At 33.2% G+C, this 57,671-nt stretch carries 59 protein-coding genes (2 of these 59 cut by a window edge); 33 read left to right on the top strand and 26 right to left on the bottom strand.

What is annotated here, in order from left to right; genetic code table 11:
• The 5 genes from EOD40_RS14450 to tsaD form a co-directional block, all read right to left on the bottom strand.
• Positions 1–203: the 5' end (the start) of an AI-2E family transporter gene (locus EOD40_RS14450; protein ID WP_128196717.1), read on the bottom strand. The gene continues 889 nt to the left of window position 1, outside the view; only the first 203 of its 1,092 coding nucleotides appear in the window; it begins with the start codon at positions 201–203; its stop codon lies off the left edge, out of view.
• 32 nt (positions 204–235) lie between these two features.
• On the bottom strand, positions 236–739 hold the full coding sequence (locus EOD40_RS14445; protein WP_128196716.1) for a TrmH family RNA methyltransferase: 504 nt from the start codon (positions 737–739) through the stop codon (positions 236–238).
• Positions 740–744: 5 nt separating this feature from the next.
• On the bottom strand, positions 745–1,383 hold the full coding sequence (locus tag EOD40_RS14440; RefSeq protein ID WP_128196715.1) for a DUF4159 domain-containing protein: 639 nt from the start codon (positions 1,381–1,383) through the stop codon (positions 745–747).
• Between the two features lie 100 nt (positions 1,384–1,483).
• The gene (locus EOD40_RS14435) at positions 1,484–2,191 is read right to left on the bottom strand and encodes a 16S rRNA (uracil(1498)-N(3))-methyltransferase (protein ID WP_128196714.1); all 708 of its coding nucleotides are present in this window, start codon (positions 2,189–2,191) and stop codon (positions 1,484–1,486) included.
• Between the two features lie 3 nt (positions 2,192–2,194).
• Positions 2,195–3,217, bottom strand: a complete 1,023-nt coding sequence (gene tsaD, locus EOD40_RS14430) for a tRNA (adenosine(37)-N6)-threonylcarbamoyltransferase complex transferase subunit TsaD (protein ID WP_128196713.1) — start codon at positions 3,215–3,217, stop codon at positions 2,195–2,197.
• A 202-nt stretch (positions 3,218–3,419) separates the two neighbouring features.
• Here tsaD and EOD40_RS14425 point away from each other — a divergent pair, with 202 nt between their 5' ends.
• The 5 genes from EOD40_RS14425 to EOD40_RS14405 all read left to right on the top strand — a co-directional run bounded on the left by EOD40_RS14425 (position 3,420) and on the right by EOD40_RS14405 (position 11,571).
• Positions 3,420–7,856, top strand: a complete 4,437-nt coding sequence (locus EOD40_RS14425) for a translocation/assembly module TamB domain-containing protein (protein ID WP_128196712.1) — start codon at positions 3,420–3,422, stop codon at positions 7,854–7,856.
• A gap of 279 nt (positions 7,857–8,135) precedes the next feature.
• On the top strand, positions 8,136–9,122 hold the full coding sequence (gene pfkA / locus EOD40_RS14420) for a 6-phosphofructokinase (protein WP_128196711.1): 987 nt from the start codon (positions 8,136–8,138) through the stop codon (positions 9,120–9,122).
• A gap of 84 nt (positions 9,123–9,206) precedes the next feature.
• Positions 9,207–10,211: a type I glyceraldehyde-3-phosphate dehydrogenase gene (gap, locus tag EOD40_RS14415; protein ID WP_128196710.1), complete on the top strand. Its 1,005-nt coding sequence runs from the start codon at positions 9,207–9,209 to the stop codon at positions 10,209–10,211.
• Positions 10,212–10,339: 128 nt separating this feature from the next.
• Positions 10,340–11,191, top strand: coding sequence for an N-acetylglucosamine kinase (locus EOD40_RS14410; RefSeq protein WP_128196709.1), 852 nt, complete (start codon positions 10,340–10,342; stop codon positions 11,189–11,191).
• A gap of 5 nt (positions 11,192–11,196) precedes the next feature.
• Complete coding sequence (locus EOD40_RS14405; RefSeq protein WP_128196708.1) at positions 11,197–11,571, top strand: methylglyoxal synthase; 375 nt, start codon at positions 11,197–11,199, stop codon at positions 11,569–11,571.
• On the opposite strand, the gene EOD40_RS14400 is transcribed toward EOD40_RS14405, so the two are convergent.
• A complete protein-coding gene (locus tag EOD40_RS14400; protein ID WP_128196707.1) occupies positions 11,561–11,941 on the bottom strand; it encodes a RidA family protein in 381 nt (126 codons plus the stop codon). The genes EOD40_RS14405 and EOD40_RS14400 overlap by 11 nt on opposite strands.
• 51 nt (positions 11,942–11,992) lie before the next feature.
• Positions 11,993–14,740, bottom strand: a complete 2,748-nt coding sequence (locus tag EOD40_RS14395) for a putative LPS assembly protein LptD (RefSeq protein ID WP_128196706.1) — start codon at positions 14,738–14,740, stop codon at positions 11,993–11,995.
• 81 nt (positions 14,741–14,821) lie between these two features.
• Between EOD40_RS14395 and EOD40_RS14390 the strand changes: the two genes are divergently transcribed.
• From EOD40_RS14390 to EOD40_RS14345, 10 genes are all read left to right on the top strand, one after another.
• Positions 14,822–15,904 (top strand): N-acetylmuramoyl-L-alanine amidase, encoded by a 1,083-nt coding sequence (locus EOD40_RS14390; RefSeq protein ID WP_128196705.1) that lies wholly within the window; start codon positions 14,822–14,824, stop codon positions 15,902–15,904.
• 109 nt (positions 15,905–16,013) lie between these two features.
• A complete protein-coding gene (locus tag EOD40_RS14385; protein WP_128196763.1) occupies positions 16,014–17,099 on the top strand; it encodes an N-acetylmuramoyl-L-alanine amidase family protein in 1,086 nt (361 codons plus the stop codon).
• A 47-nt stretch (positions 17,100–17,146) separates the two neighbouring features.
• Entirely contained in the window at positions 17,147–18,109 is a 963-nt protein-coding gene (locus EOD40_RS14380) for an MlaD family protein (protein WP_128196704.1), read from the top strand.
• Between the two features lie 6 nt (positions 18,110–18,115).
• Positions 18,116–19,453, top strand: coding sequence for a (Fe-S)-binding protein (locus EOD40_RS14375; protein WP_128196703.1), 1,338 nt, complete (start codon positions 18,116–18,118; stop codon positions 19,451–19,453).
• Between the two features lie 79 nt (positions 19,454–19,532).
• The gene (locus EOD40_RS14370) at positions 19,533–20,324 is read left to right on the top strand and encodes a (Fe-S)-binding protein (protein WP_128196701.1); all 792 of its coding nucleotides are present in this window, start codon (positions 19,533–19,535) and stop codon (positions 20,322–20,324) included.
• Positions 20,325–20,351: 27 nt separating this feature from the next.
• Positions 20,352–21,125 carry a phosphatase PAP2 family protein gene (locus EOD40_RS14365; RefSeq protein WP_128196699.1) on the top strand — a complete coding sequence of 258 codons (774 nt, stop codon included), beginning with the start codon at positions 20,352–20,354 and terminating at the stop codon, positions 21,123–21,125.
• A 26-nt stretch (positions 21,126–21,151) separates the two neighbouring features.
• A complete protein-coding gene (locus EOD40_RS14360) occupies positions 21,152–21,634 on the top strand; it encodes an ABC transporter ATPase (RefSeq protein WP_128196697.1) in 483 nt (160 codons plus the stop codon).
• A gap of 17 nt (positions 21,635–21,651) precedes the next feature.
• On the top strand, positions 21,652–23,619 hold the full coding sequence (locus EOD40_RS14355; protein WP_128196695.1) for a serine hydrolase domain-containing protein: 1,968 nt from the start codon (positions 21,652–21,654) through the stop codon (positions 23,617–23,619).
• Between the two features lie 77 nt (positions 23,620–23,696).
• On the top strand, positions 23,697–24,866 hold the full coding sequence (bshA, locus tag EOD40_RS14350; protein ID WP_128196693.1) for an N-acetyl-alpha-D-glucosaminyl L-malate synthase BshA: 1,170 nt from the start codon (positions 23,697–23,699) through the stop codon (positions 24,864–24,866).
• A gap of 25 nt (positions 24,867–24,891) precedes the next feature.
• Entirely contained in the window at positions 24,892–25,320 is a 429-nt protein-coding gene (locus tag EOD40_RS14345; RefSeq protein ID WP_128196692.1) for a protease complex subunit PrcB family protein, read from the top strand.
• A 49-nt stretch (positions 25,321–25,369) separates the two neighbouring features.
• Here the strand turns inward: EOD40_RS14345 and EOD40_RS14340 are convergent, their stop codons facing one another.
• Positions 25,370–25,864 carry a porin family protein gene (locus tag EOD40_RS14340; RefSeq protein WP_128196690.1) on the bottom strand — a complete coding sequence of 165 codons (495 nt, stop codon included), beginning with the start codon at positions 25,862–25,864 and terminating at the stop codon, positions 25,370–25,372.
• Between the two features lie 117 nt (positions 25,865–25,981).
• A complete protein-coding gene (locus EOD40_RS14335; protein ID WP_128196688.1) occupies positions 25,982–26,806 on the bottom strand; it encodes a UDP-2,3-diacylglucosamine diphosphatase in 825 nt (274 codons plus the stop codon).
• A gap of 185 nt (positions 26,807–26,991) precedes the next feature.
• Between EOD40_RS14335 and aroC the strand changes: the two genes are divergently transcribed.
• Entirely contained in the window at positions 26,992–28,050 is a 1,059-nt protein-coding gene (aroC, locus tag EOD40_RS14330; RefSeq protein ID WP_128196686.1) for a chorismate synthase, read from the top strand.
• A gap of 134 nt (positions 28,051–28,184) precedes the next feature.
• Positions 28,185–29,447, top strand: a complete 1,263-nt coding sequence (locus tag EOD40_RS14325) for a dicarboxylate/amino acid:cation symporter (protein WP_128196684.1) — start codon at positions 28,185–28,187, stop codon at positions 29,445–29,447.
• A 31-nt stretch (positions 29,448–29,478) separates the two neighbouring features.
• Here EOD40_RS14325 and EOD40_RS14320 read toward each other — a convergent pair whose 3' ends face one another.
• The gene (locus EOD40_RS14320; protein WP_128196682.1) at positions 29,479–30,729 is read right to left on the bottom strand and encodes a DEAD/DEAH box helicase; all 1,251 of its coding nucleotides are present in this window, start codon (positions 30,727–30,729) and stop codon (positions 29,479–29,481) included.
• Between the two features lie 121 nt (positions 30,730–30,850).
• Positions 30,851–31,891, bottom strand: a complete 1,041-nt coding sequence (locus tag EOD40_RS14315) for a formimidoylglutamase (protein WP_128196680.1) — start codon at positions 31,889–31,891, stop codon at positions 30,851–30,853.
• Between the two features lie 109 nt (positions 31,892–32,000).
• Between EOD40_RS14315 and EOD40_RS14310 the strand changes: the two genes are divergently transcribed.
• The gene (locus EOD40_RS14310) at positions 32,001–32,876 is read left to right on the top strand and encodes a hypothetical protein (protein ID WP_128196678.1); all 876 of its coding nucleotides are present in this window, start codon (positions 32,001–32,003) and stop codon (positions 32,874–32,876) included.
• A gap of 82 nt (positions 32,877–32,958) precedes the next feature.
• Here EOD40_RS14310 and EOD40_RS14305 read toward each other — a convergent pair whose 3' ends face one another.
• From EOD40_RS14305 to EOD40_RS14290, 4 genes are all read right to left on the bottom strand, one after another.
• Positions 32,959–34,059 (bottom strand): PAS domain-containing sensor histidine kinase, encoded by a 1,101-nt coding sequence (locus tag EOD40_RS14305; RefSeq protein ID WP_128196676.1) that lies wholly within the window; start codon positions 34,057–34,059, stop codon positions 32,959–32,961.
• 195 nt (positions 34,060–34,254) lie between these two features.
• Positions 34,255–35,166, bottom strand: coding sequence for a hypothetical protein (locus EOD40_RS14300; protein ID WP_128196675.1), 912 nt, complete (start codon positions 35,164–35,166; stop codon positions 34,255–34,257).
• 24 nt (positions 35,167–35,190) lie between these two features.
• Positions 35,191–36,009, bottom strand: coding sequence for a 3-deoxy-8-phosphooctulonate synthase (gene kdsA / locus EOD40_RS14295; protein ID WP_128196673.1), 819 nt, complete (start codon positions 36,007–36,009; stop codon positions 35,191–35,193).
• A gap of 102 nt (positions 36,010–36,111) precedes the next feature.
• Entirely contained in the window at positions 36,112–36,582 is a 471-nt protein-coding gene (locus tag EOD40_RS14290; RefSeq protein ID WP_128196671.1) for a 2-dehydro-3-deoxyphosphooctonate aldolase, read from the bottom strand.
• A 239-nt stretch (positions 36,583–36,821) separates the two neighbouring features.
• On the opposite strand from EOD40_RS14290, the gene EOD40_RS14285 reads away from it, so the two are divergent.
• Positions 36,822–37,379 carry a YeeE/YedE family protein gene (locus EOD40_RS14285; protein WP_128196669.1) on the top strand — a complete coding sequence of 186 codons (558 nt, stop codon included), beginning with the start codon at positions 36,822–36,824 and terminating at the stop codon, positions 37,377–37,379.
• 114 nt (positions 37,380–37,493) lie between these two features.
• The gene (locus tag EOD40_RS14280; RefSeq protein WP_128196668.1) at positions 37,494–37,907 is read left to right on the top strand and encodes a DUF6691 family protein; all 414 of its coding nucleotides are present in this window, start codon (positions 37,494–37,496) and stop codon (positions 37,905–37,907) included.
• A 73-nt stretch (positions 37,908–37,980) separates the two neighbouring features.
• Here EOD40_RS14280 and EOD40_RS14275 read toward each other — a convergent pair whose 3' ends face one another.
• The 7 genes from EOD40_RS14275 to EOD40_RS14245 form a co-directional block, all read right to left on the bottom strand.
• Complete coding sequence (locus tag EOD40_RS14275; RefSeq protein ID WP_128196666.1) at positions 37,981–38,256, bottom strand: ATP-dependent Clp protease adaptor ClpS; 276 nt, start codon at positions 38,254–38,256, stop codon at positions 37,981–37,983.
• Positions 38,257–38,301: 45 nt separating this feature from the next.
• Positions 38,302–39,135 carry a 50S ribosomal protein L11 methyltransferase gene (gene prmA, locus EOD40_RS14270; protein ID WP_128196664.1) on the bottom strand — a complete coding sequence of 278 codons (834 nt, stop codon included), beginning with the start codon at positions 39,133–39,135 and terminating at the stop codon, positions 38,302–38,304.
• Between the two features lie 72 nt (positions 39,136–39,207).
• Positions 39,208–40,008 (bottom strand): hypothetical protein, encoded by an 801-nt coding sequence (locus EOD40_RS14265; RefSeq protein ID WP_128196662.1) that lies wholly within the window; start codon positions 40,006–40,008, stop codon positions 39,208–39,210.
• Between the two features lie 127 nt (positions 40,009–40,135).
• The gene (gene tpiA, locus EOD40_RS14260; protein WP_128196660.1) at positions 40,136–40,888 is read right to left on the bottom strand and encodes a triose-phosphate isomerase; all 753 of its coding nucleotides are present in this window, start codon (positions 40,886–40,888) and stop codon (positions 40,136–40,138) included.
• Between the two features lie 44 nt (positions 40,889–40,932).
• Positions 40,933–41,448, bottom strand: a complete 516-nt coding sequence (locus EOD40_RS14255; RefSeq protein WP_128196658.1) for a TlpA family protein disulfide reductase — start codon at positions 41,446–41,448, stop codon at positions 40,933–40,935.
• A gap of 262 nt (positions 41,449–41,710) precedes the next feature.
• Positions 41,711–42,811, bottom strand: coding sequence for a BT_3928 family protein (locus EOD40_RS14250; RefSeq protein ID WP_128196657.1), 1,101 nt, complete (start codon positions 42,809–42,811; stop codon positions 41,711–41,713).
• Between the two features lie 6 nt (positions 42,812–42,817).
• On the bottom strand, positions 42,818–43,366 hold the full coding sequence (locus EOD40_RS14245) for a DUF1599 domain-containing protein (protein WP_128196656.1): 549 nt from the start codon (positions 43,364–43,366) through the stop codon (positions 42,818–42,820).
• A gap of 74 nt (positions 43,367–43,440) precedes the next feature.
• Here EOD40_RS14245 and folP point away from each other — a divergent pair, with 74 nt between their 5' ends.
• Positions 43,441–44,265, top strand: coding sequence for a dihydropteroate synthase (gene folP, locus EOD40_RS14240; RefSeq protein ID WP_128196655.1), 825 nt, complete (start codon positions 43,441–43,443; stop codon positions 44,263–44,265).
• Between the two features lie 2 nt (positions 44,266–44,267).
• Entirely contained in the window at positions 44,268–44,903 is a 636-nt protein-coding gene (locus EOD40_RS14235) for a hypothetical protein (protein ID WP_128196654.1), read from the top strand.
• A gap of 113 nt (positions 44,904–45,016) precedes the next feature.
• Here EOD40_RS14235 and EOD40_RS14230 read toward each other — a convergent pair whose 3' ends face one another.
• The 3 genes from EOD40_RS14230 to EOD40_RS14220 all read right to left on the bottom strand — a co-directional run bounded on the left by EOD40_RS14230 (position 45,017) and on the right by EOD40_RS14220 (position 46,812).
• Positions 45,017–45,499 (bottom strand): CHRD domain-containing protein, encoded by a 483-nt coding sequence (locus tag EOD40_RS14230; protein ID WP_128196652.1) that lies wholly within the window; start codon positions 45,497–45,499, stop codon positions 45,017–45,019.
• A 243-nt stretch (positions 45,500–45,742) separates the two neighbouring features.
• The gene (rlmH, locus tag EOD40_RS14225) at positions 45,743–46,216 is read right to left on the bottom strand and encodes a 23S rRNA (pseudouridine(1915)-N(3))-methyltransferase RlmH (protein ID WP_128196650.1); all 474 of its coding nucleotides are present in this window, start codon (positions 46,214–46,216) and stop codon (positions 45,743–45,745) included.
• Positions 46,217–46,335: 119 nt separating this feature from the next.
• Positions 46,336–46,812, bottom strand: coding sequence for a cupin domain-containing protein (locus EOD40_RS14220; RefSeq protein ID WP_231129636.1), 477 nt, complete (start codon positions 46,810–46,812; stop codon positions 46,336–46,338).
• A 138-nt stretch (positions 46,813–46,950) separates the two neighbouring features.
• Here EOD40_RS14220 and nadC point away from each other — a divergent pair, with 138 nt between their 5' ends.
• The 4 genes from nadC to priA are packed head-to-tail and all read left to right on the top strand — an operon-like array spanning position 46,951 to position 51,737.
• Complete coding sequence (gene nadC, locus EOD40_RS14215; RefSeq protein ID WP_128196648.1) at positions 46,951–47,811, top strand: carboxylating nicotinate-nucleotide diphosphorylase; 861 nt, start codon at positions 46,951–46,953, stop codon at positions 47,809–47,811.
• Between the two features lie 28 nt (positions 47,812–47,839).
• Entirely contained in the window at positions 47,840–48,766 is a 927-nt protein-coding gene (locus EOD40_RS14210; RefSeq protein ID WP_128196646.1) for a YihY/virulence factor BrkB family protein, read from the top strand.
• A gap of 38 nt (positions 48,767–48,804) precedes the next feature.
• Entirely contained in the window at positions 48,805–49,233 is a 429-nt protein-coding gene (locus EOD40_RS14205; protein WP_128196644.1) for a DUF2147 domain-containing protein, read from the top strand.
• A gap of 50 nt (positions 49,234–49,283) precedes the next feature.
• Complete coding sequence (gene priA, locus EOD40_RS14200) at positions 49,284–51,737, top strand: replication restart helicase PriA (protein WP_128196642.1); 2,454 nt, start codon at positions 49,284–49,286, stop codon at positions 51,735–51,737.
• A 9-nt stretch (positions 51,738–51,746) separates the two neighbouring features.
• On the opposite strand, the gene EOD40_RS14195 is transcribed toward priA, so the two are convergent.
• Positions 51,747–52,442 carry a LytR/AlgR family response regulator transcription factor gene (locus EOD40_RS14195; RefSeq protein ID WP_128196640.1) on the bottom strand — a complete coding sequence of 232 codons (696 nt, stop codon included), beginning with the start codon at positions 52,440–52,442 and terminating at the stop codon, positions 51,747–51,749.
• 168 nt (positions 52,443–52,610) lie between these two features.
• Between EOD40_RS14195 and rpsF the strand changes: the two genes are divergently transcribed.
• From rpsF to dapA, 7 genes are all read left to right on the top strand, one after another.
• On the top strand, positions 52,611–52,952 hold the full coding sequence (gene rpsF, locus EOD40_RS14190; RefSeq protein ID WP_071185910.1) for a 30S ribosomal protein S6: 342 nt from the start codon (positions 52,611–52,613) through the stop codon (positions 52,950–52,952).
• Positions 52,953–52,957: 5 nt separating this feature from the next.
• Positions 52,958–53,254, top strand: a complete 297-nt coding sequence (rpsR, locus tag EOD40_RS14185) for a 30S ribosomal protein S18 (RefSeq protein WP_007138295.1) — start codon at positions 52,958–52,960, stop codon at positions 53,252–53,254.
• 66 nt (positions 53,255–53,320) lie between these two features.
• Complete coding sequence (gene rplI, locus EOD40_RS14180) at positions 53,321–53,764, top strand: 50S ribosomal protein L9 (protein WP_128196638.1); 444 nt, start codon at positions 53,321–53,323, stop codon at positions 53,762–53,764.
• Positions 53,765–53,996: 232 nt separating this feature from the next.
• Entirely contained in the window at positions 53,997–54,470 is a 474-nt protein-coding gene (locus EOD40_RS14175; RefSeq protein WP_128196636.1) for a DUF6495 family protein, read from the top strand.
• 155 nt (positions 54,471–54,625) lie between these two features.
• The gene (ligA, locus tag EOD40_RS14170; protein ID WP_128196759.1) at positions 54,626–56,626 is read left to right on the top strand and encodes an NAD-dependent DNA ligase LigA; all 2,001 of its coding nucleotides are present in this window, start codon (positions 54,626–54,628) and stop codon (positions 56,624–56,626) included.
• A 183-nt stretch (positions 56,627–56,809) separates the two neighbouring features.
• Entirely contained in the window at positions 56,810–57,301 is a 492-nt protein-coding gene (locus EOD40_RS14165; protein ID WP_231129635.1) for a DUF6913 domain-containing protein, read from the top strand.
• A 9-nt stretch (positions 57,302–57,310) separates the two neighbouring features.
• Positions 57,311–57,671 carry the beginning of a 4-hydroxy-tetrahydrodipicolinate synthase gene (gene dapA, locus EOD40_RS14160; RefSeq protein WP_128196632.1) on the top strand. 521 nt of this gene lie beyond the right edge of the window, so 361 of the gene's 882 nt are visible here — the first part of the coding sequence; its start codon is at positions 57,311–57,313; its stop codon lies off the right edge, out of view.

Genomic DNA, 57,671 nt, shown 5'->3' with positions numbered 1-57,671 from the left:
ATGCTGGCAAAGACATCGTTGAATTTTAGTCGCTTTTTAAAGAAATTCAGAATAGGTTTTCCTATCATGGTAAGAATTAGCGATATCACTAAATAAGTAAGTACAGTGCTGATTTGATAGAAAAAATACAAAACTAAACCGCTAACAATTACGGTTAATAAAGCGCGAAGGATTCCGTTAGATATCGTTTTTGATGTAATCATAACTGTGTTTTAGGATATAAAGATAAAAAAACTCAAATCATTTTCGAAGTAAATTCATAAAGCGCAATGCTTGCAGCCTGAACCACATTCATACTGCTGTTTTGACCAAACATATCGATATGTACAATTTGATTCGAAATTTTCAAAAGAGCTTCGTTTATGCCATTAATTTCGCTGCCAATTATAAGTGCTGTTTTTTTATTGGCAGGCAAAACTACTTCTTTTAATGATTTGCTGTTTGAAGCAATTTCTAACGAAATTATTTCATAATTATTCTCTTGTAAATAATTAATTAGAGCATCATTTTCTTCAATTACAGTGTAAGGAACGTGTAAATGGGTACTTCTTGACGTTTTATTTATTTTTCGAGGATTCAGTGGGATGTCTTTTCCGGCGAAAATAATTTTCTCAATTCCAAAAGCTTCTCCAATTCTGAAAAGCGAACCAATATTTTGTTGGAAACAAATATTATCACAAACCAGCGTAATAGGAAATTGAGTTTGTTTAAACTGATTTTCTTCGTGTTTTAGTTGCACCTGGATTAGTTGTTAAAGATATAGTTTATAATATTGGCACCCATTTTTAATGCTTTTTCACGTACTTCGGCAGGGTCGTTATGTACTTCGGGATCTTCCCAGCCATCGCCTAAATCACATTCATAAGTATATAGCAGCACTAATCTATTGTCTATGAAAATGCCAAAAGCCTGTGGACGTTTGCCATCGTGTTCGTGTATTTTTGGTAAACCATTGGCAAAAAGATAAGGCTTTTGAAAAATGGCGTGATTGGCAGGGATTTCAATTAATTCCTTAGCGGGGAATATTTTTTTAATTTCTTTTCGAATGTATTGGTCCATTCCATAATTGTCATCAATATGTAAAAAGCCACCACCGTTTAAATATTTTTGAAGATTAACCACATCCGATGCACTAAAAACTACATTCCCGTGTCCCGTCATGTGGGTAAAGGGATAGGAAAATAAATCAGGACTACCGGGTTCTACCGTGGCGGGTTTTGAATTGATAGTGGTGTTGATATGGCTGTTGCAAAAGCGAATTAAATTAGGCAGTGAAGTAGGATTGGCATACCAATCGCCACCACCGCTGTATTTTACCAAGGCAATTTCCTGGGAAAAAGAAGTGAAAGAAATTAATAGTAAAATAAGATGTATTCTTTTCATTTTTTTAGTCCTTAGTGGTTAGTCCTTAGTCCTTAGTTTTTTTAGTCCTTAGTAATTAAACTCATCCTAAACTAAGGACTAAGGACTCAAAAACTAAGGACTATCCTTCATTAAAAAACATCACGCTATGGCAGGCTACTACGGCTGCTGTTTCGGTTCTTAATCTGGTGTTGCCTAAAGAAACGGGAATATAATTGTTTTCTAATGCCAATGTGATTTCTTTAACGGAAAAATCGCCTTCGGGACCAATAAGCAAAGTAATATCTTCGTTAGTTTTCAAAACCGATTTCAATGTTTTTTTATCGGTTTCTTCGCAGTGGGCAATTAATAATGTGCCTTTGTTTTTTTGATTTACAAATTCTTTAAAACTAACTGCTTCGTTCAATTTTGGCAGATAGGCTTCATTACATTGTTTCAATGCAGACAGGATAATTTTGTCAAATCGTTCTTTGTTGATTACCTTTCTTTCGGAGCGATCACAAATGATGGGCGTGATTTCCTGGATACCAATTTCGGTAGCTTTTTCCAAAAACCATTCGTAGCGGTCGTTCATTTTTGTTGGTGCAACGGCCAAGTGCAAATGGAATTTAGGTGTTTCTTTTTTCTCTACAGCATTAATTTTTACCGTGCATTTGTTATCAGATGCTAAAGTGATTTCGCATTCGAATATATACCCCAAACCATTAGTTACAAATAAAATATCGCCGTCTTTTTTTCGCAAGACTTTGATAATGTGTTTGCTTTCTTCTTTGTCGAAAGAAAAGGATGCTGTTTGTTCGTCAATATTTGGATTGTAAAATAATTGCATAGTTTAGAATTGAATTCGCGCTTTAGAAACTACTGAAGCATTTTCGAAATTTTGGGATAAGAACTTTTGATAACCTACAATTCCTATCATGGCAGCATTATCGGTGGTGTATTCAAATTTAGGGACAAATGTTTTCCAACCGTATTTTTCTTCGGCTTTTTTCAGGGTATTTCTAATGCCGGAATTGGCCGAAACACCGCCACCAATGGCAATTTGTTTAATTCCAGTTTCCTGTACCGCTAATTTCAATTTATCCATTAATATCTGGATAATAGTATGTTGAATGGAAGCGCAAATATCGTTGAGGTTTTCATCGATAAAATTCGGATTCTTTTGTTTTTCTTTTTGAATGAAATATAAGATTGCCGTTTTTAAACCTGAAAAACTAAAATCCAGTCTGGGAACTTTTGGTTTGGTAAAAGGAAACGCTTTTGGATTTCCCAGTTGGGCATATTTATCTACTAAAGGACCACCAGGATAAGGAAGACCAAGGATTTTAGCGCTTTTGTCAAAAGCTTCTCCCACGGCATCATCAGTAGTTTCGCCAATTATTTGCATATCAAAAAAATTGTTGACTTTTACAATTTGGGTATGTCCTCCGCTAATGGTTAAGGCCAGGAAAGGAAATTCGGGTTTGTCGTAACCTTCTTCGTCAATAAAATGCGCTAAAATATGGGCGTGCATGTGGTTTACCGCAATAAGCGGAATTCCTAAAGCCAATGCTGTTGATTTTGCAAAAGAACTTCCCACAAGCAAAGACCCCATCAAACCGGGACCTTGGGTAAAGGCAATGGCTGATAATTGTTCTTTCTGGATATTGGCTTTTTTTAAGGCAGCATCAATTACAGGAACAATATTTTGCTGATGGGCACGCGAAGCTAATTCGGGAACAACTCCGCCATATTGTGTGTGAATTAATTGATTTGCCACAACATTTGAAAGTACTTTGTCGTTACATAAAACGGCTGCTGCGGTATCATCGCAGGAACTTTCAATAGCAAGAATAAAAACCTCGGGATTTAGCATAAAAAGGCACAAATTTTGAATTATCTTTAGAAACCGATTTTATTTTTTTTAATTTTACGGCGCAGCCAAAATTAAAGAATTTTTATTAAAGGTTTCGCTCTTTCCTTGGGCAAAATAATATTTCGTAATAAAACCATAGCATATCAAAAAAACGGTTAAAATAACTTCAGGTATAATTCTTGGCTTCATCATCCTTTTGTTGATGCTTGGTATTGCGTTATCATTGCCTGCAGTCCAAACTAAAGTGGGTAAGTATTTAATGAACCGTATCAATAATGATTTTGGAACCCATATCAATATTGATAAAGTTAAGGTGTCGGTTTTAGGTGGTGTTAAAATCCAGAATGTACTGATTTTAGATCATCGTAAGGATACTTTGATTTATTCGAAAATTTTGAACACCAATATTTTTGATCTCAATGGTTTTTTAAATCATGGCGATTTGTTGTTTAAAACCATTCGTTTGGATGGGGTTTTGTTTGATATGAAAACCTACAAAAACGAGAAGAAAACCAATATGGATGTTTTCATTGATGCTTTCGATTCAGGAAAACCGCATACTGGAAAACATTTTCTTCTAACTTCTACTAAGGCTTATATTAATCATGGACATTTTAGACTGACTGATTATAATAGAGCTAACCCTAAAGATGTTGATTTTAAAAATGTCAATATCGAATTGACCGATTTTAAACTTTATGGTCCCGATGTAAATACCAATATCAATAAATTGTCCTTTTTAGATCATAGAGGATTGTTTGTCGAGGATTTAAGTGCTATTTTTAGTTATACCAAGAAAAAAATAAAACTTGAAAATTTAGATTTAAAAACCCCTGAATCTAAAATTAAAGGAGAAGTTACACTTAATTATAAAATTAAGGATTTTGCCCGTTTTAATGATAAAGTAAAATGGGACGTAAAAATTCATTCGGCTGCAATTGCTACAAATGATATCCGACATTTTTATAATGAATTAGGGGTTAATCAGTTTTTTTATATCAACAGAGCTGATGTAAAAGGAACTTTAAACGATTTGTATGTACGTCGTTTGCGTTTAGTTGATTCCAAGAAATCAAGAATTGAAGGAGATATTCGTTTTAAAAATATTTTTGGAAAAGCGCACCAACGTTTTTATATGGATGGTAATTTTAGCAGAATCAATTCCAGTTACGACAATCTGGTAACCATACTCCCGAATGTTCTTGGGAAAAAATTACCTGTAGAATTAAAGACTTTGGGGGATTTTTGGATGGAAGGAAGCACGCAACTTACAGCTACTGCTATTGATGCTGCTTTGAATTTAAGGTCTGAAATAGGAAGAGTGCAGTCGGTTTTTTCAATGACTAATATTGATGTGATTGATAAGGCTGCTTATACCGGAAATGTAGTTTTAGAAGGTTTTAGTGCAGGAACTTTTTTAAATCGTGATGATTTAGGCAAAGTGACTATGGATATTAATGTTGACGGTAAAGGATTTACCCAGAAATATTTAAATACGCAATTGAACGGACTTATAAGTAAAATGGATTACAATAATTATACTTATAATAATATTGCCGTAAACGGTAATTTTAAATTGCCTTATTATAAAGGACGAATTTCGGTGGATGATCCTAATTTGAATATGGAATTTGATGGTTTAGTCGATTTAAGTACCAAAGAAAATAAATACGATTTCCATATTAATGTAGCTAATGCTAATTTGAATAAATTGAAATTAGTAAAAGACAGTGTTGCTAATTTTAAAGGTGATGTCTTGGTGCAGGTTACAGGAAACACCATTGAAAATTTACAGGGTAATGTATATATCAAGCAAACTTCTTATCAAAATGTAAAAGACACTTATACTTTTGATGATTTCAATATCAATTCCACTTTTGATGAAAATAGAATTCGTACGCTAACTATAAATTCTCCTGATATTATCGATGGAAAAGTAGTAGGGCGTTTTCAATTTAAAGAATTAGGAAAATTGACAAGAAATTCTTTGGGTAGTTTGTACACTAATTTTAAGCCAGAGAAAGTAAATAAAGGACAGTTTTTAAAGTTTAATTTCACGGTTTACAGCAAGATAGTTGAGATTTTATATCCCGAAATAGCCTTAGCGACTAATACGGTTTTGAAAGGAAATATCAAATCGGATAATCAGGAATTTAAGATGAATTTCAATTCGCCTAAAATTGTATATGCTAAAAATACCTTCGACAATATTAGGGTGTCTATCGATAATAAGAATCCATTATTTAATGCTTATGTTGAATTAGACAGTATCAAAACGCCTTATTACAAAATGCGTGATTTTAGTTTGATTAATATTACCACAAAAGATACATTACTGTTTCGTTCGGAATTTAAAGGGGGCGAAAAAGGAGAGGATTATTTCAATCTGAACTTGTATCATACTATTGATAAGGACAATAATAATGTGGTGGGTATAAGTAAATCGGAGATGAAGTTCAAAGAAAATTTATGGTATCTCAATCAAAAAGACAGTCCTGATAATAAAATAGTTTTTGATAAATCCTTTAAGAATTTCAATTTTGATAATATCGTATTGTCTCATGAAAACCAATCGGTGGCTCTGAATGGGACAATCAAGGATAATCTGAATAAGGATTTTGAGCTCAGTTTTAAAGATGTCGATTTGTATAAGATTACACCTTTAAGTAGTAAGTTTGTTTTTAACGGAAATGTAAATGGTGCGATCCATTTTAAACAAAACAATCAAGTCTATAAGCCTACTGCTTCGATAGTAGTTGACAAATTGAATATTAATAAAACCGATTTAGGAGTTTTAAGATTTAATATCGAAGGCGATCAAAATCTGGAAAAATTTACTATTGATTCGTATTTGCAAAATGACAATTTAGAATCTTTTAATGCTAATGGAAGTTTCGAAGTCGTTAATAAAAAGACGATGCTGGATTTAAAACTGAAATTGGATAGGTTTAATCTTGGGGTTTTCAGTTCTCTGGGAGGTGATGTTTTGTCTAATATCAGAGGTTTTGTAACAGGAAATTCGATTGTAACGGGTGATGTAAACAAACCTAAAATCAGTGGTCGATTATTTGTAGACAAGGCAGGAATGACTATTCCGTATTTAAATGTTGATTATCAATTGAGTGATCGTTCAGTAGTCGATTTGGTTGATGAGACGTTTTTGTTTAGAAATAATACCATTACCGATTCGAAATTTAATACCAAAGGATTGTTGAATGGTAGTATTGAGCACAATAATTTTTCTGATTGGAAATTAGATTTTGCAATTGCTTCCAGAAAATTAGTTGTCTTAGATACTAAGGATTCTGAAGATGCGGCTTATTATGGAACTGCATTTATAAATGGAAACGCTACTATCAAAGGGCCTACAAATTCCTTATTTATAAAAATTGATGCAAAATCAGAGAAAGGTTCCGATGTTAAAATTCCAATTAATTATGCTGAGAGTGTAGGCGAAAATTCATTTATCCATTTTTTAACGCCTAAAGAAAAGTACAATAAAAAAATGGGTATCGTTGAAAATAGCCGTAAATACAACGGACTCGAATTGGAATTTGATTTGGATATCACACCTGATGCCGAAGTAGAGGTAATTTTAGACCGTAATTCAGGTCATGGAATGCGCGGTAGAGGTTATGGTTCGTTGTTGTTTAAAATCAATACTCTGGGTAAATTTCAAATGTGGGGAGATTTCCAGGCTTATGAAGGAACCTATAATTTTAAATACGGCGGATTAATTGATAAAAAGTTTGACGTTAAAAAAGGAGGTTCTATTTCCTGGGAAGGAAATCCAATGCGGGCACAGCTTAATTTACAGGCGGTTTATAAAACCATTGCCAATCCTGCAGTTTTATTGGATAATTCTTCATTTAACAGAAAGGTGCCGGTGAATGTAATTATTGGAATTCAAGGAGATTTGGCCAGCCCGGATCCTGATTTTAATATTGAGTTCCCAACGGTGAGTAATGTTTTGAAATCAGAAATTCAATATAAATTATACGATAAAGATGTTAGGCAAACCCAGGCCTTGTATTTACTTTCTTCAGGAGGTTTTTTAAGTCCGGAAGGGGTAAATCAATCTGATTTTTCAGGAAGTTTGTTCGAAACGGCTTCCAGTTTATTAGGTGATATTCTAAAAACAGATAGTGATAAGTTTAAGGTAGGTTTAAATTATATTTCTCCGGACAAAAGGATTGGTAAAGAAACCGATGGTAGAGTAGTGGCTACTATTTCTTCCAAAGTTAATGAGCGAATTACGATTAACGGAAAAGTGGGGGTTCCATTTGGAGGAATCAATGAATCGGCTGTTGTTGGGGATGTTGAGGTTCAGTACAGAGTGAATCAGGACGGAACAATGAATTTGAGGCTGTTTAACAGAGAAAACGATATTAATTATATTGGACAAGGAATTGGTTACACCCAAGGATTAGGGGTTACCTATGAAGTAGATTTTGATACCTTTAGGGAATTGGTTAATAAAATATTTAAAAAGTACAAAATTCAGAGAGTAGATACTACAAATGAATATTTCCAGGATTCTAATGTAACACCTGAATATATTAATTTCAACAAAAATAAATCGCCTAAAAAAGAAGACATAAAAAATAATACCGAGGCTGTTAAAACTGACGAAGATTAATTTTGTGAAATCGAATGCTCTTTGTTTGGATTTGATTTTTAAGCACTTTGTTATAATTTGAACTTGTTTCGTATAAATGTTATTTAAACGTCAATAATAAGTTATTCTTAGTTAAATTCTCTAAAAATCGATTTCTGTCAAAAAAAAACTGTGTTTTTTTGTTTTTTGTGAAACTTATTAACGAAAACGTTTGAATTTAAGGCGATTAGTTAAAATAACAAGGCAGACCCTTTTAAAGTGATTAATGTTTCTTAATTTTACGTTTCAAAACTAAAAACAATGCAAAAACTAATAAAAAAAATAGGCGTTCTTACCTCTGGTGGAGATTCCCCGGGAATGAATGCTGCAATACGCTCAGTTGTTCGTACATGTGCTTATCATAATATAGAATGTGTAGGTATATATAGAGGTTACCAAGGAATGATTGAAGGTGACTTTATCGAAATGGGACCTAGAAGCGTAAATAATATTATTAATAAAGGTGGAACAATTTTAAAATCGGCACGTTCAGCTGAATTTAGAACTCCTGAAGGAAGAAAAAAAGCTCATGAGAATTTAGTTAAAGAAGGAATTGAAGCTTTGGTAGTTATCGGAGGAGATGGAAGTTTTACAGGAGCTTTGATGTTTAACTCAGAATATAATTTCCCGGTAATGGGAATTCCTGGTACTATCGATAATGATATTTATGGGACAAGTCATACACTTGGATATGATACAGCTTTAAATACTGTTGTAGATTGTATCGATAAAATTAGAGATACAGCCAGTTCTCACAACCGTTTATTCTTTGTTGAGGTAATGGGTAGAGATGCAGGGCATATCGCTTTGAATGCTGGAATTGGAGCTGGAGCAGAAGAAATTTTGATTCCTGAAGAAGATTTAGGATTAGAGAGACTTTTAGAATCACTTCAAAAAAGTAAGGCTTCCGGAAAATCATCAAGTATAGTGGTCATTGCTGAAGGCGATAAAATTGGTAAAAATGTATTCGAATTAAAGGATTATGTAGAGAGTAATTTACCTGAATACGATGTTCGTGTATCGGTATTAGGACACATGCAACGTGGTGGTTCACCTTCTTGCTTTGATAGAGTTTTGGCTAGCCGTTTAGGTGTGAAAGCAGTAGAGTCTTTATTAGACGGAGTTTCAAATTTCATGGTAGGATTGAAAAACGATACAGTAAATCTTACTCCATTAGTACAAGCTATAAAAGGGAAATCAGAAATTGACAGAGAATTATTGAGGGTTTCTGATATTATAACAACTTAATAAAAATTGTAGCAGAATTAATCATTAAATTTGCGAAAATTTTTCAACTTAGAATAATAAACAATAAATAAATAAAGAAAAGAAATGTCAAAAGTAAAATTAGGAATAAACGGTTTCGGGAGAATCGGGAGAATTGTTTTTAGAGAGTCTTTCAACAGAGACAATGTAGAAGTAGTTGCAATCAACGACTTGTTAGATGTAGATCACTTAGCTTACTTATTAAAATATGATTCTGTTCACGGTCAATTTAACGGAACAGTTGAAGTAAAAGAAGGAAAATTATACGTAAACGGAAGAAACATCCGTATCACTGCTGAAAGAAACCCAGCTGATTTGAAATGGAATGAAGTTGACGTTGATGTAGTTGCTGAATGTACTGGTATCTTCACAACTATCGAAACTGCAAATGAGCATATCAAAGGTGGTGCTAAAAAAGTAATTATTTCTGCTCCTTCTGCTGATGCTCCAATGTTTGTAATGGGAGTAAACCACGAAACTGCAAAAGCTTCTGATTTAGTTGTTTCTAACGCTTCTTGTACTACTAACTGTTTAGCTCCTTTAGCTAAAGTAATCAACGATAATTTTGGAATTGTTGAGGCTTTAATGACTACTGTTCACGCTACAACTTCAACTCAAATGACTGCTGACGGACCTTCTAGAAAAGACTGGAGAGGTGGACGTGCTGCTGCTATAAACATCATTCCTTCTTCTACAGGAGCTGCAAAAGCTGTTGGAAAAGTAATTCCTTCTTTGAATGGAAAATTAACAGGTATGGCTTTCCGTGTTCCTACTGCTGACGTTTCTACAGTAGATTTAACTGTAAAAGTGGCTAAAGAAACTTCTTATGAAGAAATTATGGCTGTTTTGAAAAAAGCTTCAGAAAACGAATTGAAAGGTATCTTAGGATATACTGAAGATGCTGTTGTTTCTCAAGATTTTATCTCTGACAAAAGAACTTCAATCATTGATGCTACTGCAGGTATTGGTTTGAACTCTACTTTCTTCAAATTAGTATCTTGGTACGATAATGAGTATGGATACTCTAGTAAATTAATTGATTTATCAGTTCATATTGCTGGATTAAAATAATAAAACTCTAAATTTAAAATCCCGTTATGAAAATTAACGGGATTTTTATTTTTAAAACTAAACGATTAACGTTAAATTCAATTGAAGTTTAATGAAAATCAAAAACTAACACACCAAAAAAAGAACGAATGAAATTAATTGTTGATAGTGGTTCTACCAAGGCCGATTGGATTGCGATAGATGATCACGGAAAAATATTATTTACCACCCAAACTTTAGGATTGAACCCGGAAATCTTAGAAGGAGAGCAAATTGTTGAAAGACTTGATGACCGATTTGATATTCAACAAAGTAAAAAAGCAGCAACACATTTGTATTTTTATGGTGCAGGTTGTGGAACTGATAGAATGAAAATTGCTTTGAAAGAAGTTTTTCAGGATTATTTTCCTAATGCTCAAATTGTAGTTGAGGAAGATACTTATGCAGCAGTTTATGCAACTACTCCAAAAGATCAAAAAGCAATTGTTTGTATTTTAGGAACAGGTTCAAATTGTAGTTATTTTGATGGAACTTTATTGCATCAAAAAGTACAATCATTAGGGTATATCGTTATGGATGATTCTAGTGGAAATGTTTACGGAAAGGAATTGATTAGAAAATACTATTTTAATAAAATGCCAAAGGATTTGGTTGTTGAATTTGAAAAAGAATTTAATGTTGATCCTGATTTTATTAAAAGTAAATTATATAAAGAAGAAAATCCTAATGCTTATTTAGCCACTTTTGCTAAATTTTTAATTCAACATAAGGATACTGAATTTTGCCAAAAAATAATTCGTAAAGGGATGAAATCTTTTGTCAAAAATTATGTAATGCAATATGATAATTGCAAAGAAGTACCTGTGCATTTTGTAGGTTCTATTGCTTATTATTTAAAGGATGAATTACAACATGCTTTTGATAAATACAATCTTCAATTAGGAAACGTATTGAGAAGACCAATAGATGGTTTGATTTCGTACCATGTCGCTAATCAATAAGAATTATGGAAATTGCTATTATTTCACACGATGGTAAAAAAGCTGATATGGTTCAGTTTTTAAACAAAAATAAAGACATTTTATTGAGAGACAGTATTGAGCTTATTGCTACTGGTACTACAGGAGGAAGAGCCGAAAAAGCAGGTTTTAAGGTAATGAAAATGCTTTCGGGACCTATTGGTGGTGATGCGCAAATTGCGGCTAGGGTTGCTGAAGGAAAAACACACATGGTTTTCTTTTTCAAAGATCCTTTGGCGAGTCACCCACACGAACCAGATGTTAATATGCTCGTTCGTGTATGTGATGTCCATAATGTGCCTTTAGCTACAAATGAGGCTACTGCACAATTGTTATTAGATGCAATTGCTACTAGAGTATAGCAATTACTGATATCTCAACATTTACATTTTTTGGCAAGCATGCCACTTGAACCGTTTCACGTGCTGGAGCGGTTTTTTCGTTAAAATAAGATCCGTAAATGGTATTGATACTTCCAAAATCATTCATGTTCATGATGAAAATCGTCGATTTTACCACGTTTTCGAAAGTCATTCCTGCGGCTTCTAAAACTGCTTCTAGGTTTTTCATTACCTGCGTTGTTTCGGCTTCAATAGTGCTAGTAACTAAAGTTCCGTCAGCAGGATTGATAGCAATTTGTCCTGAAGTGTATAAAGTGTTTCCTGTAAGTATGGCTTGGTTGTAAGGTCCAATAGGAGCTGGTGCTTTTTCTGTAAAAATTACTTTCTTCATGTTACTAAAATTTAAGATGAAACCAAAGTTGTTTTTGTGTAAATAAAAATATTAACGATTCGGATAACTACGTTTTTCCCATTTGATATCGCTTAGGATACCCGATTTAATTCCGATGAAGAAATTCCAGTTCGCATTGGTTCCAAAAGGAGTCCAGTTAAAACTCAATCTCCAGCTTGCTAAATCACGTTCAAAACGCAATTGAGTGTAAGTTACTCCTTTTTGTACAAAATCGTATCCTGTCGAAACTCCTACCTTCCATTTAGGAGTTAAATCGGTATTGGCGGATATCATGATAGAGTTACCTGTGATTTGCTTTTCCCTATTGTTGTTTCCGTAGGTAAATGAATAGGCAAAAGTCATATCCCATGGTATTTTTGAATTGAAAAACTCCGAAATAGTGTCTTCGCCTTTTTCCTCGCTACCATCAAACTGACTCTTTCTGTTGTCATTTAAATCGGTAGCTCTTCCAAAAAGATCGTCTTCACGACCTCCATTCCTGGTGGTTTGATCGTCTTTTTTATCTTTTTTATTGTCCTTGTCCTTGCTGGAGAGCGAATAGTTTAAGGTAATGTTGGCACTGGTCATTCGGAATAAGCTTCCACCATTGTCAATATTGTACTTGTTTATTCTTTGTCCTGAATTATCAATAGCATAAGGATCTAAGGTCGTGGCAAAGTTGGCATTCAATTTATTTTCGAAAAATTGTGCTCCGGTACTTACCCTTACAGGAGACCAGGCTAGTGCAGTAACTCCATCGGCATCAAGATTGTAGCTTGTAGATAGATTCAGGTTGTTTAGCAACATGACTTTCTTAGGTTCTGTTTTTGTAGAATCGGCATCTCTTACTTTAGCTTCAAAGGTGTTGCTGATGCTTATTCCTAAGGTGTTAGAATTGCTTAGTCCAGGTGCTCCAAACATACCGCCTTCAAAACGGGTGTATTGTTTGTCCATTCTTCCACTTGCATCAGAGGAATAGGTGTCGTAATATTTTTCAAAACTAGGAGTATAGCCATAAGAAATCGATGGTCTCATGACGTGTCTGATAGCCTGTATTTTTTTATCGTCACCAAAATTGAAAGTTCCATAAATGGTAGTTCCTAAACTTGCCGATAAATTGTAAGTTCTAAAAGCATCAAATCCGTTTACTGTTCGATCCACTACAGCACTTTTGTCGCTGTCATACCCTCTTCGGATGGTTTTTAGATACCAAATTTCTTCATAATTTACCGATGTTGTAGCACTAAAATATTTAAATAATTTAAAGTTGGTACTTAAAGGAATACTGTGTTGGAAACCAACTTGTGCATCTTTAAACATTCCAGGTTTGAAAAACAAAGAATCTGTTGTGTTGATGTAATTTCTACCGTTCAGATTGTATTGTAAATTGATGTTTTTAAAGAATCCCTTTTTTACCCCATCTTTTCCAACAAATGGGTAAATTCTATCCAAACTAAATTGCAACGTAGGCAGGGTCATGTTGATACTTTGGGTTTGCGTGTTTTGCGAATGCGTTGCAGACAATGACAATCTGGCTTGTGGTACGATGTTAAATGTCTTAGAATACGAAATCGAGGAACTCAAGGTGTTGTTCAGCGTCGAACCATTGTTAGATTGGTTGATAGACTGTTTGAAATATTTACTACTTCCTAAGTTAACGGATGCTGAGAAACTCGAATTGGGATTTGCTTTGGAATCCCTCGAATGCGACCATTGGATATTATAGATGTTTTGCCTTGAATAGTCAGGATATCCTCTCTCGCTGTTGATAAGATTTTCAAAACGAAAGTTTACATTTCCTCTAAATTTATAGCGAGTAGCGTAAGCAGATTCAAATCGCATTCCGTAACTACCATTAGTATAATAATCTCCCAGTACTGTTAAGTCATAATGATCGCTCAATGCAAAATAATACCCTCCGTTTTGCAAAGAAAATCCTCTAGTGTTAGAGTCGTTATAACTAGGTAAAATCAATCCTGATACGCTTGTTTCTTTACTCATTGGGAAAAAAGCAAAGGGAAGGGCAATAGGAGTAGGAACGTCGGCAATAACCAGATGTGTTAATCCGGTAATCACTTTTTTACCAGGAATAAATTTTACTTTAGAGGTTTGGAAATAATATTCTGGATTTTCTTTATTGGTAGATGTTGTAAAACGAGCACCTTTTAAAAAGTAAACGGAATCATTTTCTTTTTTTGTAATAGCTGCTTTTACATTAAATTCACCCTGATCAGTTTTGGAATTCCAAATCAACGCCTTTTTTGTTTTAAAATTAAAACGAATCGAATCGGGTTCTATAACATTGGAACCTTGTTTGAAGTTTGGATATTGGGTAAATTTCCCCGTTGAATCTTTAATTCTACCAGCGTAAACCTCATTTTTTTCGTAATCCAATATGATTTTACCTGATTTTAATTCGATATCCTGATAGTAAAGTTCTGCATTGTCATATAAAGTGATTAATTTCTTCTTTTGGTCAATCTTAGCGTAATTGTCGGCTTTGTATTTTACCTTTCCTTCAAGAAAAGCTTTTTTAGGTTTTATACTGTCTGTTTTTATACTGTCATTTTCTTTTTTAAGAGTATCAGTAACAGTAGTTTTAGTTTCTTTTTTTGATTTAGCCTCTTTTTTTGATGGCTTAGCCGAGATGGTTTTCGTTTTTTTAGAGATATCTTGCGAGTATATGTTAGACATCCCAATTGTTAGGAAAAATGATAATAAAACGATATGAAATAAGTTTGTATGCAAAGGTATAAATGCTATTTTTGTAAAATTATGGCTTGTTTTTTGAAGTGTCAAACTTACAGATTATTTTTCGTCAAAAATAGTCAAATACAAAATTTCTAAGCATAGTGTTTTTAATTAAATTAACTTTTAAAAATGAAATCCAATTATAAGAACTTTATTTTAATAGCAATTTTAATGTTGTTTGGATTTAGTTCAGTTTTTTCCCAGAATAACAAGGTTTTTAAAGTCATTCTTGATGCGGGTCACGGAGGAAAAGATCCCGGGAACTCTTATCACGGTTTTGTGGAAAAAGAAATCGCGCTTAAAACAGTTTTAAAGGTTGGAGAATTTTTAGAAAAAGCACATGGTGTAAAAGTCATATACACCCGTACTTCAGATGTGTTTATTGAATTAGTTGACAGACCTAAAGTTGCTAATAAAGCCAATGCAAATTTATTTGTATCCATACATTGCAATTCAGTTAAAAATGAAGGGCCAAATGGTACAGAAACTTTTGTTATGGGGTTGTCCAGACATGACATGAATTTAGAAGTAGCTAAAAAAGAAAATTCGGTTATTTTGCTAGAGAAAGATTATAAGACAAAATATCAGGGTTTTGATCCTAAAAAACCAGAAACATTGATAGGATTGACGATGATTCAGGAAGAAAATCTAAATAATAGTATTGCTTTAGCGTCAAGAATTCAGGGTAATTTTACAAAAAAAATAAAAAGAGGTTCAAGAGGCGTGAAGCAGCAGCCTTTATGGGTGCTGGATGCGGCTTATATGCCTAGTGTTTTGATTGAATTAGGTTTTTTATCTAATAAAGCGGAAGGAAGCTTTTTGGATTCAGAAGAAGGGCAAACTAAAATGGCAGAACAAATTGCCGATGCTATTTTAGATTATAAAAACAAAAATTTTGAAGCAAACGAATCAAAATACGATTATAAAGAGAAAAAAGATTCAACTAAGAAAAAAAATAGTGAAGCATCAGTAAAAAATACTGATTCAGCTGATTTAATCTATAAAGTACAGCTTTTGGCAAGTCCGAAAAAAATAAAATTACAACCGAGTAATTTTAAAGGTCTGAAAAATGTATCCTATGTATTTTTGAATAATCTTTACAGATACATGTATGGAGGAACTTCAAGTTTTGAGGAAGCTAAAAAATTGCAGTCAGAAGCCAGGAATGTAGGGTATTTAAAGGCGTTTATTGTTAATGATAATGAAGAATAGCTTTAGGAATAACAATGAGTTGTTTAGGGATTTAATGAGTAAAAAATAAAAGATTTTGGAATTAATAAATAAAATAAGAAAAGCAACTACGGTATTATCGTTTTTAGTAATGGTAGTTTGTAACTCAGCATACAGTCAATCGGATGTTTTTAAGGTAACTCTTGATGCAGGTCATGGAGCGCACGATTTTGGAGCTAATTATAATGGACATATCGAAAAAAATATTGCCTTGGCTGTGGTTTTGAAAGTGGGGAAAATTTTAGAAGAAAATCCTAAAATTGAGGTTATATATACCCGTAAAACGGATGTTTTTATTGATTTGGTCGAAAGAGCCAATATTGCCAACAGAGCCAATGCTAATATTTTTGTTTCTATCCATTGTAATGCTAATAGAAACACAGCTGCTGACGGAACGGAAACATATGTAATGGGTTTGAGTAAAGTTGCATCGAACCTGGAAGCCGCTAAAAAAGAGAACTCGGTTATTACCTTAGAAAAAGATTATAAACGTAAATATGAAGGTTTTGATCCGAATTCTCCTGAGTCAATGATTGGAATGACATTAATGCAGGAAGAATATTTAGATAATAGTATTTCGTTAGCCAGTAAAGTTGAAGATAATTTTGAGAAATTAGGAAAAAAAATTCGTCAGGGTGGAGTAAAACAAGCTCCTTTTATGGTACTGCATAAAGCTTATATGCCAAGGGTTTTGATTGAAACTGGATTTATATCTAATTATGAGGAAGGGAATATCTTAGATTCTGAAGAAGGTCAAAATGATATTGCCAGAGCTATTGCCAATGCGATTGTTAGTTATAAAAACGAATATTTTGGTGGTGAATCAGATGTGGATGTAAAGCCTTCACAAAGAATGCTTGAAAGAACCGAAGATACCGCTAAAGAAAAGTCAGATTCTGATGAACCTAAAAGCCAGGTAAAATCAGATGTTGTTTTTAAAGTTCAGCTTGCAGTTACGGCTAAAAAATTAGACTTGGATTCTAAAAGATTCAAAGGCCTGAAAAATGTGTCTATGGAGCCTACAGGTGAAAATTATAAATATTTTTATGGGGAAACCGCTGATTATGAGGTGTCCAAAAAACTTTTAGATGAAGCAAAATCCAAAGGCTTTAATTCTGCTTTTTTAGTTGCGTATAAAAAAGGCAATAAAATCGATGTTCAAGACGCAATTAAATAACGCCAAGTTCTAATATTTATACTAAATTTGCACTAAATACTTATATTTTGAAATTAACTAGAGAGATTAAAACTGCGATTTTAGTAATTGCATCGATATTATTATTTATTTTGGGGTATAGTTTTTTAAAAGGAAAAGACCTTTTTAACAGTTATACCACATTGTATGTAGAATATGACAGTGTAGAAGGTTTAGCACCATCAGCTCCGGTAACTTTAAACGGTTTGGTTATTGGTAAAATAGAAAAAATCAGTATTGACCCTAATACTGGTAAACTATTGGTTGAATTGCAAATTAAAACTGATTTTCCAATTGCAAAATCAAGTCTTGCTACCATCTACGAGCCGGGATTCATAGGCGGAAAACAAATTGCTATTGAGCCTAATTTTTCAGACAAGAATATTGTAGAACAAGGAGATCACCTAAAAGCAAATGTGCGATTAGGAATGACTGAATCTTTGAGTAAAAAATTAGTTCCACTTCAGGATAAAATTGAAAAAGTATTAGTTAATGCCGACAATCTTATCACCGGTATCAATAATGTCCTTAATAAAAAAACGCAGGAAGATTTAAAGAAAAGTTTAGCTGAATTGAGCAAAACAATGGAGCAGTTCCATCAGGCTTCTGCCGGAGTGAACTCAATGTTGGCAGATAACAAAGCTCAAATTAACGGGGCTGTTTCTAATTTTAATAAGGTTTCCAGTAATTTTTCAAAAATCTCAGATTCTTTAAACAAAGCCGATTTAGGAAAAACGGTTAAAAGTTTAAATACTACTTTGGCAAAAGTAAACGGAATCATGACTGGTTTAGAAGCCGGAAACGGAAGTATGGGCAAGTTATTAAACGACGATATGTTTTATAATAATTTATCTAAAACTTCAAAAGAGTTAGAGTTACTGCTTCAAGACGTTCGTTTGTATCCTACAAGATATGTTAATGTTTCTCTTTTTGGGAAGAAAAACAAGCCTTATAAAGCACCTAATGATACCATTTCAAAAGTTAAAAAATAACACGATATGAGTTATTTAGATAATATATTATTTGCAATAGTTTTAATTGTTGGTTTTGGTTATTTCATTTCCAATATCAAAAAAATCTACAGAAATATCAATTTAGGTATTGATGTAAATAGAAAAGACAATCCAAATCAAAGATGGAAAAACATGGCTATGATTGCTTTGGGGCAATCAAAAATGGTTAGAAGACCTATAGCCGGTGTGCTTCACATCATTGTTTATGCAGGTTTTATAATTATCAATATCGAATTACTGGAAATCATCATTGATGGATTATTTGGTACACACCGCATTTTTGCTCCCTTTTTAGGTAGTTTTTATAATGTATTAATTGCTTCTTTCGAAATATTAGCCTTATTGGTTATTGTTGCGGTAACCGTATTTTGGATGAGAAGAAACATAGTAAGATTAAAGCGTTTTATAAATCCTGATTTGAATGGATTTCCTAAAAAGGATGCCAATTATATCCTTTATGCTGAAACCATATTAATGTTCTTGTTTTTGTTTATGAATGCTTCCGATTTGCATTTGCAAAATGTTCCCGGAGGTTATTCGCATTTTATACAAGCAGGTTCTTTTCCTGTAAGTCAGTTTTTGGAACCTTTATTTAATGGAACTAACAGTAATTTGGTAGCTTTGTTTTATGAACTGTTTTGGTGGTTGCACATAGTTGGGATTTTAGTATTTATGAACTATTTGTACTTCTCAAAACACCTTCATATTTTATTGGCTTTCCCAAATACTTATTTCGCTAATTTAAATCCGCTGGGAGAGTTTGATAATTTAGCTTCTGTTACTAAAGAAGTAAAAATGATGATGGATCCTAATGTAGATCCATTTGCTGCTCCTGCAGCTCCGGAAGGAGAAGTTCATGCAAAATTTGGAGCTAGTGATATACAAGACTTAAATTGGGTACAATTGCTTAATGCTTATACCTGTACCGAATGTGGAAGATGTACATCAGTTTGTCCGGCTAATGTTACTGGAAAGAAATTGTCTCCTCGTAAAATTATGATGGATACCCGCGACAGAATGGAGGAAGTGGGTAGAAATATCGATGCCAATAAAGGTGTTTTTGTACCGGATAATAAGTCATTGTTGAATGATTATATCACTCCCGAAGAACTTTGGGCATGTACTTCTTGTAATGCTTGTGTTGAGGAATGTCCTGTTAGTATTAGTCCTTTGTCTATAATTATGGATATGCGTCGTTATTTAGTAATGGAGCAAAGTGCTGCGCCAACCACTTTGAATGCCATGATGACTAATGTAGAAAACAATGGAGCGCCTTGGCCTTACAATCAGCAGGATCGATTGAATTGGAAGAACGAAAACTAATCTCATTTTTGATTTAGTTTTAAAAAAATGAATAACACTTACAATTAGCTTTTAAGCTTTTTGAAAAATAGATAAAACAATGTCAGAAAATTTGATAGTACCTACAATGGCAGAAATGCTGGCCCAAGGAAAACAACCAGAAGTTTTATTTTGGGTAGGTTGTGCAGGAAGTTTTGATGATAGAGCCAAAAAAATTACCAAAGCATTTGTACGTATACTAAATAGTGCGAATGTTTCGTTTGCAGTTCTAGGTACCGAAGAAAGTTGTACTGGAGATCCGGCAAAAAGAGCAGGAAATGAGTTTTTGTTTCAAATGCAAGCCATGATGAACATCGAAGTGCTGAATGCTTATGAAGCAAAGAAGATTGTTACCGCTTGTCCGCATTGTTTTAATACGTTGAAAAACGAATATCCTGAATTAGGTGGGAAATATGAAGTGGTTCATCATACTGAGTTTTTAAAATCCTTATTGGATGATGGAAGATTAAGCATTGAAGGAGGTCAGTTTAAAGGCAAAAAAATTACTTTTCACGATCCTTGTTATTTAGGTAGAGCTAATAAAGTATATGAAGCACCTCGTAATTTAATTGAAAAATTAGATGTGGAGTTGGTTGAAATGAAACGTTCTAAAGTTAATGGTTTGTGTTGTGGAGCTGGAGGAGCGCAGATGTTTAAAGATGCCGAAAAAGGAAATAAAGAAATAAACATCGAAAGAACCGAAGACGCTTTAGCGACTCAATCGGAAATAATTGCTACCGGATGTCCATTTTGTAATACGATGATGACGGATGGAATTAAGAACAAAGAAAAAGAAGGTGAAGTAAAAGTGATGGATATTGCCGAATTGATTGCTAATGCTCAGGATTTGTAGATTTGGTTTCTAATTAAAGAACTAAAAATGATTTTAAAAAAATCTGTTTTCTCCTTACTATTACTTATGAGTTTTGCTTTGCAAGCTCAGATTAATTTTGATGAAAAAAAAGCAGACACTTTAGAAATAAAAGCTCAGGAACAATTACATTTCAATAAAAAACAATTGATTATTCCGGCTGTATTTATTACTTACGGAGTGGTAGGTCTTGGAAGTGATTTTTTAAAATCAGTTAATTCAGAAATCAGGGAAGAGGTTAATGAAAATATCGATTCGAAGTTTACTATAGATGACTTTACTCTGTATTTACCGGTTGCATCTCTATATGGTTTAAGTGCTTTGGGAATCAAGGGAAAAAATAATCTTAGAGACAAAACAATCATTCTTGCCACTTCCAGTTTAATTATGGGTATAACCGTAGGAACTCTAAAAAAGACAACTAAGGTAGAAAGACCGGATGGTTCCAGTTTTGATTCCTTTCCTTCAGGACATACAGCAGTAGCCTTTATGGGAGCTGAATTAATGTATCAGGAATACAAAGACGTTTCACCTTGGTATGGAATTGCAGGATATGCAGTTGCAGCTGGAACAGGAGCTTTTAGAATCTATAATAATCGTCATTGGTTAACTGATGTTGTAGCAGGAGCAGGGATAGGAATTCTTAGCGCAAAAGCAGCTTACTGGTTGTATCCTACTGTAAACGGATTGTTGTCGTCTAAAAAACATAAAAATAGAAAATCAGTATTTGTCCCTTATTATGATGGAAAACAACTAGGATTTGGTATGGTTTCCTCATTTTGAGTTTAATAAAAATAAAATAATTTATCATGTACGTACCATTTGAAAATTTACCAGAAGAATCCAGAATTTGGATCTATCAATCGAATAGAAAATTTTCGGATGCCGAATTTTCTGAAATCGAAGCCGACTTAGAATTGTTTCTTAATGGTTGGGCTGCACACGGTACCAGTTTAGAAGCTTCTTATCAATTAAAATACAATCGCTTTATAATTATTGCTGTAAATCAGGAAGTTCAGGCTGCTACAGGTTGTTCTATTGATGCTTCGGTTGCTTTTATTCAAAAATTAGAACAAAAATATCAGGTTGATTTATTGGATAAAATGAATGTAACTTTCAAATTAGGGGAACATATTGCTCATAAAACATTGATTGATTTCAAAAAGATGGTAAAAGACAAAGCGGTTACCGAAAATACGATTGTTTTCAATAATTTGATTAACAATATTCAAGAATACAATGAATCTTGGGAAGTACCTGCAGCAGACAGCTGGCATAGTCGTTTCTTTTAAAAATAAAATATTCTTTTATGAAAAATATAGACATCAGGATTTTGCTTCTTTATGTCTTATTTTTTTTTGTAGCTGCCTGTAGTACAACAAAAAGGAATAAGCAGGCAGTAGCTGTTTCTAAAAATCCCGTAACTACCCAAGTGGTAACTGATGATTTTCAATTGCAACATTTGTCTGATGATGCATTAAATCAGTTGTATGAAAATTTTAATGCAGCTAAAACCGAAGCTACGCAATATGAATGGTGTGAAAATACAATTACGGTTTTAAAAAATGCTAATTCTGTTTTACCAATAAAAGACATAGGAAATCAGAAGATTGCTTATGTGGAATTAGGTGATGCTTTCAATGATTCTTTTGTGGAAACACTTAGAAAATATACTGAAGTAACCGAAATTAATGATACTGACTTAAACAGTTTACAGGCAAAATTAAAAGGATTTTCAACCGTAATTATTGGTTATCATACTTCGAATACCTTATGGACTGACCAAAAATTTTCTGAAGAAGAATTAAACAAAATTGCATTTTTAGCTCAAAACAATCAGATTATTTTAGATGTATTTGCATCACCTTCTGTTTTATTATCCATCAAGGATTTTAGTGTTGTTGAAGGATTAATTGTTTCATATCAAAATAGTGCTGTTGCCCAGGTTGTTTCGGCTGAATTGATTTTTGGAGCTATAGCTGCCAAAGGAAAGTTGCCTGTAACTACTTCTTCTGATAATAAAGAAATTTTTGGATTAACAACCGAAAAACTAAATGTTTTAGGCTTTGCTGCACCGGAAAATGTTGGAATGAATCCAGCAATTTTATCTAAAATAGATGTGATTGCGGAAAGAGCTATCAATGGAAGAATGACTCCCGGAATGCAAATTCTTGTAGCCAGAAAAGGAAAAGTGATTTATCAAAAATCATTTGGCTATCATACCTATGACAAAGAAATAAAAGTATCCAATTCAGATATTTATGATTTGGCTTCGTTGTCTAAAATTATTGGGACATTGCCTAATGTAATGATAGCGTATGATGAGAAAAAGTTGAATATGGCAACTACCTTAGATTCGATGTTGCCCATTTTTAAGAATTCGAATAAAAAAGATATTTATTTTAAAGAGTTGTTGTCGCATTACGCCCGATTGCAGCCTTGGTATCCATTCTATAAAAATACCATTGATAAAAAAGGAAATCCATTAGATAAATATTACAGCAAAGTAAGCAACGAAAATTTCTCCATAAAAATTGCAGATAGCTTATATCTGAGAACTGATTATCAGGATACTATTTTAAAAATTATCGTTGACAGTAAATTGTTACCAAGGAAAGAATATAAATACAGTGATTTTACTTTTATGATTTTAAAAGCCTATTTGGAACATGAAACAGGGAAAAAACTGGATGTTCTGGCTTATGAAAATTTCTTTAACCCTTTGGGATTAAATAATACTATGTACAATCCGATAGGGAAAATGGATAAAAACAGAATTGTTCCTACCGAAGTGGATACTTATTTTAGACATCAAACCGTTCAGGGTTATGTGCATGATATGGGAGCTGCCATGCAAGGCGGTGTTGGCGGGCATGCAGGAGTGTTTTCGAATAGTATGGATGTAGCTAAAATGATGCAGTTGTATTTGCAAAAAGGAAATTATGGCGGAAAACAATACTTTTCTGAAAAGACATTTAACGATTTTAATAGCTGCTATTATTGCTCACAAGGTAATAGGAGAGGCATTGGGTTTGATAAACCACAATTAGGTGATTCAGGACCTACTTGCGGTTGTGCATCGATGACCAGTTTTGGTCATACTGGTTTTACAGGGACAATGGCTTGGGCTGATCCGGATAAGGAAATTGTTTATGTTTTTCTGTCCAATAGGACCTATCCGAATGAATCGGCTAATAAATTATCTAAAGAAAACATTCGTGAAGATATTCAATCCGTTATCTATGAAGCGATTGAAGATACTACAGCAACAAAGTAAATAGAAAGCCAGTTTTAGTTTTCTTTTAAGAAAAGACATCCTTATTTTTATTAATTTAGTCGTATTAAAAATCACAGATGAAAATAGCAATTGTTTGTTATCCAACCTTTGGAGGAAGTGGTGTTGTCGCTACGGAATTAGGTTTAGAATTGGCTCGTTTAGGACATGAAGTTCACTTTATCACTTATAGCCAACCGGTGCGTTTGGCATTATTAAATCCTAATGTGCATTATCACGAAGTAAACGTTCCTGAATATCCTTTGTTTCATTATCAGCCTTACGAATTAGCCTTGTCGAGTAAATTAGTCGATATGGTGAAACTCTATAAAATAGATTTGTTGCACGTACATTATGCTATTCCTCACGCTTATGCGGGTTATATGGCCAAGCAAATGCTTAAAGATGAAGGAATCGAAATTCCTATGATTACAACGCTGCACGGTACGGATATCACTCTGGTAGGGAATCATCCGCATTATAAGCCTGCGGTTAGTTTTAGCATCAACAAATCAGATGTGGTGACTTCGGTATCTCAAAGTTTAAAAGACGATACTTATAAATTATTTAAAATTAAGAGAGACATTCATGTTATTCCCAACTTTATTGAATTAGACAAGAATGTAAAAGACTTTAACATGCCTTGTCAGCGTTCGCTTATTGCCAAAAATGAAGAACGAATTATAACCCATATCAGTAATTTTAGAAAAGTAAAACGAATTCCGGATATTATTAAAATATTTTATAAAATTCAACAAGAAATCCCCGCCAAATTACTGATGGTAGGTGATGGGCCTGAAAAAGAAAAAGCGGAATTGTTGTGCCATGAATTAGGAATATTAGACAAGGTAATTTTCTTTGGAAACAGTAATGAAATTGATAAGATTTTAAGTAATTCTGATTTGTTTTTATTGCCATCAGAAACCGAGAGTTTCGGATTAGCAGCTCTGGAAGCTATGGCTTGGGGAGTTCCGGTTATTTCAAGTAATTCAGGAGGATTGCCTGAAGTAAATTTTGATGGTGTTTCAGGTTATTTAAGTACGGTAGGTAATATTGATGAAATGGCCGAAAACGCATTGAAAATCCTGAAAGACGATACTGTTTTAGCTCAATTCAAGGAGAATGCTTTATCGGTAGCTAAGAAATTCGATATTAAACATATTTTGCCTTTGTATATCGATATTTACGAAAAAGCGATTAAGAAATATACCAAAAAAGCCAAACATTTGAATAAACCTCATAATGATTAAATTCTTAATTGACATTTGTAAAAAAATGAAAAAGAGTATCCTTTCATTAGCGGTAGTTTTAATGCTTTTTTCTTGTAGTACAACACAGAAAGGAAGTACTAACAAACCACTATATGAAGTTTTATTACAGCAAAATGATGGTGGAGCTAACATTAATTTCTATGAAATTCTTTCTGAACCTAAGGAAATTAAAATGTTGCTTAATGATGAAAAGTTAAAAGGTAAAATAAGCACTAATGATGTTCAGCAATCTAATTTTATAGTACTCAATATGGGTGAAAAACCCACAGGAGGTTACGGAATAAAGGTTGATAATGTAACGGAAACTGATAAGAATATTGTAATTAAAGTAAAAGAAATCACTCCTGATCCAGGAGCTATGCTTACACAAAGTATTACCTATCCTTATACAGTTGTGAAAATCAATTCCAAAAAAGAAATCATCGTAAAATAGAAAATGCCACTAGAAATAGTGGCATTTTTTGTGTAATTCTTTTTTGAATTTAGAATTGATATCTGATACCTAAAGCGATGTCCGGGCCAAAGTTGTCATTTCTAAAATTATCATTAGAGTTGAAATACAATTCAGGTCTGATGTCTAAAGATAGTTGAATTGGCACTTCATCAAAACCATATTCAATACCTAAGTCACCTGCTACAAAAGCAAAAGTTCCGCTATCACTAACGTTGTTGTATTTGTAGTTCCAGTTTCCTAAACCTCCACCAACACCGGCATACCAGTTGAAGTTTCCGTCAATGTTCCAAACCCATTGGTAAATACCTGTTAATTTGAAAGCATCAACATTGTTGTTGTTTCTCCATCCTAAATCTAATTCTAAACGGTTGTTGTCCGACAATCCTCTTTGGTATGAAATCTCACCCCCAAAACCGTCATTGTCCCCTAAACGTAAACCTAAGGCATTTTTTGAAATTTCTTGTGCTTGTGTGCTAAATGCTAATCCCATTAGCATAAAAGCCGATAAAATGATTTTTTTCATAAATAAAGTTTTGTTGTTTACAAATCTACAACTTATATCAAACGGAAAGTTTACTATATAATTATATATTTTTATATAATTCCCACATTTTATCAAATATAAGGCGCTTAAACCCCTTTATTTTGAAAGAATGATAGAGGCAATGAGCTGTTCCCCAGAGAGTTCTTCTTTTTCGTCAAGATTTTCAGTTTCTATGTGTTTTGATTCTTGGTAACGAAATAATTTCCATTTTTTTCTATTGTATTCTAAAGCCGTTAGATTTTCTACCCAATCTCCGGAATTCAAATAGATCGTTGAACCGTTTTTATTCTCTTTTTTGATTATTTTTGGTTCGTGAATATGACCACATAATACATAATCGTATTTGTTTTCGATGGCTAATTCGGTTGCGGTTTCTTCAAAATCTGAAATATGTTTCACTGCTTTTTTAACGCTGGCTTTAATTTTTTTAGAAAATGAATAAGGTTCCTGGCCTATTTTTTTCAAACACCAATTAAAGAAACGGTTAATCAGAATCAAATAATCGTAACCTAAACCTCCTAATTTAGCAATCCATTTGGCATGATTTACTGATGCATCAAAAACATCACCGTGGAAAATCCAGGCTTTTTTATCGTCCAGTTCTAAGACCACTTTATCGGCTAAGACTAAATTCCCCATATTCATTTCGGTAAATTTTCGAAGCATCTCATCGTGATTTCCGGTGATGTAATAGACTTTAGTTCCCTTAGAAGCAAAGCTTATTATTTTCTGGATTACTTTTAAATGAGATTTAGGGAAATAAGATTTTCTGAATTGCCAAATATCAATAATATCGCCATTCAATACTAAAATTTCAGGTTTTATAGACGATAGATAATTGTATAATTCTTTGGCATGACTTCCATAAGTTCCTAAGTGAACATCGGAGATTACAACTACTTCAACTTTTCTTTTTTTCAATTGATTTACTAATTTGTTGTTTTGCAAATTAACGCTGTAAGTATGAATTCAACTTAAAGTTAAGGTTAATAAATAGTGTGTTATTTGTAAACGAAGCTGCTATTTTTTGATTAAGATTGAAATCTTTAAATCTTTAATTTTTAAAGCTAAAACTAAAATGGTACTTTTGTTCAAAATTAATTATAATGGCAGGAAATAGCTACGGAACACTATTTAGAATAACTACTTTTGGGGAATCACATGGTGAAGCTTTAGGAGGAATAATTGATGGTTGCCCATCAGGAATTGCATTAGATTTTGATGCTATTCAACTAGAAATGTCAAGAAGAAAACCGGGACAATCAGCTATAGTTACCCAACGAAAAGAACCGGATGATGTACAATTTTTATCTGGAATTTTTGAAGGAAAAACTACAGGAACTCCTATTGGTTTTATCATTCCAAATACCAATCAAAAGTCGGATGATTATTCGCATATAAAAGATAATTACAGACCTAGTCATGCTGATTATGTGTATGATCAAAAATATGGTTTCAGGGATTATCGTGGAGGAGGAAGAAGTTCGGCTCGTGAAACGGCAAGTAGAGTAGTAGCGGGAGCTATTGCTAAACAAATGTTGTCTGAAATTAAGATAAATGCTTATGTTTCGGCTGTAGGTCCTCTTTCATTAGAAACTCCTTACCAAGATTTGGATTTTTCTAAAATAGAAAGTAATCCGGTGCGTTGTCCGGACGAAGCTATGGCTGCGACAATGGAAGATTACATCAAGCAAATTCGTAAAGAAGGAGATACTGTAGGAGGTGTGGTTACTTGTGTAATTCAAAATGTGCCTGTTGGACTTGGAGAACCTGTTTTTGATAAATTACATGCAGAGCTTGGAAAAGCAATGCTTTCTATCAATGCGGTAAAAGGATTCGAATTTGGAAGTGGTTTTGAAGGTTCTAAAATGAAAGGAAGTCAGCATAATGATTTATACAATGCTGATGGTACTACAAAAACCAATCTGTCAGGAGGAATTCAGGGAGGAATAAGCAACGGAATGGATATTTATTTCCGAGTGGCTTTTAAGCCTGTAGCTACCATTATGCAAAAGCAAGAATCATTAGACAATAAAGGAAATATTACCGAGATGACTGGTAAAGGACGTCATGATCCTTGTGTTGTGCCTCGCGCAGTGCCTATTGTTGAAGCGATGGCTGCAATTGTATTGGCTGATTTTTATTTGATTAATAAAACATATTAATAAACGATATTATCGAAATAATCATATTGTTTTTTAACAATATAATAATTCTAAAAAGGTGAAGTATTAATTTTTATTATACTCACCTTTTTTTTGTACATTTTATCCGGATTTTAACTTTAAAGCCAGATAAAATGACGCAAAACAAAACTTCAAAACCATCATTTTTAGAAAATCTTACTTTCCAAATTCTCATTGCGATGCTATTTGGAGCAACTTTAGGAATTGTTGTTCATAATAATTGTGATGTGGCTTTTGCCAAAGAGTTTAGCGATACAATCAAAATTCTGGCGACAGTTTTCATTCGTTTGGTACAAATGATTATCTCCCCCTTGGTTTTTACAACTTTGGTGGTAGGAATTGCAAAATTAGGCGACATTAAAACAGTGGGGAGAATTGGCGGTAAAGCTTTAGCGTGGTTTTTTAGTGCTTCTTTTATTTCGCTGTTGATAGGAATGTTTTGGGTTAACGTTTTAAAACCGGGTGTTGGACTTAATTTGTCAAATGTTGATGTGGCTTCTGCTTCTGAGGTAACCGAAAAAACACAACATTTCTCTGCTCAAAATTTTATTGAGCATATTATTCCCAAAAGTATTTTTGAAGCTATGGGAAATAATGAAATTCTGCAAATTGTTATTTTTTCTGTTTTCTTTGGATTGGCTGCTGCTTCGATAGGTAGTTTTGCCAAACCCGTTATTAGTGCATTGGATAAAACTTCACATATCATTTTGAAAATGGTAAATTATGTGATGAAATTTGCTCCGCTTGGGGTTTTTGGTGCTATTGCAGGAGTTTTTGCTATAAAGGATCTGAATGATTTGATTATTACTTATGTGAAATACTTCAGTTCATTTTTGGTAGGCATTGCATCATTATGGACTTTTCTATTATTAATCGGTTTTATTTTTCTTCAAAAAAGAATGAAAATACTATTGAGGCATATCATTAGTCCTTTGATTATTGCATTTGGTACCACTAGTAGTGAAGCCGTATTTCCTAAATTAACAGAGGAACTGGAACGATTTGGTGTGAAAGATAAAATAGTTTCTTTTATGTTGCCGTTGGGATATTCATTTAATCTCGATGGGAGTATGATGTACATGACTTTTGCCAGTTTATTTATAGCCCAGGCTTACGGAATCCATTTAGATTTAGGAACGCAGATGGTAATGCTCTTAGTGTTAATGCTTACCAGTAAAGGGATTGCCGGAGTTCCCAGAGCGAGTTTGGTTATTGTAGCGGCAACTTGCGGAATGTTTGATATTCCTGTTGAAGGAATAGCGTTGATTCTTCCAATTGATCATTTTTGTGACATGTTCAGAACTGCAACCAATGTTTTAGGTAATGCTTTGGCGACATCTGTTGTAGGGAAATGGGAAGATGTAAATGAAGATTAATGTTATAAAGAGGGAAAATAAAAAACGTTGGTTAATACCAACGTTTTTTATTTTGTTTAGAAGCACTAGACTTTCTCGATTTGTGAGCAGCGCCACTTCTGTTTGAATTTTTGGGTTTTTCTTCTTTTGCGTCTGGACTCCCAGCATGCCAAGGATAAGGATGATCACTAATAGTTTTTACATCTACCTTGATTAATTTTTGAATGTCTTTCCAGTAGCCGTGTTCGTCTTTACTACAAAAAGAGATGGCAATTCCGCCATTTCCGGCGCGTCCTGTTCTTCCTATACGATGTACATAAGTTTCAGGGATATTAGGTAAATCAAAATTGATTACATAAGGTAATTGGTCAATATCAATTCCGCGGGCAGCAATATCAGTGGCTACAAGAACGCCTACTTCTTTGTTTTTAAAAGCATCCAGAACTCTTTGTCTTGCATTTTGCGATTTGTCTCCGTGAATGGCTTCGGCGGCGATATTCTTTTTGCGTAAAGCTTTCACCACATTATCCGCTCCGTGTTTCGTTCTTGAAAATACCAATACATCGCTAAGATTCTCGTTTTGGAGCAAACTGTATAAAAGATTTCTTTTTTCGCCTTTTTCGACAAAATAAATGCGTTGTTCTACATTTTCGGCAGTAGACGAAACAGGCGAAACCGTTACTGTTTCAGGATCAGTCAAAAACATCTCGGCTAATTCTCTGATGGCGATTGGCATGGTAGCCGAGAAGAATAAAGTTTGTCTGTTTTTAGGCGTCAACTTTACAATTTTCTTTACATCGTTTACAAATCCCATATCCAGCATTTGATCGGCTTCGTCTAAAACTAAGGTATGTAAATGGTCTAAATCAATGAATCCTTGTTTGTGTAAATCCAATAATCGTCCCGGTGTGGCAATTAAAATATCAACACCATTTTTAAGTGTGTCTACTTGCGGATTTTGGGAAACACCACCAAAAATGGTCAATTGTGTAAGATTGGTATATTTAGCATAAGTATCAAAACTTTGCCCTATTTGTACAGCCAATTCTCTTGTAGGTGTAACTACTAAGGCGCGAATTTGTTTTGGCTTTTTTGAAGAGCCTACAATGCGGTGCAACTGATGGATTATTGGAATAGCAAAAGCTGCCGTTTTTCCAGTTCCTGTTTGTGCACAACCTATTAAATCATTTCCGGCTAATATTAGCGGGATAGCTTGTTCCTGAATAGGAGTAGGATTAGTATAGCCTTCTTCAAATACGGCTTTTTGGATACTTTTTGAAAGTGATAAATCTTCGAATAACATAAGTTTGATATTAATTACCCTGTAATAGTTACAGCGATAAGCGGTGCAAAGATAGTATTATTATTCTTGATGCTAATTTATTGCTTGTATTCAGTGGATATAAATAAGGAACTTATCTTTTTTAAAGATTTTTATTGGAGTTTGATTTTATAAAATCGGTAACGAGGTAGCCAATGAGTTTTCCTATTAGGTGGTTGTTTTTGTCTACATCTAAGTCAGGTGCGCCTTCGCAAATGTGTAAATAACTGGCGTTTTTATTTTTAGCAAAAAAAGAAACAAATTGGCGCAATTCTTCTACCGAAAAACCGCTTAGAGTCATGGCGCTACTGGCAATATTGGGAATGGCATCTAAATCGACTTCAATGCCGAAAGAGTCCGTTTTGATGAACTCTAAGGCATAAGTCATTTCTTGATTGAAATTCTTTTCTTTTCGAATATTGATACTGTCATAGGTGTTAAAACGAACCCTGTCTTCGATTTTTTTTATGATATCTAAAACACTTTTTGAAGTGTAATTTTCATGTAGTCCAAAGACAAAATATTTTTTCAAAAAACCTTCTTCATAAGCATACGAAAAACCATTACCGCTGTGGCGCCCTTCTAAAATTCTAAAATCTGAATGTGCATCAAAGTTGATAGCGTTTATGGGTTTTCCTTTGGCAAGTGCCGTACCCTTTATGTTTCCATAAGCATTGTTGTGTCCGCCACCAATGATAATTGGAATTTTACCAAGCTTAACGATACTAAAGATAATATGCGAAACATCTTTGTCTATTTTTTGGACTAGTTGACTTAGTTTAACCCGGTCATCAATATTGTGAAAGTCCAGGTTTTCTACTTCTTTCATCTCTTCTATGACATTGATTTGTCCTAAAACGATGATTTGGTTTCCTTTACAAAAACGATTATGCTGAATGTTAGCAATGCTTTTAATGGCTTCATTCCAGGCTGAAGCCGCTCCAGGTCTTCCAAAATTGGCTCTGATTCCAATATCTTCAGGGATTCCTAGTAAAACATATTTGGCTTCGGTATTTTTGATGTATGAAATAGGATTAGCTCCAACAGGAACCGTGAGCATCTTTTCTCCAAATTTTATTTCTCCACTTCTATGGTTAGTGACTTTAGCTAGATCATTTATCGTAAATGGTAGAAATTTTTCCATAAAGAAAGAAAATTTTTTCCCAAAAATAATATAATTTCCTTAGTTACGTTATATGTTAAATATATATTGTTAAATTTGGTATTATTAAAATTGAAAAAACGTTAAAAAAATGGAAAACAAGCAAAGTAGTTCAAGTCTAAAGGCAGTTATTGCTGTATTAGCAGTTTTATTAATTGGGAGTTTAGTTTATATCTTCAAATTATCTTCGGATACAGATAAAGTACAAACTGTTTTAAAAACAACTGAAACAGAAAAAGAATCGGTATTGAAAGATTTGGAGCAATTAAAAACAACTTATGATGCTGCGATTGCCGAGAATACTTCAATGTCTGACGAATTAATTCAGGAAAGAGATAAAGTAGTAAGCTTAATGGCTGAAGTAAAAAAATCAAAAGGAGATGTTTCTGCTTTCAAGACACAGCTTAATTTTTTACAAAACAAAATGAAAGCCATGATGGCTGAAAATGATGGTTTGAAAAAACAAAATACTAAGTTAACATCGCAACGTGATAGTACAGCAGTAGTTTTAACAGAGTCTAAGAAAAATAACGAAGCTTTGGTAGGGCAAAATAGCGAATTGGCTAAAGTTGTTGAAAAAGGTTCTAAGTTAACGGTTTTGAATATCCAGAGTTCAGCTTATAAGGTGAGAAGTTCAGGAAAAGAAATTGCAACCGAAAAGGCCAGAAGAACTAATATGCTTAAAATTAGTTTTACTATTGCAGGTAATGAAATTGCACAATCAGGAGATAAGACTTATTATGTGCAGGTAATTGATAGCAAAAACAATGTTTTAGGTGAAAAGAAAAGCGAAGTTTTTGATGGCAAAGATTTGACTTATAGTTTTACAAGTACTGTAAAATATGAAAATAAAACAGTTCAGGTTTCAGAAAATTTACCAGGGAAAAATTTTGAACCAGGGACTTATTATGTAAATGTTTTCGATAAAGGAGAATTGGTTTCTAAATCAAGTTTTAGTTTAAAATAATTATTTAAGTTTTTTCTATATAAAAAAAGAGGAGCAGCTGCTCCTCTTTTTTTATTCATACTATGTTTAGTTCTGAATTTTTCTAATTATTGAATGTTATTGTAAATTTTGCTCCTTTGTTAACTTCGCTTTCAAGGGAAATTTGCCCACCAAGGCTTGTTACATGGTTGTAAACTAAATAGAGTCCTATACCGTTACTGTCGCTGTGTTCGTTGAATGTTTGATACAATCCAAAAACTTTATCTTTCACTTTGTCGAGATCAAATCCTATTCCGTTGTCAGAAATAATTAATTGGGTAATGTTGTTTCGTTTCTCCGAACAGATTGATATGATAGGTAAGGTGTTTGTTTTTGAGTATTTTATAGCATTGGTAATCAAATTTAAAAAAATGCTTTTTAAATAAGATTTATTAAAATGAATCTTGTCTACTTTAGAAAAATCGATATTGATAGTGGCTCTTGAATTTAGTATTAAGGAATTGATAGAAATCAAAACTTCATCTAAAGAGCTTTTTAAATCAATTTCTTCTAACTGAGAATCATTTTGATTTTTAGTGTTTAAAATTCGAATGTATTGATTTAAATTTTCTTTTAAGGTGTCTGTAGTGCTTTTTAGAATATTGATGTATTCTAAGGTTTCCTTACTTTTGATATTTTCAATATCCATAAGTTCAAAAATAGCAAGCATATTATTGACAGGCGATCTCAAATCGTGTGCTGTCGAATAACTAAGTTGTTTGAACTCGTTGTTGATTTCAGTAAGTTTTTTGAGATGTAATGTTCTTTCTAATTCTAATTGTTTTTTGTGAGTAATATTTTTAGCTACTGCATAGATTAATTTTTCTTCTTCAACAGGTATTGAGGTCCATAAAAGCCAAACTATATGTCCGCTTTTAGTTAGGTATCTGTTTTCGAAACTAAATAAAGGAATTTTATTCTTGAGTTCGTTTCGAGCTAAATTTGTTCTTTCTTTATCTGTGTTGTAAACAAAATCATTGATGGGTTTTGCCAGTAATTCTTCATTTGAATACTCTAGAAGTTTAGAGACCGAAGGGTTTATCCTTTTAAAATAACCATCAAATCCGGCAATACAAAACAAATCCTCAGATAAGTCGAAAAACTTTTCAAAGTTGCTGAAAATTTCAAAGTCTTGAGCGATGCCATTTTCTCTGTTTTTTGTCATAGTTATTTATTAAAATAATGTGCGTATAATAATAAATAGGTTTTTTAAAAAGACTTGGGGGAAAGTTTTCTAAAATAAATAAGCATTTCAAGGCACTAAAATACTCATAAAATAGATTGAATGTTGTGTTTGGGTGTTAAAAAAGAGACTTATTAGTCAATAAGTCTCTTTTGTAATAATAGTAATTGGTCAAATTTATATTTTGAATATCCCACCAAAAGCAATAATTCTTTGTAAAAAGAAGAAATCCTGAGAGGCTTTATCATCAGTGCTTTGAGTGGTACGAATATCCTGCATGTTGATGTATCCACCTTTTAATTCGCCTTGAATATAGAAGTGTTTAAAGAAGGTGAAATTTAAACCTGCTTTTACCGAAGTTCCATATCCGGAAACATGAAAATCGTCATGACGTTCTTTTCCTAAAACAGTTGCATTTGTTTTAGGGTATAAAAGTCCTATACCTAAGCCTTCAGTTAAATTAATTTGAACTTTATCCGTATTAGGCAAACCAAACCATTTTGAAATATCGTCATGTCTTGAAAATTCTGTATTGACGTAGTTTAAACCATCCGTGTGTTCGTACATTAAAAAAGCAGGAATACCTGGCTGAGTAGAACCTTTCTCAAAACCACCTTCTTGAGCACCATTTTGAGACATATCTACAGGTGTATTATTATAAACTCTGTTGTAAAAAGATCCAGATTCATCAGTAGGTAAATTAATGTAGCCAGTTACGTTAGCAGTTTGACTTTGCGTCATTACATACTTCATGTGATCCCAACCAACAGCAATACTGTAATGATCATTAATAAAATAACCCATTCTAAAGTTAGTTTGCGGAATTGTCATTCGTCCAGGATTAATATAATCCACATGCCATCCTTTTGGTTTGTCGTGGGCAGTCATATTATCGACAGTAAAGTTGTAATCTTTACCAGAAAAAGTCACATCTGATTTGGTATAACTTTCTCTGTTACCACCCCAGGAAATAAAGAATTTCCCTTTGTTGTGAGCAGTGTATTTGTCTTGTAATTTTATTTCTTCCTGGGCACTAAGGCAGTTTGTGAATAAGAATGCTACAAATGCAGCAGTAAATAAATTTTTCACGGAGTGATTGTTAAAGTTTAAAAATTAGAATGTATTAATGGTTTTTCTAATAGCGACAAGTTTTGTCATTAGATCTTCAAAATAATCTAAGTGTAACATATTTGCTCCATCACTTTTAGCATTTGCCGGATCGAAGTGTGTTTCAATAAAAATCCCATCAACACCTACAGCAATTCCAGCTTTGGCAACAGTTTCAATCATATCAGGACGACCACCAGTTACACCGGCTGTTTGATTAGGTTGTTGTAATGAATGCGTAACGTCAAGTACCGTTGAAGCGTATTGTTGCATAGTAGGGATTCCTCTAAAATCAACAATCATATCCTGGTAACCAAACATAGTTCCGCGATCAGTAACCATTACGTTTTGATTGTTACAATCCAACACCTTTTGTACTGCATGTTTCATACTTTCAGGACTCATGAATTGTCCTTTTTTCAAGTTGACTGTTTTTCCGGTATTGGCTGCAGCCACAACTAAATCGGTTTGACGCACTAAAAAGGCAGGAATTTGTAAAACATCCACATATTGAGCAGCCATATCCGCATCTTCGTTAGTGTGGATATCAGTTACAGTGGGAACATGAAAAGTTTCAGATATTTTTCTTAAAATTTTCAGTGCTTTTTCGTCTCCAATTCCCGAGAAACTATCAATTCTTGAGCGATTTGCTTTTTTGAACGAACCTTTAAAAACGTAAGGAATTTGTAGTTTATCAGTAATGCCAACAATTTTTTCAGCAATACGCATTGCCATTTCTTCTCCTTCGATGGCGCAAGGTCCTGAAAGTAAAAAGAAATTACCACTTTCAGTATGCTTAATTTGGGGGATATTTTGTATGTTCATAGGTGATTTTTAATGATTGCAAAGGTAGTTATGATTTTTGATTTAGAAGATTTTAATGGGGGATTAAATTATGGCTATAAGCAAAAATATTCCAGAGTATAGCTATTCGTTTTTTCTAATGCTCAATCCCATTGGGCACATTAATACGCCTTTTTCATAGATGTTGAGATATAAAACAACAGGCTTTTTTTGACCATCCCAGTGAATTTCGTAACTATTTAGAAATCCGGCTCCCATGGCACTTCTTTTAGTTGGAAATGGACAGCAGGTTTCTAATTTAGTATAACTGATTTTTTCTCCTTTAGGTCCTGCCAAAGCATTCAAAAAACGTTCTTCGTTTAATTGCTCATTGTTAGTGTTGTAATAAAAAAGATTGATTGGGTAATCTTTATTATAGCCGTATTTTTTGTTTTTGCTATATTCGGTAATTGTAAAAGTATTGTCTTTGGTTAATTTAAGAACAGGAGCATTATCATCTACATTTTTCAAGGTCGATTTGGTACTGATACAAGAACTGCTTAAGAATAGTAAGACTATTGCAATAATTATTTTTTTAGAGATTATAAAGAGCATAAGCTTTTTATTTTCTTTTATTTGTTTACGTAAATTAGTTATTAACTGTGATTTCATAAAATTGAATTAATTTCGAAACAGAGGTTCATTTAATTGTCTCACAAAGATATTGAGAACTTCAAATTTTGAGCTACTAATTTGCTTTTTTTTGAAGGAAGAAGGCTAATTTTATCGAATGTAACATTTCTCACATTCAATTGAAAATTTACTATTTAACTTTGCATAAAAAATAAATAAGTATGGAATTGATTTATCATACCTGGTCATGGTATATTTCGGGTTTTATAATTGGCTTAATAATGCTTAGTTTGATTTATTTTGGAAAATATTTCGGAATGTCTTCTAATTTAAGAACCTTATGCAGTTTAGCCGGAGCAGGGAAAAAGGTAGCTTTTTTTAGTTTTGATTGGAAATCACAGCGTTGGAATCTTGCCGTAGTAGCAGGAGCTATGCTGGGTGGTTTTGTGGCTACTCATTATTTAAGCGATGCTTCTAATGTGTCGATAAATCCTAAAACAATAGCAGAGCTTCAAATGATGAATATTGATGCTCCGCAGGGGAAACTAATGCCCGATGCCTTGTTTTCGAAAGATGTTTTCGAATCTCCTAAGGCAATCTTGATTTTGATTATTGGCGGGATTTTAATTGGTTTTGGCTCCCGTTATGCCGGTGGATGTACTTCAGGACACGCTATTTCAGGATTGAGCAATTTGCAACTTCCTTCTTTAAAAGCAGTAATTGGATTTTTTATTGGCGGATTAATTATGGCTCATTTTATTTTACCTTTAATTGTATAAGTTATGAAATGAGCATAAACTGAAATTGGTTGCAAAAAACTAATGATTGTATGCGAATTACACCTGCCTGTCGGCAGATAGGTATTACCTATAAAAAACAATAAATATTTAAATATGAAATTAGTAAAATTTATTTTGGTTGGATTTATTTTTGGAATTGTATTGACCAAATCGGAGGCCGTTTCCTGGTATCGAATTTATGAAATGTTTCAATTTCAATCTTTTCACATGTATGGAATCATTATGGTTGCTGTTTTGACAGGAATCATTGGAATCCAAATTATAAAAAAATACAATTTAAAAGATTATTCAGGAGCTCCTATTTGTATTCCGGACAAGGAATCTTCAACCGTTCGTTATCTTTTAGGCGGAGTGATTTTTGGATTAGGATGGGCATTAGTTGGTTCTTGTCCGGGACCTATATTTATATTAATAGGAGCAGGTTTTACAACTGTAATTTTAGTGCTTCTGGGAGCTTTGATAGGAACTTTTATTTATGGTGTTCTAAAAGACAAGCTACCTCATTAATAATATGTTTATTCCATAAAAAAAGCATTCGTCGCGGCGAATGCTTTTTTTATGGGTAAATTTTGTAGTTTAATTAGATTATTTCAGCACTTAAACCTGCTTCTAAAAGCTGTGTGCATTGCGGTTTCAATTTGTCAATTGGGCCTGTTTTAACAGTACATTTTCCATTATAATGAACAATTAACGAACATTGTTCAGCTTGTTCAGCCGTATGTTCACAAACGCGCATTAGGGTTTCAATTACATGATCAAAAGTATTAACATCGTCATTATAGACAATAATTTCGTTGTTTTTAGCTGTGACTTCTTGTACGCTAACTCTTTCTCTAACTTTTTCTATAGTACTCATAGTAATCTTTGTTTACTCTTTAATTGTTTGATAATTAGTAGAGTACTAATTTACGTATTTTAGTGAAACCCAATTGTTTCTTTCGAATTTTTTAACATAAGTTAAGCCTTTTTCGGTACAGGAAGCATCAATAAAAGGAATGTCTTCAGTATAAAAACCACTTAATAATAAAGTCCCTTTTGGATTTAAGCAATCAACATAGGTTTGCATGTCATTCAACAAAATATTTCTGTTGATGTTTGCAATTATCAAATCGTATTTTTTGCCTTTTAATAAAGAAGCATCTCCTTCATAAACGCTTATGTTTTTACAGTTGTTACGTTCGGCATTTTCAATAGAATTCAAATAACACCAGTTGTCAATATCGATAGCATCAATAGGTTGAGCGCCTTTCATTTCGGCAAGAATGGCAAGAATTGCAGTTCCGCAACCCATATCCAGAGTTTTCATTTCGGTAACATCTATTTCTAACAAATGTTGGATCATCATGTGAGTAGTTTCATGATGTCCGGTTCCAAAACTCATTTTTGGTTCAATCAAAATGTCAAATTCAGCATCCGTTTTCGGGTGAAAAGGAGCTCTTACGTGACATCTTCCATCTACATCAATAGGCTCAAAATTCTTTTCCCATTCTTCATTCCAGTTTACCTGATCGATTTCTTCATAGCTATAATCAATTTCAAATTCTTCTGAGTGCAATATATTTACGTTTTCAAGAATCATTTCGTCCCATAAATCTTTTTGAACAAAAGCTGAAATTCCTTTTTCGGTTTCAGTAAAACTCTCGAATGCTAGTTCGCCTAATTCGGCAATTAAAATTTCAGAACCCAATTCTTTCGGTTCAATGCTAAAATGGTAGGCGATATAAATGTTTGACATATTGATTTTTTTGGCAAAGATAACTAAATATTTTGGCTGGGAATTATAAGCAATAATTTTAAAAAAGACCTTTTATATGAAATCAATAAGTAGCTTTCTAAGATCATGAATTGGTTTCAAAGAAACTTCAGTTCCGCTTTCGCCATTACTCGAATAATCAAATGGATTGTCCAAATCTTTAATTAACAGAAACATATAAGCAATTAAGAAGGTTACCACTAATGTAAAAAATAGAGAAGCATAAAATGGTTCTATTTTGATAATCAAAAGACAGCATCCTATTAAAAATCCCATTGCTTCCAAGATTGTATAAGCTGAATCAACAAAGTTAGTGTCTCTTATGGTATCAATTCGTAGAATCATTTTTCGAAGATTGTTTTGCTCATTTTTCATTTTAATGATATAACCCGCTTGAACACCTTCTTTGTCAAGTTCGATAAAAAAATGGTTCATTTCGCTGATTTTTTTCAAAATAACTTTCGTTTTTTCTTTTTTGTAAAACCAATTTATAAGAGAGTTACAAAACATTTTTTGAAATTCTATAAATTCAAGAGCTGTTAAGGTATTTTTGGTTTTGTAAATGGTATAAGTATCATCAACTAATGATTTCATAGAAGCTGAAATTTCGCTGGGTAATTTTTCACTTTCTTTATAATCGGATAATACACCACTGATTAAAAATCCGATAAGGAATATGGTACCGGCCACTAAACTGGTAAAAAGGGCATTTAATTCTAATACTTCCCAACCCAAATAATGAGTGAGAATTTTGAGTAACGCAAGTAGAATGATTAATGGAGTTATCCGGATTGCAATGGACCATTTTTGCCAAATTTTCTTAGCTGATTTGTTGATTAGTTCTTTAGATTCCATGAGTTTTTAAAATTCTGTCTTTTGGTAACGTATTTCTAAGCGGAGTAGTATTCGACAATTAGATTTTTAATCAAAAAATCCCCAATCACTTTAGTAATTGAGGATTTTTAGAAAAATATTTTGGGTATTAGATAGCTGTTACAATCGCAACAAAATCATCTGCTTTTAAAGCAGCTCCACCAATAAGACCACCGTCTACGTCTGGTTTAGAGAAAATTTCTTTAGCATTATCCGGTTTTACAGAACCTCCGTAAAGAATAGTTACATTTTCAGCAATCTCTTTTCCGAAAGCTTTAAGAACTGTTTCTCTGATGAATTCGTGCATTTCTTGTGCTTGTTCTGGTGAAGCAGTTTCACCTGTTCCAATAGCCCAAACTGGTTCGTAAGCCAAAACAACTTTATCCCAAGATTTAGCATCAATTTGGAATAATCCGTCTTTTAATTGATTTTCAACAACGTTGAAATGTTGATTAGATTGACGGTCTTTTAATTCTTCACCAAAACAGAAAATAACAGTCATGTCATGTTTTAAAGCTGTATTTACTTTATCAGCAATTAAAGCGTCAGTTTCATTGAAAATAGCTCTACGCTCAGAGTGTCCTAAAATTACAGTGTTTACTCCAACTCCAGTTAACATATCAGCAGAGATTTCTCCTGTAAAAGCACCGCTTTCAGTTTGGTGTACGTTTTGTGCAGCAACACTAATGTTAGTTCCTTTTAATTGATTTACAGCTGCAGCCAAGTTTACAAATGTTGGCGCAACAATTACTTGTGCTGTAGTATTTGCAGGTACTTTTGCAATTAATTCACTTAATAATTCGCTAGTTTGTGCTGCATTTTTGTGCATTTTCCAGTTTCCTGCTACAATTTTTTTTCTCATTTTAGTAGTGTTATATTTGAATTTTATTTTTTGTTAAGTAATATTTATTCTTTTTTTAATTGATTTAAAGCCAAATTAATTTGTTCAAAATCAGTTTCTATGGCGCGATACAAAACAATTTTACCCGTTTTATCAACGATAAGATATCTCGGAATCCAATCTAAATCAACTGCTTTTGCAAAAATCCCATTCATTTGATCATTTGCCATAAAATTAGCGCCATTGAGATTGTATTTTTCAATTCCCGCTTTCCATTTATCAGCAGTTGTATCCATTGAAATAAACATATAAGCTACTTCCGGATGCTTTGCCTGTAATTCTTTTATTTTTGGCATTGCCTTCACACAGTCACCACACCAGGAAGCCCAAAATTTAATCAACACCGTTTTCCCCTTGTATTTTTTTAGAATATCCTGAAAAGCAATTTGATTTTCAGTTGTTGTCAATAGTGTTTCTGATAATGCTTCTTTAGAAAATAAAGCTTTTTGTTCATTCGATTTTGTACAAGAAAATGTAGTTAAAACGATTAAAAAAGCAATTATTATTTTTGTTTTTTTCATTGGAAACAAAGTTAAAATAAACAATTTGATTGCTGTTTCTAGTTTTTATTTTTTTGAAGAAACTCGATTAAAATAACAAATACAGCTATTAGAGTTATAAAAACACAAATGAAAACGTAATAGTGACTCCATTATTTTTTTAGATTCCCAATGAATATCCTTAAATAAGCCTCTAAAAATGCTTTTTTGGATCTTTTTCAGCTTTTTTAAGGCATAAAAAAAGCCCATAAATGCTAATTTTAGTCTTTATGAGCTTTCTTTTTTACAATTTTAAACTTCCAATATCGTTATAATGAGCTTTTTGTTTTACAGTTCCTTTTTCCAGAATTACAATACTTGGATTAGCTCTTTCTATCGTTTTTAAGGCGGTAGCATCGCAGCTGTAAAAGTCAAATTTTAGATTGTATTTTTTTTGTGCTTTTTCGATTTCTTCAACTGAAGAATTAGTCATACCAATTACTTTGTAACCTTTTGAAGTAGCTTCCTGATTTAATTTCTGCAATTTTCTCATTCCGTCTTCATCGGCTAAAGTCAAATCATAAGCCACCACCATCATTAATTTAGGTTCCTGGAGTAATTCGTCTTTGTAGTCCGAACCGTCTTTTGTCATCGTGAAATCATGGATAGGAGGGATGTAACCTTCGCTAATTATCTTATCTTTTCTATCGACAAATTCGGCTCCTTCGGGAATATTCATCAAATCCTTTTCGGTAAATTCTTTGTTGACACCGTTAACCTTATAAATGAAAATCATTTCAACTACCGATTTTGGTGCACCTTCAGGGATTTCCATTCCTTTTTGGATATTTGTTCCTACTTTGTAAGGGCGGAAATCAATTATTGGCAAATGATTTAGAACATGATAGGCCATGAAAATAGCTGCTACTACACCCAAAGCCGCAATCAAATTTTGAAGACCTTTATTGAATAAAGGTTTTACCAGTTTTTTGTTTGCAAATAAGATAAGGATAAAGAACAGTAAAACAACATCTTTAGTAAATGATTGCCAAGGTGTAAGGTGCAAAGCGTCTCCAAAACAACCACAGTCTTTTACCACATCATAATAAGCGGAATAAAAAGTTAAGAAGGTAAAAAAGACGATCATTAACAATAGACTCCAAATCGTGAATTTTGATTTATAACCTATGAGTAGCATGATTCCTAAAAGTACTTCTACAATAACTAAAAATAAAGCTAGTGATAGGCTAAAAGGAACTAAAAATGGAATGTTAAAAACAGGTTCGCTAAAATATTCGGCTAGTTTATAGGAGAAGCCTACAGGGTCATTTAGCTTGATTAAACCGGAGATTATAAATAATGTTCCAACAAATATTCTTGAAAATTGAGTGATTGTATTTTTCATAAAAGATTATTGATTGTTAGCAAATCCCATTAATATCAAGGCAAAAACGGAGTAGTTAATCATATCCTGGTAATTAGCATCAATTCCTTCAGAAACTATTGTTTTGCCTTTATTGTCTTCAATTTGCTTTACGCGAAGTAGTTTTTGCAAAATTAAATCGGTCAACGAACTCACACGCATATCACGCCAGGCTTCGCCGTAGTCATGGTTTTTGGCTTCCATTAAATCTTTGGTCAATTTTACTTTGGCATCATACAAAGCAGTTGCTTTTTCCACATTTAAATCGGGTTGGTCAACAACGCCCAGTTCTAATTGGATTAAAGCCATTATCGAATAATTGATTATTCCGATGAATTCGCCCGATTCGTCTTCGTCTACTTTGCGAACTTCGTTTTCTTGTAAACTGCGAATTCTTTGTGCTTTAATGAATATTTGATCGGTTAAAGAGGGTAATCGTAAAATGCGCCAAGCGCTGCCGTAATCCTGCATTTTATTAGCAAATAAGGAACGACAAATTGCAATTACCTTATCGTATTCTTGAGAAGTATTCTTCATTATTGATGTATATTTGTCTAAAAATTTTCTCAAAAGTAGGGAAAAGGATTCAACTTTAAAATAAAGATTAAAAAATGACTATTAACTGCAAAGGACAGCTGATTGATTTATCCCAACCTAAAGTAATGGGGATTTTGAATATAACGCCCAATTCTTTTTTTGATGGTGGAAGGTATTCGAGCGAAGAAGAGATTTTAGCCAAGGTCGAAAAAATGCTAGCCGAAGGAGCTACTTTTATTGATATTGGAGCCTATTCGAGTAAACCCAGTGCCGAATTTGTATCAGTTGAAGAAGAGTTGGATAGGATTGTTCCAGTTGTACAATTATTAATCAAGCATTTTCCAGGGATTTTAATTTCAATTGATACTTTTAGAAGTGAAGTAGCCAAAGCCTGTATCGAAAACGGAGCGGCTATTATTAATGATATTTCGGCGGGAAATCTTGATGATAAAATGTTAGAAGTTATTGCTAAATATCAGGTTCCCTACATTATGATGCACATGCGCGGCACACCTGAAACCATGCAAACCATGACAGAGTATGAAGATGTAGTAAAGGAAGTTTTGTTTTATTTTTCAGAAAAAATAAGCCAGGCCAGAAGTTTAGGAATTAATGATTTAATAGTTGATCCCGGTTTTGGATTTGCCAAAACAATAGCACAAAATTATGAAGTGATGCAAAAACTTGAGTTGTTTCACAGTTTAGAATTGCCTATATTGATTGGGATTTCCAGAAAATCGATGATTCATAAAACACTGGGAATTACTGCCGATGAGGCCTTAAATGGCACCACTTTTTTAAATACGATTGCTTTGACAAAAGGTGCTCACATTTTGAGAGTACACGATGTAAAAGCAGCTGTAGAATGTGTAAAATTGTATGAAAAACTGAATTTTTAAGCATGAAATATTTTAGTCTGATTATAGTATTGTTCTTTTTTGCGTGCGGAAATAAAGAAGATATTTTACTTCCAAAATCTAATACAACAGTAATTAGTGATGTGCAAGATCATTCGCCAATTTATATTTTTTTTCGAATAAAAGACAAAGATACTTTGGCTGAAGTAAACCGAAAAAACAGCATTATTACGACCAATTGGATTTTTAATATTGATAGTCGATTGCCTTTGCGATTGGTAATCCCGGAGGTAATGAAGCTACAAGATAAAAAACGCAAAGAAAAAGCACATAAGAATGAAAAGGCCGAGAATTATTATTCCTATGCCGATTCGATAAAGAAAAACATGGCTTTTATTCCTTTTACAAAAGTGGATTATTCTATTGGAAAACCTAAAAAAGATGACTTTGTTATTTATTTCAAAAAAGGCACCGACTTGGTTTCATTGAATGGAAAATATGTAAAAAAAATAGATTTGTTACAAGAGTTTTTCAGTGTTCGGTTTATACTAAAACCTCGTATTGTTATCCAATTTGATAAGAATATGTCTTATGGTGAGTATATTCAGAACAAGATTTTAGTTCGAAAATTTGATTTATATAATACAAATCCAATTTCTCCAAAGGAATTTATTTTTTAAAATCAATAGAAATCAGTTATTGGTAAAGATTGTAAAAAAGTAATTTTATTGAATATAAAAGAAGCCTTGCTGTTTTATAAAATAGTAAGGCTTTCTATATTCTAAGTAAAAAATTATTGCTTAATAAGTTGTCCTCTTATTTCACCAGCGGCGTAAGTTCCTGCACTATGAATGTTAACATAGTAAAGATTATTTTTAAGATCCATTTCTTGTGCGGCTGACAATGTTGCTGATCCTGAATACCCTATTGTACCATAGCTATAACCTGAAGTAGGTGTAACAGTTAAATCAAATATAGGAACTGCATTTATTCCCACCATTGCAGGACCATGGATATGGGAAATACTAGGTGTCATTGCATCATATGTTCCTGTGAGTGTAAATGTTTTGGTGTCATTATAAAAAACAAGTGTAGCCATTCCTGTTGCCGCTGAACTATTAGAAGGGACTTCATTGCTGCCATTCAATGTTGCTTTAAAGGTAGTGGTATTAGTTGGATTAGGATTAGGATATGAATTACCTGAATCATCACTATTACAAGATATACTAACCAATAAAAAAACTAAAATTGCTGAAAATTTATACAAGAGTTTCATGATATAAATTTTTAAAAGCGAAAAGTCAAAAATGTTAGCTGAGTGCTAACAAATAAAAAGAATAGGTTGTTTGTTGAATAATAAAATAAGATTATTATTTAGAGCGCGTTTCGGTGTTAAATTAATGATTTTTAATAAGTTAAAGTTAGTTAATTTTGAAGTTTAATTAAGGAAAGTTGTTGTGTTTAACAAGAGTTTAACCCTGTTTAAAGCTATTAAAAATAGGGTTTAAAGGATTGAGCATTATTGATGATGATAGGGTTCGTTTCTTAAAATTGTAAAACCTCGATACAATTGTTCGATGAAAAATAAACGAACCATTTGGTGGGAGAAAGTCATTAGCGAAAGCGATATTTTTCCCTGTGCTTTGGCATAAACCGTATCCGAAAAGCCATAAGGACCACCAATGACAAAAACCAGGGTTTTGATTCCTGAATTCATTTTTTTTTGTAATTCTTCCGAAAATCCTACGCTGGAAAAGTTTTTTCCATTTTCGTCCAATAGAATAAGTTGGTCTGTGGAGCTGATTTTAGACAGAATCAATTCGCCTTCTTTTTCTTTTTGTTGGCTTTCGGATAAGTTTTTTACATTCTTGATATCAGGAATGATTTCTAAATCAAATTTGATATAAAAAGAAAGACGTTTGGTATAATCGTCAATTAAGGTTTGTAGTGCTTTATTATCCGTTTTGCCTATGGCGATGAGTTTGATGTTCATTTTGAGGATGATTTTCGAAGGGGCAAAGATATTAAACTTTAATTGCCGCTTCAAAATTAAAAAAAGAGCATAGACCTGTCTGCCAGCAGGTGAAACTTCGTGTAATGATTGAATGTTTTTTATTTGGGATTATTGGTAGTAATAACAAAAACAATCAAAATTTCGTCAGTAGTATTGGTTAAGGAGTGAAAACCTTCGCCGCTCATAGCAGTAATACTTCCTTTTTTAAGTGTTTTAGTTCTGATAATACCGTCTTTTTTTGTCATTTCAGTGTATTCGCCTTCACCGTGCATTACGATATAAAGTTCTTCTTCATTTCGGGTACCATGAGTGTGAAAACCCGCTTGATCCCCTTTGTTGAAGAAAACCATATAGGCACCAATGCGGTTGTTAGTTAATTCGCCTTCGTCAAACATTTGTAGTAAATAAACAATTCCGTTTCCTCCATACATCGGGTCGCGTTTATCCACTTTTACAACAGTTCTTTCGGATTTGTTAAAAGGAGTAACACTAAGGTCGATATATTGGGATACTAATTCGATTATTTTATCGTTTTCAGATGTTGTTTCGTGCATTGGAATGGTATTTGTTGGCAAAATTGGAATATTTTTTCCAAATGTAAAACATAAATCTTTGACAGAATTAGCTTCAGAATAAATTTAACTGAATAGGAAACAAATTTTCTATTCCACAAAATATGTCCTACTTTAGCATCTTATAAATTTCGAGTAAAAATGATTAGCGAAGCACAATTTCAAAACGAGTTACAACTATTAATTGCAAATGCCATTCGAGAAGATGTAGGCGATGGAGATCACAGTTCGTTAGCCTGTATTCCGGCATCTGCACAGGGAAAAGCAAAGCTTTTGGTGAAAGATGATGGGATAATTGCGGGTGTTGAATTTGCGAAAATGATTTTCAATTATGTTGATTCTAATTTGGAAATAGAAACGTTTATAGAAGATGGAACTCCTGTAAAATTTGGAGATGTAGTTTTTCATGTGTCGGGAAGTTCCCAGTCTATTTTAAAGGCGGAGCGCATGGTTTTGAATTCGATGCAAAGAATGTCAGCTATTGCGACTAAAACAAATAGTTATGTGCAATTGCTTGAAGGTACAAATACTAAAATTTTAGATACCCGTAAAACGACTCCTGGTTTTCGCGTGGCCGAAAAATGGGCTGTGAAAATAGGAGGAGGAGAAAATCATCGTTTTGCCTTGTATGATATGGTGATGTTGAAAGACAATCATATTGATTTTGCCGGCGGAATTACATTGGCTATAGCCAAAACCAAAGCCTATCTAAAAGAAACGAATCGCGATTTGAAAATTATTGTTGAAGCCAGAGATTTGGATGAGGTAAAAGAAATTGTGGCTGCTGGTGGTGTTTTTAGAATTTTGCTGGATAATTTTGATTATGAAATGACTAAGGAAGCAGTTGCTTTTATTGGTGATGCGAGTTTGACGGAATCATCAGGAAATATCAACGAAGACACCATTCGTTATTATGCTGAATGTGGGGTAAATTATATTTCTTCGGGTGCTTTGACACATTCTATTTATAATATGGATTTGAGTTTAAAAGCAATTGAATAATTGTCTTCAATAAAAAAAGCTAGTATTAATGTCAGTAGAAATAGAAGTAAAGCTCCAGAAAATCCCTTTGTTGCGAAATTTTGTGCGTTGGTCAAAAAGGGTAAAACTCAATTGGCTTAGCGGATTATCCCTGTATGATTTGTTAGAATTGTACATTATTGGAATAACCGAAGCTGCGCTGTCAAACCGTGCAGGATCTATTGCTTTTAGCTTTTTTATGGCATTGTTTCCTTTTGCGTTGTTTATTTTAAACCTTATCCCATTTATCCCAATCGAAGGTTTTCAGGATGATTTTCTGGATTTCGTAGCCGATGGTGTTCCTCCTAATACTTTTTATGCAATCAAGAATATAATTAATGACATTCTTCACAATAGTCATTCCGGATTAGTGTCTTCAGGATTTATATTGTCTGTTTTTTTGATGGCCAATGGATTGAATGCTATTTTGGGAGGTTTTGAAAACTCCAAACATGTTTTGGTTAAAAGAGGTTTCTTTCATCAATATTTCGTTGCAATTGGTATGTCTTTGCTTTTGGCTTTTTTATTGATTATTACCGTGGCTATCATTGTTGTTTTTGAAGTATTTATCCAAAAACTAAATGCAACTGATTTTTTAAGCGAAAGAATTCCGTTGATAGTTATGGGGCGTTATGCATTTTTGATTTTAATGATTTTAATGACCACTTCAATTCTGTTTAAGTTTGGAACAAAAAATCAGGAAAACAGATCTTTTATCTCGATAGGTTCAGTGTTTACAACTGTTTTAACCATTATAAGTTCCTATTTTTTTGGGGTTTGGGTCATTCGGTTTTCAAAATACAATGAGCTTTATGGTTCTATAGGAACTTTGTTAATTGTGATGTTTTATATTTGGATTAACTGCATGATTTTATTGCTTGGTTTTGAACTCAACGAGGTAATTAACAAATTAAAAGGACAAAAAAGGATACATTGAGCAGTTTGTTTTGCTTTATCAAGATTCAAAAATAAATTATGAAAAAGATTTTAACTTTAGTGGTGTTGTTTGTTAGTTGTGCTTTTTATTCCCAGAACAAAGGTATTTTAGGGAAATGGAAAACAATTGACGATGAAACGGGAAAAGCTAAATCAATAGTTGAAATCTACGAAAAATCAGGGAAGATTTATGGTAAAGTAATAGAGATTCTGGATAGTGTCCATAAAAATGATCTTTGTAAAGAGTGTTCCGGAGAGGATACCAATAAACCTATTCTTGGAATAACGGTTATAAAAGGTCTCAGCAAGGATGGTAATGAATACAATTCGGGTAAGATATTGGATCCCAAAAACGGAAAATTATACCAGTGTTTTATCACTCTCGTTAGTAATGATAAATTAAAAGTTCGTGGTTATATAGGGATTTCATTATTAGGCCGAACACAATATTGGCAAAGAGTTAAATAATGATTTTTAATTTCCTCATATTTGCCGTTTAATCCTTTTGTCTGTTTATCATGTATTTTGTTGAAGTAATTTTACCGTTGGCGCTTGCTAAAACTTTTACTTATAGTGTTTCTGAAGCTGAGTATCATTACATTCAAAAAGGAATGCGATTGGCGGTTCCTTTTGGTAAGAGTAAAATTTACACGGCTTTAGCGATAGATTTGCATCAAAACAAGCCTACTTTATATGATGCCAAAGAAATTCATCAAATATTAGATGAAAAACCAATAGTTACCGAAAACCAAATTAAACATTGGCATTGGATTGCATCCTATTATATGTGTGCTATTGGCGATGTGTATCGCGGTGCTATGCCAAGTGCTTTGTTACTGGAAAATGAAACGTTAATTTCACAAAAAACAGATGTTTTTGTTGACGAAAGCCAGCTTACGGATGATGAATTCTTAATTTATCAGGCTTTGCAGCAGCAGTCTTCTTTGAAAGTGCAAGACATCATTGGGATTTTGAATAAGAAAAATATTTTTCCTGTAATTCAAAAACTGATTGATAAAAACGTTCTGGTTTTGCAGGAAGAAATGCAGGAAAACTATAAGCCTAAATTGGTCCGATACATTCGCTTACATTCTAAATATGACTCCAGTGAAGGATTGAATGATTTATTGGAGGTTTTAAAAAATGCCAATAAGCAAAAAGAAATTGTACTGACTTATTTTCAGTTAAGCGCCAGCGAGAAGAAAAAGCCTATTTCGGTAAAGAAATTAGTAGAAGCATCTAATTCTACTTCGGCGGTGGTCAAAGCATTAATTGATAAAGAAATTTTCGAAGAATATTTGTTACAACATGACCGTGTGAATTTCACAGGAGTGTCTAATGATAGCCAATTACAACTAAGCCAGGCGCAGCAAAAAGCTTTTGAAGAAATTAAAAGCAGTTTTGAGGAAAAGGAAGTTTGTCTTTTGCATGGTGTGACTTCGAGTGGGAAAACAGAGATTTATATTAAATTGATTGAAGATTATCTGACAACCGGAAAACAGGTTTTGTACTTGTTGCCCGAAATTGCTTTGACTACTCAATTAGTAACCAGATTGCAAGCGCATTTTGGGAATAAAGTAGCGGTTTTTCATTCCAAATATAATAATAATGAACGGGTTGAGGTCTGGAATCAGGTGTTGCAAAATTCAGAGAAAGCACAAATTGTAATAGGAGCAAGGTCGGCTTTGTTTTTGCCGTTTTCAAATTTAGGTTTTATAATTGTTGACGAAGAGCATGAGCAGACTTTTAAACAAGTAGATCCTGCGCCGAGGTATCACGCCCGGGATGCTTCGATAGTTTTGGCTAGTTTTTTCAAAGCTAAGGTTTTGCTGGGTTCGGCTACGCCAAGTCTTGAATCGTATTATAATACAAGTATTGCTAAATATGGTTTGGTCGAAATTAAAGCGCGTTACGGAAATGTGATGATGCCTGAAATCGAATTGGTTGATTTAAAAGACAAATATTTTCGCAAACGAATGACGGGACATTTTAGTGATGTTTTGATTGAGGGAATTACAACGGCTTTGTCTTTAGGAGAACAGGTTATTTTATTTCAAAACAGAAGAGGGTATTCTCCATTATTAGAATGTATGACTTGCGGACATGTGCCACAATGCCAGCAATGTGATGTGAGTCTGACTTATCACAAACATAAAAATCAGTTGCGATGCCATTATTGTGGTTATTCGATTGCTAAACCTACAAATTGCCATAGTTGTTCCAGTATTGATTTAACGACCAAAGGTTTTGGTACCGAGCAAATCCAGCAGGAATTAACTCAGTTGTTTCCGGAGCGAAAAATTGGAAGAATGGATCAGGATACAACCCGTGGAAAATTTGGTTTCGAAAAAATCATCGATAGCTTCAAGAATCACGAAATAGATATTATGGTAGGAACACAAATGCTTGCCAAAGGATTGGATTTTGACAATGTGAGTTTGGTTGGAATCATGAATGCCGATAATATGTTGTATCATTCTGATTTTAGGGCTTTTGAAAGAAGTTATCAAACTATGACCCAGGTTGCGGGACGTTCCGGACGTTCAGAAAAACAGGGGAAAGTGATTATTCAAACCTTTAATCCTGATCATAATACCATACAGCAGGTTACTAATAATGATTATTTAGGGATGTACAAAGAACAATTGTATGATCGTTTAATTTATAAGTATCCGCCATATTTCAGGATTATACGAATTACGTTGAAACATAGGGAATTTGATAAATTAAAAGAAGGATCTATGTGGTTGTATCAGGTCCTGAGCCAGCATTTAAGCATCCCTGTTCTTGGACCGGAAGAACCGGCTATTAATAGAATTCGAAATGAATATCTCAGAACCATTATGATAAAAATCCCTCAGGATTTGTCAATTCTGAGCACAAAAAAAACTATCCAAAAAATATTGAATAGTTTTGATGCTGTTCCACAATATAGAGCGATAAAAGTATCTCTAAATGTAGACTTTTATTAAAAAGTAATTTTAAGCAAAAGACAATGCTTTTACAAGGTCTTCTTTTTTGTTTCTGCTCAAAGGAATCTTAGTTGTTCCAATTTCGGCAAATTTACTATTGAAGCGTTCGACCTTATCAATATTAATAATGTATGACTTGTGAACTCGAACAAATTTTTTTTTAGATAAATCATTTTCAAATGACTTCATCGTCGAAAGAACCAGATTGCTGTCATCTTCAGTAACTACTCTTACGTAATCTCCAAAGGCTTCAATCCATTTAATTCTTGAAGTGTAGATTTTCAATTTTTTCAAATTACTTTTGATAAAAATGTGTTCTCCTTCTTCTTCCTTATTATCTTGTTTGAGTAAATGTAAGTCCATTGCTCTTTTAACAGAAGCACTAAAACGATCTACAGCTATAGGTTTTTGTAGATAATCAGTTGCATCGTAGTCAAAAGCTTTTAAGGCATATTCAGCCTTTGATGTAATAAAAATGATTTGAGGTTTGGTTTTTAGTCCGTCTAAGAAATCAAAACCGCTTATTACAGGCATTTCAATATCCAGAAAAATTAGATCTACTGAATGCACAGACATGCAATTTTTGGCTTCAATTGCATTGGAAAAATCACCTATCAAATGTAGATTAGGGTGATTATTTACTAACTTTGCGATGATCATTCTTTGTATCGAACTATCATCTACTACGACACAATTAAGTTTCATAATTTTTGTATTTTAAGATTTGGCTTAGTAAATGTATTGTACTTTTTTTACAAAAACTAATTTTAATCGGTTTTTTTTGCAATACAACGAATAAAGTTGTTTTATGTTTTTTTATTCGAATAAAAAGATTACTTTTGCAGCCAATTTAACAAATTAAATAAAATATTTATGAATCATTATGAAACTGTTTTCATTTTAAATCCCGTTTTATCTGATGTTCAGGTAAAGGAAACAGTAAGCAAATTTGAAGATTTTCTTACTAGTAGAGGAGCAGAAATGGTAGCTAAAGAGGATTGGGGTCTTAAAAAAATGGCTTATGAAATCCAAAACAAAAAATCTGGTTTTTACCATTTGTTCGAATTCAAAGTATCAGGAGAAGTTCTTTTAGCTTTTGAAACTGAATTTAGACGTGACGAAAGAGTTATGCGTTTCTTAACTGTAAGTCTTGACAAACATGCTATCTCTTGGGCTGAAAGAAGAAGAGCAAAACTTAAATCTCAAAAAGCTTAATTATCATGGCAACATTACAACAATCTGCTTCAGGAAAAAAAGACGGAGATATCAGATATCTTACTCCTTTAAATATAGAAACTAACAAAACTAAAAAGTATTGTCGTTTCAAAAAATCAGGAATCAAATACATCGATTATAAAGATGCTGATTTCTTATTGAAATTTGTTAATGAGCAAGGAAAAATTCTTCCTCGTCGTTTAACAGGTACTTCATTGAAATACCAAAGAAAAGTGTCTGTAGCTGTAAAAAGAGCTCGTCACTTAGCTTTAATGCCATACGTGGCCGATTTATTAAAATAATTAAAAATTAACAGTTGTTGGTTTTCTGAAACATGAAACCTAACTTCTATAACAAAGGACAACAACATGGAACTTATTTTAAAGAAAGACGTTCAAAACTTAGGTTTTAAAGACGATGTAGTAACTGTAAAAAACGGATACGGTCGTAATTACTTAATCCCACAAGGATTTGCTCAATTAGCTACTTCTTCTGCAAAGAAAGTATTAGCTGAGAACCTAAAACAAAGAGCGCACAAAGAAGCTAAAATCGTTGCAGATGCTAAAGCATTGGCTGAAACATTGAAAGCTCTTGAAATTAAAATTTCTGCTAAAGCAGGTGGTGAAAAATTATTTGGTTCAATCACAAATATTGACATCGTTGAAGCTTTAGAAAAAGCAGGACAATCTATCGATAGAAAATTCATCACTTCTGGAATTGTTAAACGTACTGGAAAATATTCAGCTACTGTAAGATTGCACAGAGATGTTATTGTTGACTTAGCTTATGAAATTGTTGCTGAAAAAGCTTAATTTCTAAACTCAATATTTAAAATCCCGTCTCGTTCTAAAAAACGAGATCGGGATTTTTTTTGTTCAAAATTTTGCCGCAAAGACACAAAGACATAAAGGTTTTTTGTTTTAGGTGTGAATTTTAGTTTAGTAATGAAAATTTTATAAAATCGAAAAGTTTTTATAAGGGATTGATACAGGATTAAAAAAAATAACGCCTTTGAGCCTTCGTGGCAAAAAAAATAATAATTACATGAAATACACAAGACTAACAAAAGAGCAGTTTGAGGAGTTACATCCTGAATTCACTAACTTTTTAGCAACCCAGTCTATCGATAAAGCAGAATGGGATAAGATAAAAGTAGAAAAACCGGAAGTAGCCGAACAGGAATTAGATGTTTTTTCTGATTTGATATGGGAAGGTGTTTTGGCGAAAGCAGAATATTTAGAACATTTTTCTAAAAATCATATTTTCCTTTTTCAGGCTTTTGATACTTATGTGCAATCTATTGTTTTGAAATCATTAGTGGTTGAGGTTGACTTTTTGACAAAAGAAGGTTTGCAATGGCTTAGTGACAATATGTTTACCGAAACTATCGAAATGAAAGTGGGTAAAAAAGTATTTACCGAAGAGCGAAATGCTTCTGTTTTTGCATTGATTCAGCAAGGTGCTTTTTTAAGCGACGGACAATTATTTAAACAAATAAATTCGATTATAGAGTCGTAATTTGAGTATTATTTCTCCTGAATAATATTTAAATTTTGGTTGTCAGGAATCCATCATATTTAATTAGGAAAAAGTGTTTTTTTAATGTGGGTTTCTTTTAAATTGGTTATTTTAGTAGGCTGTTTACAGAAACTAAAATGACCAATTTTTTTTATATGGATGTGTTAAATACGATTCAAAAATTAAGGGAAGAACTCAATCTTCATAATTATAATTATTATGTATTAGATAATGCGACGATATCTGATTTTGAGTTTGATACAAAATTAAAAGAGCTTCAGGATTTAGAAGCGGCACATCCGGAATATTTTGATGAGCATTCCCCAACACAAAGAGTTGGAGGTGCAATTACTAAAAATTTTCAAACGGTAGCACATACGCAACGAATGTATTCTTTGGATAATTCTTATTCTAAAGAAGATTTACAGGATTGGGAAGTTCGAATTCAAAAAGTGTTGGGTGATGTTGATTTGCAATATACCTGTGAATTAAAATATGACGGCGCATCAATTAGTATCACTTATGAAAACGGAAAATTAGTTCGTGCAGTGACTCGTGGAGATGGTTTTCAGGGAGATGATGTGACGAATAATATTAAAACCATTAAATCCATTCCGTTGACTTTAAAAGGGGAGAGTCATCCTGATAAATTTGATATCCGAGGTGAAATCATCTTGCCTTTTGCTGGTTTCGAAAAAATGAATCAGGAGTTGATTGAAATTGGCGAAACACCTTATTCTAACCCAAGAAACACGGCTTCGGGTAGTTTGAAATTGCAAGATAGTGCCGAGGTTGCTAAGCGACCTTTGGAGTGTTTGTTGTATTTTGTTACAGGTGAAAAACTACCTTTTTCTTCTCAATTTGACGGTTTGACTGCCGCTCGTAATTGGGGTTTTAAAGTACCTAACGAGGCAAAATTAGTGAATAGTTTACAGGAGGTTTTTGAGTTTATTGATTATTGGGATACACACCGTCATAATTTGCCTTATGAAACCGATGGTGTTGTGGTGAAAGTTAATAATTTGCACTACCAGGAAGAATTAGGTTATACGGCTAAATCGCCTCGTTGGGCGATGGCATATAAGTTTAAGGCTGAACAGGTTGCTACGAGATTAAATTCGATTTCGTATCAGGTGGGGAGAACAGGGGCAATTACTCCGGTGGCTAATTTAGAGCCGGTACAATTGGCGGGAACTGTCGTAAAACGTGCTTCGTTGCATAATGCCGATCAGATTGAAAAGTTAGATATTCGAATAGGAGATAGTGTATTTGTTGAAAAAGGAGGGGAGATTATCCCTAAGATTATTGCTGTTGATTTGACCAAACGTCCTGAAAATTCGATAGCTACCAAATATATTACGCATTGTCCGGAATGTCAAACGGAATTGGTTCGAAATGAAGGAGAAGCCAATCATTATTGTCCTAATTTTTATGGTTGTCCACCTCAGATTATTGGTAGGATTCAACATTTTATTTCGCGAAAAGCCATGGATATTGAAGGTTTGGGTGGTGAAACGGTGGCTTTGCTTTTTAATAATCATTTGGTTCAAAATTATGCCGATTTGTATGAATTAACAGTAGAGCAAATTTTACCTTTGGAGCGAATGGCGCAAAAATCGGCGGAGAATTTGGTTAATGGAGTTAAAAAATCGACAGCTATTCCTTTTGAAAGTGTGCTTTATGCGCTGGGTATTCGTTATGTGGGAGAAACAGTTGCTAAAAAGTTAGCGAAACACTATAAAAATATTGATGCTTTAAGCAAGGCTAGTTTGATGGACTTGATTTTAGTGGATGAAATAGGAGAGCGAATTGCACAGAGTGTCGTTGATTTTTTTGAGAATGAAGAAAATAAAACGATTATTGAGCGTTTAAAAAGTTATGGTGTTCAATTTGAAATTGTTGAAAAAGTAAATCTAAATGCGACCGATAAATTATCGGGTAAAACCTTTGTGGTTTCGGGGGTATTTGCTCAGTTTTCGCGTGACGAAATAAAAAATGCAATTGAAAATAATGGAGGGAAAGTAGGAAGTTCAATTTCTTCAAAAACCGATTATGTGGTTGCGGGAGATAATATGGGACCTGCAAAATTGGACAAAGCAACTAAGTTGAATATTCCGATTATTTCTGAAATTGATTTTATGAATATGATAAATTAGAGTGAATAGTTGGATGGGCTTTAAAAAGGCTATTTGTGTTTAGAAATAAGTGTTAAGAATTTAACAAAAAGTTTTAAATCGTCATTATACTTTTTTAGATTTGCCCCTTATAGTGTGACTTAATTAATTAATTTTGTTTACGAATAAAGATAAGTTATGTTTTTAAATTACTTAAAAGAGTTTTTGGTAAAGAAAAAATTAAAAAATAGCTTGCTTAATGTTAAGAGTAGCTCTTTTTTTGGTGATATAAAAACAGTGGGCTTAATAGTGGATGAAAGCTATTTTAGTCATACACAATTGTTGATTAAGGAGTTAGTAGAGGCTGGTGTTGTAGAAGGGAATATAGAATTATTGCTTTATAAAAGTAAATTAAAAAACAATTTGGGTTCTTCGGTTACTAGATTAGAATCGGGGTATTTAGATTGGAAAGCACAAATTAAAAATGAAGCTGTAAATAATTTTTTGGCTAAAGATTTTGATTTGTTAGTGAGTTACTATGATGTTGATAAAGCTATTTTGCTTGTTGCAACTCATGAATCAAAGGCAAAATTTAAAGTTGGTTTTTCAGCGATAGACAAACGATTGAATAATTTGATGATTAATACTAACTCAGAGAATTATAAGGTCTTTGTTCAGGAATTATTCAGATATTTAAAAATATTAAACAAAATATAATCTAAAAACATGCAATCATTAATAGGAACTGGTGTTGCTCTAGTGACTCCTTTCAAAGAAGATTTTTCAATTGATACAGAAGCATTAAAAAGAATTGTAAATTTTTCTGTAGATGGAGGAACTGAATATCTGGTTATTTTAGGAACAACTGCAGAAAACGCAACGCTTACCCAAGACGAAAAAGAATTGGTTATCCAAACTGTTGTGGAGGCTAATAATGGTCGTTTGCCGTTGGTTTTAGGTGTGGGTGGAAATAATACTATGAAAGTGGTTGAGGAGTTAAAAATAAGAGATTTGTCTCCTTATGTGGCAATTCTTTCTGTTTCACCATATTACAACAAACCTTCGCAAGAAGGAATTTATCAGCATT

It is taken from the genome of Flavobacterium sufflavum (assembly GCF_004016525.1).
Taxonomy (GTDB): domain Bacteria; phylum Bacteroidota; class Bacteroidia; order Flavobacteriales; family Flavobacteriaceae; genus Flavobacterium; species Flavobacterium sufflavum.
Note: the sequence above shows the minus strand (reverse complement) of the source record. Positions and strands in the feature narration are given on the sequence as shown.

What these genes read in the sequence shown, in the direction of transcription:
- EOD40_RS14275 (WP_128196666.1), bottom strand. Translation starts at nt 38,256, where the DNA reads ATGAGTACTATAGAAAAAGTTAGAGAAAGAGTTAGCGTACAAGAAGTC.
- EOD40_RS14355 (WP_128196695.1), top strand. Translation starts at nt 21,652, where the DNA reads ATGAAAAATATAGACATCAGGATTTTGCTTCTTTATGTCTTATTTTTT.
- rpsR (WP_007138295.1), top strand. Translation starts at nt 52,958, where the DNA reads ATGGCAACATTACAACAATCTGCTTCAGGAAAAAAAGACGGAGATATC.
- EOD40_RS14285 (WP_128196669.1), top strand. Translation starts at nt 36,822, where the DNA reads ATGGAATTGATTTATCATACCTGGTCATGGTATATTTCGGGTTTTATA.
- EOD40_RS14325 (WP_128196684.1), top strand. Translation starts at nt 28,185, where the DNA reads ATGACGCAAAACAAAACTTCAAAACCATCATTTTTAGAAAATCTTACT.
- nadC (WP_128196648.1), top strand. Translation starts at nt 46,951, where the DNA reads ATGATTAGCGAAGCACAATTTCAAAACGAGTTACAACTATTAATTGCA.
- EOD40_RS14175 (WP_128196636.1), top strand. Translation starts at nt 53,997, where the DNA reads ATGAAATACACAAGACTAACAAAAGAGCAGTTTGAGGAGTTACATCCT.
- aroC (WP_128196686.1), top strand. Translation starts at nt 26,992, where the DNA reads ATGGCAGGAAATAGCTACGGAACACTATTTAGAATAACTACTTTTGGG.
- EOD40_RS14370 (WP_128196701.1), top strand. Translation starts at nt 19,533, where the DNA reads ATGTCAGAAAATTTGATAGTACCTACAATGGCAGAAATGCTGGCCCAA.
- tpiA (WP_128196660.1), bottom strand. Translation starts at nt 40,888, where the DNA reads ATGAGAAAAAAAATTGTAGCAGGAAACTGGAAAATGCACAAAAATGCA.
- EOD40_RS14210 (WP_128196646.1), top strand. Translation starts at nt 47,840, where the DNA reads ATGTCAGTAGAAATAGAAGTAAAGCTCCAGAAAATCCCTTTGTTGCGA.
- kdsA (WP_128196673.1), bottom strand. Translation starts at nt 36,009, where the DNA reads ATGAACATACAAAATATCCCCCAAATTAAGCATACTGAAAGTGGTAAT.
- EOD40_RS14375 (WP_128196703.1), top strand. Translation starts at nt 18,116, where the DNA reads ATGAGTTATTTAGATAATATATTATTTGCAATAGTTTTAATTGTTGGT.
- rplI (WP_128196638.1), top strand. Translation starts at nt 53,321, where the DNA reads ATGGAACTTATTTTAAAGAAAGACGTTCAAAACTTAGGTTTTAAAGAC.
- bshA (WP_128196693.1), top strand. Translation starts at nt 23,697, where the DNA reads ATGAAAATAGCAATTGTTTGTTATCCAACCTTTGGAGGAAGTGGTGTT.
- EOD40_RS14250 (WP_128196657.1), bottom strand. Translation starts at nt 42,811, where the DNA reads ATGAAAAATACAATCACTCAATTTTCAAGAATATTTGTTGGAACATTA.
- EOD40_RS14265 (WP_128196662.1), bottom strand. Translation starts at nt 40,008, where the DNA reads ATGGAATCTAAAGAACTAATCAACAAATCAGCTAAGAAAATTTGGCAA.
- pfkA (WP_128196711.1), top strand. Translation starts at nt 8,136, where the DNA reads ATGCAAAAACTAATAAAAAAAATAGGCGTTCTTACCTCTGGTGGAGAT.
- EOD40_RS14390 (WP_128196705.1), top strand. Translation starts at nt 14,822, where the DNA reads ATGAAATCCAATTATAAGAACTTTATTTTAATAGCAATTTTAATGTTG.
- EOD40_RS14320 (WP_128196682.1), bottom strand. Translation starts at nt 30,729, where the DNA reads ATGTTATTCGAAGATTTATCACTTTCAAAAAGTATCCAAAAAGCCGTA.
- EOD40_RS14345 (WP_128196692.1), top strand. Translation starts at nt 24,892, where the DNA reads ATGAAAAAGAGTATCCTTTCATTAGCGGTAGTTTTAATGCTTTTTTCT.
- EOD40_RS14425 (WP_128196712.1), top strand. Translation starts at nt 3,420, where the DNA reads ATGCTTGGTATTGCGTTATCATTGCCTGCAGTCCAAACTAAAGTGGGT.
- priA (WP_128196642.1), top strand. Translation starts at nt 49,284, where the DNA reads ATGTATTTTGTTGAAGTAATTTTACCGTTGGCGCTTGCTAAAACTTTT.
- EOD40_RS14195 (WP_128196640.1), bottom strand. Translation starts at nt 52,442, where the DNA reads ATGAAACTTAATTGTGTCGTAGTAGATGATAGTTCGATACAAAGAATG.
- EOD40_RS14290 (WP_128196671.1), bottom strand. Translation starts at nt 36,582, where the DNA reads ATGCTCTTTATAATCTCTAAAAAAATAATTATTGCAATAGTCTTACTA.
- ligA (WP_128196759.1), top strand. Translation starts at nt 54,626, where the DNA reads ATGGATGTGTTAAATACGATTCAAAAATTAAGGGAAGAACTCAATCTT.
- EOD40_RS14440 (WP_128196715.1), bottom strand. Translation starts at nt 1,383, where the DNA reads ATGAAAAGAATACATCTTATTTTACTATTAATTTCTTTCACTTCTTTT.
- EOD40_RS14205 (WP_128196644.1), top strand. Translation starts at nt 48,805, where the DNA reads ATGAAAAAGATTTTAACTTTAGTGGTGTTGTTTGTTAGTTGTGCTTTT.
- EOD40_RS14310 (WP_128196678.1), top strand. Translation starts at nt 32,001, where the DNA reads ATGGAAAACAAGCAAAGTAGTTCAAGTCTAAAGGCAGTTATTGCTGTA.
- folP (WP_128196655.1), top strand. Translation starts at nt 43,441, where the DNA reads ATGACTATTAACTGCAAAGGACAGCTGATTGATTTATCCCAACCTAAA.
- EOD40_RS14305 (WP_128196676.1), bottom strand. Translation starts at nt 34,059, where the DNA reads ATGACAAAAAACAGAGAAAATGGCATCGCTCAAGACTTTGAAATTTTC.
- EOD40_RS14245 (WP_128196656.1), bottom strand. Translation starts at nt 43,366, where the DNA reads ATGAAGAATACTTCTCAAGAATACGATAAGGTAATTGCAATTTGTCGT.
- EOD40_RS14360 (WP_128196697.1), top strand. Translation starts at nt 21,152, where the DNA reads ATGTACGTACCATTTGAAAATTTACCAGAAGAATCCAGAATTTGGATC.
- prmA (WP_128196664.1), bottom strand. Translation starts at nt 39,135, where the DNA reads ATGTCAAACATTTATATCGCCTACCATTTTAGCATTGAACCGAAAGAA.
- rpsF (WP_071185910.1), top strand. Translation starts at nt 52,611, where the DNA reads ATGAATCATTATGAAACTGTTTTCATTTTAAATCCCGTTTTATCTGAT.
- EOD40_RS14255 (WP_128196658.1), bottom strand. Translation starts at nt 41,448, where the DNA reads ATGAAAAAAACAAAAATAATAATTGCTTTTTTAATCGTTTTAACTACA.
- EOD40_RS14340 (WP_128196690.1), bottom strand. Translation starts at nt 25,864, where the DNA reads ATGAAAAAAATCATTTTATCGGCTTTTATGCTAATGGGATTAGCATTT.
- EOD40_RS14400 (WP_128196707.1), bottom strand. Translation starts at nt 11,941, where the DNA reads ATGAAGAAAGTAATTTTTACAGAAAAAGCACCAGCTCCTATTGGACCT.
- EOD40_RS14280 (WP_128196668.1), top strand. Translation starts at nt 37,494, where the DNA reads ATGAAATTAGTAAAATTTATTTTGGTTGGATTTATTTTTGGAATTGTA.
- EOD40_RS14385 (WP_128196763.1), top strand. Translation starts at nt 16,014, where the DNA reads ATGGTAGTTTGTAACTCAGCATACAGTCAATCGGATGTTTTTAAGGTA.
- EOD40_RS14365 (WP_128196699.1), top strand. Translation starts at nt 20,352, where the DNA reads ATGATTTTAAAAAAATCTGTTTTCTCCTTACTATTACTTATGAGTTTT.
- EOD40_RS14435 (WP_128196714.1), bottom strand. Translation starts at nt 2,191, where the DNA reads ATGCAATTATTTTACAATCCAAATATTGACGAACAAACAGCATCCTTT.
- gap (WP_128196710.1), top strand. Translation starts at nt 9,207, where the DNA reads ATGTCAAAAGTAAAATTAGGAATAAACGGTTTCGGGAGAATCGGGAGA.
- tsaD (WP_128196713.1), bottom strand. Translation starts at nt 3,217, where the DNA reads ATGCTAAATCCCGAGGTTTTTATTCTTGCTATTGAAAGTTCCTGCGAT.
- EOD40_RS14405 (WP_128196708.1), top strand. Translation starts at nt 11,197, where the DNA reads ATGGAAATTGCTATTATTTCACACGATGGTAAAAAAGCTGATATGGTT.
- EOD40_RS14230 (WP_128196652.1), bottom strand. Translation starts at nt 45,499, where the DNA reads ATGAAACTCTTGTATAAATTTTCAGCAATTTTAGTTTTTTTATTGGTT.
- EOD40_RS14410 (WP_128196709.1), top strand. Translation starts at nt 10,340, where the DNA reads ATGAAATTAATTGTTGATAGTGGTTCTACCAAGGCCGATTGGATTGCG.
- rlmH (WP_128196650.1), bottom strand. Translation starts at nt 46,216, where the DNA reads ATGAACATCAAACTCATCGCCATAGGCAAAACGGATAATAAAGCACTA.
- EOD40_RS14315 (WP_128196680.1), bottom strand. Translation starts at nt 31,891, where the DNA reads ATGGAAAAATTTCTACCATTTACGATAAATGATCTAGCTAAAGTCACT.
- EOD40_RS14235 (WP_128196654.1), top strand. Translation starts at nt 44,268, where the DNA reads ATGAAATATTTTAGTCTGATTATAGTATTGTTCTTTTTTGCGTGCGGA.